This window comes from Candidatus Saccharimonadaceae bacterium ML1 (genome assembly GCA_030253535.1).
In the GTDB taxonomy this organism is placed as follows: Bacteria; Patescibacteriota; Saccharimonadia; order Saccharimonadales; family Saccharimonadaceae; genus Saccharimonas; species Saccharimonas epibionticum.
In genome coordinates, this window is sequence record CP124550.1 from 402,324 (window position 1) to 456,903 (window position 54,580).

67 protein-coding genes, 5 tRNA genes and 3 pseudogenes (2 of these 75 only partly in view) are annotated in these 54,580 nt (G+C 50.9%); 13 read left to right on the forward strand and 62 right to left on the reverse strand.

Annotation, left to right across the window (positions count from 1 at the left end; translation table 11 throughout):
• Positions 1-221, reverse strand: the beginning of a protein-coding gene (gene rplA, locus SEML1_RS02055) for a 50S ribosomal protein L1 (protein ID WP_376754429.1). It extends 469 nt beyond the left edge of the window; 221 of the gene's 690 nt are visible here — the first part of the coding sequence; its start codon is at positions 219-221; the stop codon falls past the left edge of the window.
• Between the two features lie 619 nt (positions 222-840).
• On the opposite strand from rplA, the gene SEML1_RS02060 reads away from it, so the two are divergent.
• A complete protein-coding gene (locus SEML1_RS02060; protein ID WP_376754397.1) occupies positions 841-1,596 on the forward strand; it encodes a LysM peptidoglycan-binding domain-containing protein in 756 nt (251 codons plus the stop codon).
• Positions 1,597-1,664: 68 nt separating this feature from the next.
• On the opposite strand, the gene SEML1_RS02065 is transcribed toward SEML1_RS02060, so the two are convergent.
• The 6 genes from SEML1_RS02065 to SEML1_RS02090 form a co-directional block, all read right to left on the reverse strand.
• Entirely contained in the window at positions 1,665-2,702 is a 1,038-nt protein-coding gene (locus tag SEML1_RS02065) for an alpha/beta fold hydrolase (RefSeq protein WP_376754398.1), read from the reverse strand.
• 133 nt (positions 2,703-2,835) lie between these two features.
• Positions 2,836-2,912 (reverse strand) — tRNA-Pro (locus SEML1_RS02070).
• 161 nt (positions 2,913-3,073) lie between these two features.
• On the reverse strand, positions 3,074-3,499 hold the full coding sequence (gene rplK, locus SEML1_RS02075; protein ID WP_376754399.1) for a 50S ribosomal protein L11: 426 nt from the start codon (positions 3,497-3,499) through the stop codon (positions 3,074-3,076).
• Positions 3,500-3,636: 137 nt separating this feature from the next.
• Positions 3,637-4,182 carry a transcription termination/antitermination protein NusG gene (nusG, locus tag SEML1_RS02080; RefSeq protein ID WP_146424528.1) on the reverse strand — a complete coding sequence of 182 codons (546 nt, stop codon included), beginning with the start codon at positions 4,180-4,182 and terminating at the stop codon, positions 3,637-3,639.
• A gap of 21 nt (positions 4,183-4,203) precedes the next feature.
• Positions 4,204-4,650: a preprotein translocase subunit SecE gene (gene secE / locus SEML1_RS02085; protein ID WP_376754400.1), complete on the reverse strand. Its 447-nt coding sequence runs from the start codon at positions 4,648-4,650 to the stop codon at positions 4,204-4,206.
• An 86-nt stretch (positions 4,651-4,736) separates the two neighbouring features.
• Positions 4,737-6,380 (reverse strand): sensor histidine kinase, encoded by a 1,644-nt coding sequence (locus SEML1_RS02090; protein WP_376754401.1) that lies wholly within the window; start codon positions 6,378-6,380, stop codon positions 4,737-4,739.
• 199 nt (positions 6,381-6,579) lie between these two features.
• On the opposite strand from SEML1_RS02090, the gene SEML1_RS02095 reads away from it, so the two are divergent.
• A complete protein-coding gene (locus SEML1_RS02095; RefSeq protein WP_376754402.1) occupies positions 6,580-7,125 on the forward strand; it encodes an SLOG cluster 4 domain-containing protein in 546 nt (181 codons plus the stop codon).
• 94 nt (positions 7,126-7,219) lie between these two features.
• Here the strand turns inward: SEML1_RS02095 and SEML1_RS02100 are convergent, their stop codons facing one another.
• The 3 genes from SEML1_RS02100 to SEML1_RS02110 form a co-directional block, all read right to left on the reverse strand.
• Positions 7,220-8,140 (reverse strand): phosphoribosyltransferase, encoded by a 921-nt coding sequence (locus SEML1_RS02100; protein ID WP_376754403.1) that lies wholly within the window; start codon positions 8,138-8,140, stop codon positions 7,220-7,222.
• 189 nt (positions 8,141-8,329) lie between these two features.
• Positions 8,330-9,040, reverse strand: coding sequence for a M48 family metallopeptidase (locus tag SEML1_RS02105; protein ID WP_376754404.1), 711 nt, complete (start codon positions 9,038-9,040; stop codon positions 8,330-8,332).
• Between the two features lie 36 nt (positions 9,041-9,076).
• Positions 9,077-9,637 (reverse strand): AAA family ATPase, encoded by a 561-nt coding sequence (locus tag SEML1_RS02110; RefSeq protein ID WP_376754405.1) that lies wholly within the window; start codon positions 9,635-9,637, stop codon positions 9,077-9,079.
• 139 nt (positions 9,638-9,776) lie between these two features.
• On the opposite strand from SEML1_RS02110, the gene SEML1_RS02115 reads away from it, so the two are divergent.
• A complete protein-coding gene (locus SEML1_RS02115; protein WP_376754406.1) occupies positions 9,777-11,357 on the forward strand; it encodes a DUF7507 domain-containing protein in 1,581 nt (526 codons plus the stop codon).
• 198 nt (positions 11,358-11,555) lie between these two features.
• Here the strand turns inward: SEML1_RS02115 and SEML1_RS02120 are convergent.
• Positions 11,556-11,631: transfer RNA gene (locus tag SEML1_RS02120), tRNA-Trp, on the reverse strand.
• Between the two features lie 73 nt (positions 11,632-11,704).
• Complete coding sequence (locus tag SEML1_RS02125) at positions 11,705-12,796, reverse strand: mechanosensitive ion channel family protein (protein WP_376754407.1); 1,092 nt, start codon at positions 12,794-12,796, stop codon at positions 11,705-11,707.
• 194 nt (positions 12,797-12,990) lie between these two features.
• On the opposite strand from SEML1_RS02125, the gene SEML1_RS02130 reads away from it, so the two are divergent.
• Genes SEML1_RS02130 through SEML1_RS02145 form a run of 4 tightly spaced genes read left to right on the forward strand, consistent with a single transcriptional unit; the run spans position 12,991 to position 18,113 of the window.
• On the forward strand, positions 12,991-14,223 hold the full coding sequence (locus SEML1_RS02130; RefSeq protein WP_376754408.1) for a glycosyltransferase family 4 protein: 1,233 nt from the start codon (positions 12,991-12,993) through the stop codon (positions 14,221-14,223).
• Positions 14,216-15,442 carry a glycoside hydrolase family 57 protein gene (locus tag SEML1_RS02135; RefSeq protein ID WP_376754409.1) on the forward strand — a complete coding sequence of 409 codons (1,227 nt, stop codon included), beginning with the start codon at positions 14,216-14,218 and terminating at the stop codon, positions 15,440-15,442. Before SEML1_RS02130 ends, SEML1_RS02135 begins: the two co-directional genes overlap by 8 nt.
• A complete protein-coding gene (locus SEML1_RS02140; RefSeq protein WP_376754410.1) occupies positions 15,442-17,397 on the forward strand; it encodes a glycoside hydrolase family 15 protein in 1,956 nt (651 codons plus the stop codon). Before SEML1_RS02135 ends, SEML1_RS02140 begins: the two co-directional genes overlap by 1 nt.
• Complete coding sequence (locus SEML1_RS02145; RefSeq protein WP_376754411.1) at positions 17,397-18,113, forward strand: hypothetical protein; 717 nt, start codon at positions 17,397-17,399, stop codon at positions 18,111-18,113. The genes SEML1_RS02140 and SEML1_RS02145 overlap by 1 nt, the downstream gene beginning before the upstream one ends.
• 125 nt (positions 18,114-18,238) lie before the next feature.
• On the opposite strand, the pseudogene rpmG reads toward SEML1_RS02145, so the two are convergent.
• Positions 18,239-18,406, reverse strand: a pseudogene (gene rpmG, locus SEML1_RS02150) (50S ribosomal protein L33); the annotation flags it as partial.
• 179 nt (positions 18,407-18,585) lie between these two features.
• On the opposite strand from rpmG, the gene SEML1_RS02155 reads away from it, so the two are divergent.
• The gene (locus SEML1_RS02155; RefSeq protein WP_376754412.1) at positions 18,586-19,020 is read left to right on the forward strand and encodes a hypothetical protein; all 435 of its coding nucleotides are present in this window, start codon (positions 18,586-18,588) and stop codon (positions 19,018-19,020) included.
• A gap of 70 nt (positions 19,021-19,090) precedes the next feature.
• On the opposite strand, the gene SEML1_RS02160 is transcribed toward SEML1_RS02155, so the two are convergent.
• From SEML1_RS02160 to rplF, 22 genes are all read right to left on the reverse strand, one after another.
• A tRNA-Thr gene (locus SEML1_RS02160) sits at positions 19,091-19,166 on the reverse strand.
• A gap of 86 nt (positions 19,167-19,252) precedes the next feature.
• The gene (locus tag SEML1_RS02165) at positions 19,253-19,537 is read right to left on the reverse strand and encodes a hypothetical protein (RefSeq protein WP_376754413.1); all 285 of its coding nucleotides are present in this window, start codon (positions 19,535-19,537) and stop codon (positions 19,253-19,255) included.
• Positions 19,538-19,632: 95 nt separating this feature from the next.
• Positions 19,633-19,717 (reverse strand) — tRNA-Tyr (locus SEML1_RS02170).
• 48 nt (positions 19,718-19,765) lie between these two features.
• Positions 19,766-19,842 (reverse strand) — tRNA-Thr (locus tag SEML1_RS02175).
• A gap of 84 nt (positions 19,843-19,926) precedes the next feature.
• Complete coding sequence (locus SEML1_RS02180; RefSeq protein ID WP_376754414.1) at positions 19,927-20,583, reverse strand: tetratricopeptide repeat protein; 657 nt, start codon at positions 20,581-20,583, stop codon at positions 19,927-19,929.
• An 11-nt stretch (positions 20,584-20,594) separates the two neighbouring features.
• Complete coding sequence (locus tag SEML1_RS02185) at positions 20,595-21,428, reverse strand: AAA family ATPase (RefSeq protein ID WP_376754415.1); 834 nt, start codon at positions 21,426-21,428, stop codon at positions 20,595-20,597.
• A complete protein-coding gene (locus tag SEML1_RS02190; RefSeq protein WP_376754416.1) occupies positions 21,406-22,584 on the reverse strand; it encodes an RluA family pseudouridine synthase in 1,179 nt (392 codons plus the stop codon). Before SEML1_RS02190 ends, SEML1_RS02185 begins: the two co-directional genes overlap by 23 nt.
• Complete coding sequence (gene trpS, locus SEML1_RS02195) at positions 22,584-23,624, reverse strand: tryptophan--tRNA ligase (protein WP_376754417.1); 1,041 nt, start codon at positions 23,622-23,624, stop codon at positions 22,584-22,586. Before trpS ends, SEML1_RS02190 begins: the two co-directional genes overlap by 1 nt.
• A 316-nt stretch (positions 23,625-23,940) precedes the next feature.
• Positions 23,941-24,345: a 30S ribosomal protein S9 gene (gene rpsI, locus SEML1_RS02200; protein WP_376754418.1), complete on the reverse strand. Its 405-nt coding sequence runs from the start codon at positions 24,343-24,345 to the stop codon at positions 23,941-23,943.
• Entirely contained in the window at positions 24,345-24,782 is a 438-nt protein-coding gene (gene rplM, locus SEML1_RS02205; RefSeq protein ID WP_376754419.1) for a 50S ribosomal protein L13, read from the reverse strand. Before rplM ends, rpsI begins: the two co-directional genes overlap by 1 nt.
• A complete protein-coding gene (gene rplQ / locus SEML1_RS02210) occupies positions 24,782-25,177 on the reverse strand; it encodes a 50S ribosomal protein L17 (RefSeq protein ID WP_376754420.1) in 396 nt (131 codons plus the stop codon). The genes rplM and rplQ overlap by 1 nt, the downstream gene beginning before the upstream one ends.
• Positions 25,178-26,101, reverse strand: coding sequence for a DNA-directed RNA polymerase subunit alpha (locus SEML1_RS02215; RefSeq protein WP_376754421.1), 924 nt, complete (start codon positions 26,099-26,101; stop codon positions 25,178-25,180).
• 20 nt (positions 26,102-26,121) lie between these two features.
• On the reverse strand, positions 26,122-26,739 hold the full coding sequence (gene rpsD / locus SEML1_RS02220; protein ID WP_376754422.1) for a 30S ribosomal protein S4: 618 nt from the start codon (positions 26,737-26,739) through the stop codon (positions 26,122-26,124).
• The gene (gene rpsK / locus SEML1_RS02225; RefSeq protein WP_376754423.1) at positions 26,739-27,128 is read right to left on the reverse strand and encodes a 30S ribosomal protein S11; all 390 of its coding nucleotides are present in this window, start codon (positions 27,126-27,128) and stop codon (positions 26,739-26,741) included. Before rpsK ends, rpsD begins: the two co-directional genes overlap by 1 nt.
• A gap of 18 nt (positions 27,129-27,146) precedes the next feature.
• The gene (rpsM, locus tag SEML1_RS02230) at positions 27,147-27,533 is read right to left on the reverse strand and encodes a 30S ribosomal protein S13 (protein WP_376754424.1); all 387 of its coding nucleotides are present in this window, start codon (positions 27,531-27,533) and stop codon (positions 27,147-27,149) included.
• A 2-nt stretch (positions 27,534-27,535) separates the two neighbouring features.
• Positions 27,536-27,652 (reverse strand): 50S ribosomal protein L36, encoded by a 117-nt coding sequence (gene rpmJ, locus SEML1_RS02235; protein ID WP_023794230.1) that lies wholly within the window; start codon positions 27,650-27,652, stop codon positions 27,536-27,538.
• 71 nt (positions 27,653-27,723) lie between these two features.
• On the reverse strand, positions 27,724-27,948 hold the full coding sequence (gene infA, locus SEML1_RS02240; RefSeq protein WP_376754425.1) for a translation initiation factor IF-1: 225 nt from the start codon (positions 27,946-27,948) through the stop codon (positions 27,724-27,726).
• A gap of 117 nt (positions 27,949-28,065) precedes the next feature.
• Positions 28,066-29,877: a preprotein translocase subunit SecY gene (secY, locus tag SEML1_RS02245; protein ID WP_376754426.1), complete on the reverse strand. Its 1,812-nt coding sequence runs from the start codon at positions 29,875-29,877 to the stop codon at positions 28,066-28,068.
• Complete coding sequence (gene rplO, locus SEML1_RS02250; protein WP_376753628.1) at positions 29,789-30,274, reverse strand: 50S ribosomal protein L15; 486 nt, start codon at positions 30,272-30,274, stop codon at positions 29,789-29,791. The genes secY and rplO overlap by 89 nt, the downstream gene beginning before the upstream one ends.
• Before the next feature lies 1 nt (position 30,275).
• Positions 30,276-30,881 (reverse strand): 30S ribosomal protein S5, encoded by a 606-nt coding sequence (gene rpsE, locus SEML1_RS02255; RefSeq protein ID WP_376753629.1) that lies wholly within the window; start codon positions 30,879-30,881, stop codon positions 30,276-30,278.
• The gene (gene rplR / locus SEML1_RS02260; RefSeq protein ID WP_376753630.1) at positions 30,882-31,235 is read right to left on the reverse strand and encodes a 50S ribosomal protein L18; all 354 of its coding nucleotides are present in this window, start codon (positions 31,233-31,235) and stop codon (positions 30,882-30,884) included.
• Entirely contained in the window at positions 31,235-31,771 is a 537-nt protein-coding gene (gene rplF, locus SEML1_RS02265) for a 50S ribosomal protein L6 (protein ID WP_376754430.1), read from the reverse strand. The genes rplR and rplF overlap by 1 nt, the downstream gene beginning before the upstream one ends.
• A gap of 621 nt (positions 31,772-32,392) precedes the next feature.
• Here rplF and SEML1_RS02270 point away from each other — a divergent pair.
• Positions 32,393-33,337, forward strand: coding sequence for a hypothetical protein (locus SEML1_RS02270; protein WP_376753631.1), 945 nt, complete (start codon positions 32,393-32,395; stop codon positions 33,335-33,337).
• On the opposite strand, the gene SEML1_RS02275 is transcribed toward SEML1_RS02270, so the two are convergent.
• The 20 genes and pseudogenes from SEML1_RS02275 to SEML1_RS02370 form a co-directional block, all read right to left on the reverse strand.
• A complete protein-coding gene (locus SEML1_RS02275) occupies positions 33,297-33,485 on the reverse strand; it encodes a hypothetical protein (RefSeq protein ID WP_376753632.1) in 189 nt (62 codons plus the stop codon). The genes SEML1_RS02270 and SEML1_RS02275 overlap by 41 nt on opposite strands.
• Before the next feature lie 111 nt (positions 33,486-33,596).
• Positions 33,597-33,998 carry a 30S ribosomal protein S8 gene (gene rpsH, locus SEML1_RS02280; RefSeq protein ID WP_376753633.1) on the reverse strand — a complete coding sequence of 134 codons (402 nt, stop codon included), beginning with the start codon at positions 33,996-33,998 and terminating at the stop codon, positions 33,597-33,599.
• An 18-nt stretch (positions 33,999-34,016) separates the two neighbouring features.
• Complete coding sequence (gene rpsN / locus SEML1_RS02285) at positions 34,017-34,286, reverse strand: 30S ribosomal protein S14 (protein WP_376753634.1); 270 nt, start codon at positions 34,284-34,286, stop codon at positions 34,017-34,019.
• Positions 34,286-34,867, reverse strand: coding sequence for a 50S ribosomal protein L5 (gene rplE / locus SEML1_RS02290; RefSeq protein WP_376753635.1), 582 nt, complete (start codon positions 34,865-34,867; stop codon positions 34,286-34,288). The genes rpsN and rplE overlap by 1 nt, the downstream gene beginning before the upstream one ends.
• Positions 34,867-35,187, reverse strand: coding sequence for a 50S ribosomal protein L24 (gene rplX / locus SEML1_RS02295; RefSeq protein WP_376753636.1), 321 nt, complete (start codon positions 35,185-35,187; stop codon positions 34,867-34,869). Before rplX ends, rplE begins: the two co-directional genes overlap by 1 nt.
• Positions 35,187-35,555: a 50S ribosomal protein L14 gene (rplN, locus tag SEML1_RS02300; RefSeq protein WP_376753637.1), complete on the reverse strand. Its 369-nt coding sequence runs from the start codon at positions 35,553-35,555 to the stop codon at positions 35,187-35,189. Before rplN ends, rplX begins: the two co-directional genes overlap by 1 nt.
• The gene (rpsQ, locus tag SEML1_RS02305) at positions 35,552-35,878 is read right to left on the reverse strand and encodes a 30S ribosomal protein S17 (RefSeq protein ID WP_146425359.1); all 327 of its coding nucleotides are present in this window, start codon (positions 35,876-35,878) and stop codon (positions 35,552-35,554) included. The genes rplN and rpsQ overlap by 4 nt, the downstream gene beginning before the upstream one ends.
• The gene (rpmC, locus tag SEML1_RS02310; RefSeq protein ID WP_376753638.1) at positions 35,878-36,096 is read right to left on the reverse strand and encodes a 50S ribosomal protein L29; all 219 of its coding nucleotides are present in this window, start codon (positions 36,094-36,096) and stop codon (positions 35,878-35,880) included. The genes rpsQ and rpmC overlap by 1 nt, the downstream gene beginning before the upstream one ends.
• 1 nt (position 36,097) lies before the next feature.
• Positions 36,098-36,511 carry a 50S ribosomal protein L16 gene (gene rplP / locus SEML1_RS02315; protein ID WP_376753639.1) on the reverse strand — a complete coding sequence of 138 codons (414 nt, stop codon included), beginning with the start codon at positions 36,509-36,511 and terminating at the stop codon, positions 36,098-36,100.
• On the reverse strand, positions 36,511-37,152 hold the full coding sequence (gene rpsC / locus SEML1_RS02320) for a 30S ribosomal protein S3 (protein WP_376753640.1): 642 nt from the start codon (positions 37,150-37,152) through the stop codon (positions 36,511-36,513). Before rpsC ends, rplP begins: the two co-directional genes overlap by 1 nt.
• Positions 37,152-37,565 (reverse strand): 50S ribosomal protein L22, encoded by a 414-nt coding sequence (gene rplV / locus SEML1_RS02325; protein ID WP_376753641.1) that lies wholly within the window; start codon positions 37,563-37,565, stop codon positions 37,152-37,154. Before rplV ends, rpsC begins: the two co-directional genes overlap by 1 nt.
• 2 nt (positions 37,566-37,567) lie before the next feature.
• Positions 37,568-37,831 carry a 30S ribosomal protein S19 gene (rpsS, locus tag SEML1_RS02330; protein ID WP_376753642.1) on the reverse strand — a complete coding sequence of 88 codons (264 nt, stop codon included), beginning with the start codon at positions 37,829-37,831 and terminating at the stop codon, positions 37,568-37,570.
• Between the two features lie 3 nt (positions 37,832-37,834).
• Positions 37,835-38,671: a 50S ribosomal protein L2 gene (gene rplB / locus SEML1_RS02335; RefSeq protein WP_376753643.1), complete on the reverse strand. Its 837-nt coding sequence runs from the start codon at positions 38,669-38,671 to the stop codon at positions 37,835-37,837.
• On the reverse strand, positions 38,671-38,988 hold the full coding sequence (locus SEML1_RS02340) for a 50S ribosomal protein L23 (protein WP_376753644.1): 318 nt from the start codon (positions 38,986-38,988) through the stop codon (positions 38,671-38,673). Before SEML1_RS02340 ends, rplB begins: the two co-directional genes overlap by 1 nt.
• A gap of 1 nt (position 38,989) precedes the next feature.
• Entirely contained in the window at positions 38,990-39,613 is a 624-nt protein-coding gene (rplD, locus tag SEML1_RS02345; RefSeq protein WP_376753645.1) for a 50S ribosomal protein L4, read from the reverse strand.
• Positions 39,613-40,230, reverse strand: a complete 618-nt coding sequence (gene rplC / locus SEML1_RS02350; RefSeq protein ID WP_376753646.1) for a 50S ribosomal protein L3 — start codon at positions 40,228-40,230, stop codon at positions 39,613-39,615. The genes rplD and rplC overlap by 1 nt, the downstream gene beginning before the upstream one ends.
• Positions 40,231-40,401: 171 nt before the next feature.
• Positions 40,402-40,722, reverse strand: a complete 321-nt coding sequence (locus SEML1_RS02355; protein ID WP_376753647.1) for a hypothetical protein — start codon at positions 40,720-40,722, stop codon at positions 40,402-40,404.
• Positions 40,723-40,870: 148 nt separating this feature from the next.
• Positions 40,871-41,194, reverse strand: a complete 324-nt coding sequence (rpsJ, locus tag SEML1_RS02360) for a 30S ribosomal protein S10 (RefSeq protein ID WP_146425339.1) — start codon at positions 41,192-41,194, stop codon at positions 40,871-40,873.
• A 613-nt stretch (positions 41,195-41,807) separates the two neighbouring features.
• Positions 41,808-42,992 (reverse strand): elongation factor Tu, encoded by a 1,185-nt coding sequence (tuf, locus tag SEML1_RS02365; protein WP_376753648.1) that lies wholly within the window; start codon positions 42,990-42,992, stop codon positions 41,808-41,810.
• Between the two features lie 154 nt (positions 42,993-43,146).
• A pseudogene (locus SEML1_RS02370) lies at positions 43,147-43,590 on the reverse strand (Fic family protein); the annotation flags it as partial.
• 1,123 nt (positions 43,591-44,713) lie between these two features.
• Here SEML1_RS02370 and SEML1_RS02375 point away from each other — a divergent pair.
• Positions 44,714-45,028, forward strand: a pseudogene (locus tag SEML1_RS02375) (transposase); the annotation flags it as partial.
• 183 nt (positions 45,029-45,211) lie between these two features.
• Here SEML1_RS02375 and SEML1_RS02380 read toward each other — a convergent pair.
• From SEML1_RS02380 to SEML1_RS02390, 3 genes are read right to left on the reverse strand one after another with little or no spacing between them, the layout of a single operon-like run.
• Positions 45,212-45,937: an amino acid ABC transporter ATP-binding protein gene (locus SEML1_RS02380; protein ID WP_376753649.1), complete on the reverse strand. Its 726-nt coding sequence runs from the start codon at positions 45,935-45,937 to the stop codon at positions 45,212-45,214.
• On the reverse strand, positions 45,930-46,631 hold the full coding sequence (locus SEML1_RS02385) for an amino acid ABC transporter permease (RefSeq protein WP_376753650.1): 702 nt from the start codon (positions 46,629-46,631) through the stop codon (positions 45,930-45,932). The genes SEML1_RS02380 and SEML1_RS02385 overlap by 8 nt, the downstream gene beginning before the upstream one ends.
• Entirely contained in the window at positions 46,628-47,449 is an 822-nt protein-coding gene (locus SEML1_RS02390) for a basic amino acid ABC transporter substrate-binding protein (RefSeq protein WP_376753651.1), read from the reverse strand. The genes SEML1_RS02385 and SEML1_RS02390 overlap by 4 nt, the downstream gene beginning before the upstream one ends.
• Before the next feature lie 211 nt (positions 47,450-47,660).
• On the opposite strand from SEML1_RS02390, the gene cyaB reads away from it, so the two are divergent.
• The gene (gene cyaB, locus SEML1_RS02395) at positions 47,661-48,227 is read left to right on the forward strand and encodes a class IV adenylate cyclase (protein ID WP_376753652.1); all 567 of its coding nucleotides are present in this window, start codon (positions 47,661-47,663) and stop codon (positions 48,225-48,227) included.
• 85 nt (positions 48,228-48,312) lie between these two features.
• On the opposite strand, the gene fusA is transcribed toward cyaB, so the two are convergent.
• From fusA to rpsL, 3 genes are all read right to left on the reverse strand, one after another.
• A complete protein-coding gene (fusA, locus tag SEML1_RS02400; RefSeq protein ID WP_376753653.1) occupies positions 48,313-50,400 on the reverse strand; it encodes an elongation factor G in 2,088 nt (695 codons plus the stop codon).
• A gap of 466 nt (positions 50,401-50,866) precedes the next feature.
• Positions 50,867-51,346 carry a 30S ribosomal protein S7 gene (gene rpsG, locus SEML1_RS02405; protein ID WP_376753654.1) on the reverse strand — a complete coding sequence of 160 codons (480 nt, stop codon included), beginning with the start codon at positions 51,344-51,346 and terminating at the stop codon, positions 50,867-50,869.
• 2 nt (positions 51,347-51,348) lie between these two features.
• A complete protein-coding gene (gene rpsL / locus SEML1_RS02410) occupies positions 51,349-51,762 on the reverse strand; it encodes a 30S ribosomal protein S12 (protein ID WP_146424896.1) in 414 nt (137 codons plus the stop codon).
• 44 nt (positions 51,763-51,806) lie between these two features.
• Between rpsL and SEML1_RS02415 the strand changes: the two genes are divergently transcribed.
• The gene (locus tag SEML1_RS02415; protein ID WP_376753655.1) at positions 51,807-52,055 is read left to right on the forward strand and encodes a hypothetical protein; all 249 of its coding nucleotides are present in this window, start codon (positions 51,807-51,809) and stop codon (positions 52,053-52,055) included.
• A 139-nt stretch (positions 52,056-52,194) separates the two neighbouring features.
• Complete coding sequence (locus SEML1_RS02420) at positions 52,195-53,223, forward strand: hypothetical protein (protein WP_376753656.1); 1,029 nt, start codon at positions 52,195-52,197, stop codon at positions 53,221-53,223.
• Between the two features lie 117 nt (positions 53,224-53,340).
• On the opposite strand, the gene rpoC is transcribed toward SEML1_RS02420, so the two are convergent.
• On the reverse strand, positions 53,341-54,580 hold the end of the coding sequence (rpoC, locus tag SEML1_RS02425; RefSeq protein ID WP_376753657.1) for a DNA-directed RNA polymerase subunit beta'. 2,630 nt of this gene lie beyond the right edge of the window; the window shows 1,240 of its 3,870 coding nt (coding positions 2,631-3,870); the start codon falls outside the window, past its right edge; its stop codon occupies positions 53,341-53,343.

A 54,580-nucleotide genomic window follows, 5' to 3' on the forward strand; every position in this document is an offset into this window, starting at 1 on the left:
CGAACGGTCTTGCCCGTGCCGTGCGGCAATACGACGGTAGCGCGAATATTTTGGTCGGCCTGGCGCGGATCGACACCCAAACGCACGTGAACCTCAACGCTAGCGTCGAACTTCGCTGGATTGGTTTCGACTGCAAGCATAAGCGCATCGTGCAAGTTGTAAATCTTATCTGCCTCAACTTTCTCGGCGGCTTTGCGATAGGCTTTACCGCGGCGCTCAATCAACGGACGGACTTTTGGCGCCGGACCTTTTTTAACCGCTGCGTCAGCATCGCCTTGCGGCGTAGTGTCGCCAGCTTGTTTGCGAGCCTCTTTTTCTGCTTTTGCTTCAGCCTCTTCAAGCGCCTTAGCACTGCGTTTGCCGCTTTTTGCCACGACAGCCTCGCGCTCTGCGACAACGCCGGAGTCTTTAGTCGACTCGTTCGCAGCAACTGGCGCGTTCGCCGCATTAATCGCTGCCTCAATCTCTGCAATCGTGTTTTTTGCCGAAACATCAAGTTTCAGTTTAGCTGCCTGCTCAAGCAATTCGGCTTTTCTTGCCATAGTTTAGCGATTCCTTTCTGTGGTACGAACGATGAGCCATTTCCTTGACTAATCTCCCAACCTATTGAATTATTACACATTTGATTGTACCAAAAAGTGCATCAAAAGTCTAGGTATTTTATATCTGTTCTTTTGCCATATTACGCAAAAAATCGTTGACAGCATATTTTTGGCGTGCTAGTATCGGCTTTGCATGTTTGCACTTTGCTATTGACATATAAGCGTAAGCATTGCGTTCCACGGTTTGATAATTTATAAATTTTATTACCTTTTGCCGTGGGGGTATAAGGAGGAAACGATGCGTTTCAACAAAGCATTAGCGGTGTTGGCGGTTGCCATTTCCGCAGCGCTCTGGAGTGCTCCGGCGTTTGCCGAATCCACACCAACCACATCGGGCGACAAAACGTCAACCGATAGTAAACAAGAATCTGACAAAAAAGACAAAGAGCCAAAAAACGATAAAAAAGATGTTATCGTCACGGTGGCGGAGGGCGACTCGCTTAGTTCAATCGCCGAGGCAAACGGTACGACATGGACGCGTCTATTTGATGCAAACGAATCAATCGCCAACCCAGACGCGATTAATCCGGGCGACAAAATTCGCGTGCCAGCTGCCGACGAGCAGCTCGCCGACCGCACGAGCGCCGCGCTTGCCGCCCAGCAAACAGCCCGCGCACAGGCAGCGCCTGCGCCTGCCGCTCGGCGCAGTACATATACGACACGCCAGTACACGAGTAAGCCGGTCAGCTCAAGCAGCTACTACGTTGGCAATGGCATGTGGTGCACCGATTACGTACACAGCCGCCGTCCTGATGTTGCAGTGTACGGCAACGCTGGTTATAACTGGATCGGTGCTGCACAGCGCGCCGGCAAATCTACCGGCACGGCACCGCAAGCCGGCGCGGTCGCCGTCACGAATGGACACGTCGCTTATGTCGAAAGCGTTAACGCCGACGGCTCGTATACTGTGTCCGAAATGGGCTGGAACTACAAAGCCGGTAATTATAATAAACGCACGGTGCGCCCTGGGACGTTTGGGCAGTTTATTTACTAAACAGCGCGAATGTAAAAAACAAAACATGCTCCTTATTCATGAAGGAGTATGTTTTATAGTGAGGCGCATTAGACTATAGAATTGTCAGATACTATTTCTCTAAATTCCGATAGTAGCTTAATGTACTCTTTTGGCTTGAAGGCATGAATAACATGATTAGCAGAAACTTTTTTATATATTATTTGCGGAGCTAAAGAAATAGCATGCTGAGCGTCATCATCATCAAATGCTCCTACAAGTCCGTAATTTTCGTATCGTTTCCAATCGGCTTGAATAAGCAATATGGGGCATTTCGTTTTCTCAAAAGCCTCTGCATGGTCAATACCATCATAAAATCTACCATCTACAAAGGCTCTGGCAAAATCTGGGTCAAACATAGATAATGATTTGATCAGCAAGCATAAGCTGTCCGGAAACGGGAATCCAATTTCAACCGGGCTATCAGGGTATTTATCTTGAAACTTCCTTATCCTTCGCGACAACCAACTGACAAACCAATTTGGAATTTTCTTGATTCTCTTATCAGAGGCCGGCACTTCCATATCTTTAAAATAATTTGCCAAATCTCTATCTTGTATATTTCCGATTTGATCAACAAGGTGTTTTAGCCCGTTATATACAAATTTATCTCGTTCTTTAAATCGTGGCATCTCAGTAGAAAAAATAGGTGCGTCCTCAAGAACAATTCCGGAAACATATTCGGGAATATTAGCAGCACACCAAAGAGCGATAATGCCACCCGATGAATTTCCGCTAATAATTACCTTTTGTTTTATTACATTTTCTATAAATAGTTTTATGTCATCACCAATAATTTTCCATGAATAATGTCCCGGTGTCCAAGAAGATTTTCCATGACCTCTCACATCTATGGCATATATGTGAAAAATTTTCGATAGCGGTAAGAGTACTTTCCTATAACTTTCCCATATACCGATTTGGGCTGGAATCAACAATAAACTTGGTCCATTATTAGGACCAACAACAAAGTTTAGTTTAACATTCCCTGTATCATAGGTTTTCTCTGAAAAACCAGCGGCAATCAGTTTTCTATCATTTAATTTTCCAGACAAATGCTCGTATGGATTTTTATATTTATAGTTCATTCAACATTCCTCCTAATTATAATATTGAAAAGTTTTATTTGATGGCAGTTTCGTAAATCATTAAATCAAGATATTCTTTAATATCTTCTTTAAAATTTAAAATAATCTCTCTTGATTGTTCCGTACCAAAAACTGGTCGGGATGACAAGGCTCGAACTTGCGACCTCACGGCCCCCAGCCGTGTGCGCTACCAAACTGCGCTACATCCCGATGACTCCATTATAACACTTGCGTGTTTTTTCGCGTGGCGCGAAACACGTAATATTTCTTTCCGTAAAGTGTTTGTGGCGATTTATCGTGCCCCCGCAGATAATAAAAAGCGCTCCAGCCAAAGACCAAAGCGCTCTCACTGTTTACATTACCGTCTAGGTCTAGTCGACAACTTCCACGCCCATGCTGCGGGCAGTACCAGCAATAACTTTTACTGCACCGTCTAAATCAATCGCGTTGAGCTGATCTTTCTTTATTTCGGCAATTTCTTCTAGCTGCGCGCGTGTAACTTTGCCGACTTTTTCGGCGTGCGGTTTACCGCTGCCCTTTTTGATGCCAATCTTCTCGCGGATCATATCGTCAACCGGCTGCCCGAGCGATTTCCATGTAAACGTACGGTCTTCGTACACTTGGATATGCACAATAACGTCTTTGCCCATATCCTTTTTGGTTGCCTCGTTAAACGGGTTGATGAAATCCATCATATTCAAACCCCACTGGCCGAGCGTGCTGCCGACCGGCGGGCCAGCAGTCGCGCGACCAGCTGGAATACGGAGTTTCAAATTACCAATAACTTGTTTTGCCATGATGTTAGTCCCTTTTCTTGTGCAATTTGCAGAAAGCAATAATATGTAAGTGCGTAACAGGTTGATTATACGCTATTTCGCGTGATTATGCAACCAGAGCGTACGCTACCTGCACGCTCATACAGTATCATGAGGCGCTATACCTTCTTCACTTGTAGCGCATCCAGCTCTACTGGCGTATCACGCCCGAACATGCTAACCATAACCTTGAGTTTGCCTTTGGCAGTGTCAATTTCACTTACCGCGCCCTCAAAACCTTTGAATGGTCCGTCAATAATATTGACAACTTCGCCCTCCGAAAAGTCAATTTGATGTTTTGGATCTTCCACGCCCATACGCTTTTTAATTTTATTCATTTCCGCATCGGACACAGGCGTCGGCGACGTGCCGCTGCCTACGAATCCCGTCACGCCCGGCGTATTGCGCACAATATACCACGTTTCGTCGGTCAATTTCATTTCAACGAGCACATAGCCCTGGAAAATCTTTGCGTCAACAATCTTTCGCTTACCGTTTTTGATTTGGATTTGTTTTTCTTTCGGCACCATCGCGTCGAAGATTTTGTCTGCCATGTCAATGGTTTGTGCGCGCTGCTTGATGCTATCCGCGACCTTCTCCTCGTAACCCGAGTATGTGTGGATTGCGTACCACTGCCGTGCGCTGTCGTAACGATTTTTTACCATACTAATTGATTCCTTTCTTTACTACTTTGTGCCGATAATTAATTTGAATAGCCACGAAAATCCGTAGTCGATCAATAGAATAACGATGACAAACACAACAGTAAACGCGATAAGCGCGCCCGTCATCGCCCAGGTGCTGCGGCGGTCAGGCCAGCGGACTTGCTTGAGCTCTTGCCACGCGCCAACGAAATAGCTGCGAACAGCGCGCAGCGGATTACGGCGCGAACTTGTAGATTTTTTGCTGCTTGCTGCATTCTTGGACTTTCGGGTGCCGCCTAAGAGTTTTTTGGCTTTAGAGACGGACTTTTCTTTTGCGCTTGGCGTGGATTTTGTTGCCACGCCCGCTGCCGCATTCTGTTTGGCTTTTACTGCAGCTGTGCGCTTCGGCGCGCTGCTGTCGCTCGCCTTAATACGCGTTACAGTTGGCTTATTTTTTTTGCCTTTCGTTGATTTTGTTGATGCTGCCACGATGGTTTCTCCCAATTAAATAAGTCTGGTATGAACCAGACTGTCAAGCTTATTGTACGCCGCACACGCCAAAAATGCAAGCGGCGCTACTTCCTGCGTTTCGTTGACGGCAAACTGAAGCTAAAGGTTGAACCGTGGTTCAAACGGCTTTTTAGCTCAATCGTCGTGTTTAATTTTTTCGCAAGTTTATGCGCGACGTACAGCCCCAACCCCGTACCGCCTGTTTCGCGCGTACGATAGTCCTCGCTGCGCCAGAACTTCTGGAATAAATGCTGCTGGTCGCTGCGGCTGATGCCGATACCGGTGTCTTTCACGGTGAATGTCAGCAACCGCGGCGCTGAACGTTTTACCGACACAGTAACACCACCCGTTTGGGTATATTTAATAGCGTTCGTAACGATATTTTGCAATAATTCTTTCAAATAGAGGCGGCTCTCGTTAACGGCACCAAGCTGCGGATCAAGATCTAGATCGAAGTAGAGTGATTTCTCGGTAGCTTCAGGCGAGTACTCAGCGTATAGTTCGCTAATTAGCTCGGCAACATCAATCAGCTCCGGCGTGTCGGCAACACCGCGCTCGGCACGGCTCAGCGTAGATAAATCATTTGCCATTTTCGCGAGAAATACGACTTGCTGGTGCGCTGCGTTGACGCCGTCGTGCAATGTAGCCTGCGGAATGTCGGGGCGCTCCATCATGAGCTGGACATTACTGAGCGAGCCTTCGGCGATAGCAATCGGCGTACGCAGTTCGTGACTGACGACCGAAATGAATTCATCGCGCTCGTCTTCAAGCGACTTTTGTTTGGTGATGTCGCGCAGGATAATAATATAACCATCCCTGCCGCTCGCGTGCGTACTGTTAGCGCTCCGAATCGGCGAGTAAACGACGCTTAGACGGACGACTTCGCCGGATATTTTAGCACTCAGGTCGTCACGCGTGCGAACGCTGTGAATACGATGCAGGAGCTGCGTAAATTTAACCGTCTCGCCCTCGTTATCTTTCATAGTGAGCACCGTGTCGATTTTCTTTCCGGTCAGCTCGGAGTTGGTGTCAAGCAAATCAAGCGCTGCTGCATTGTACAATTGAATTGTACCGCGGCTATCAACACTCAGAATCGCGTCCGCCAAATTATTCACAATCGTCAGCACGCGGTCGCGCTGCAGTTTTTCCTCGGTTTGCGAACGCAGCAACTCGCGCTGATCAATCGCCTGCGCCGTGACAATCGCATTCATGATGCACGCTACTATCAGCGTGCCGGCAAAGTGCAGCCCAATTTGAAACACGCGCGTCAAATTGTCCGCCGAAATGATAACGCTCGCGCTCGCCGCAACAAACAACGTCGCCAAACTAAGTTTCACGCCACCTGCGCCAGCGTGCACAGCGCTCGCCAAAAATAGCACCGACCACACGTAAATAAACGGCATGTCAAAGCCCGACACAAACAATATATACAGCAACGCGATAATATGGAATAATATAATCCGCGCAATTGCACCGTGCCGCGTTTTCATTGGTGCAAAGAAATGATAGAACGCTAGAATAACCCATGCTGCGTTAATTGCAACGATTAGCGGCGTTAGTGGATAATGCCGCACACCCGGCGCTAATTGTAAGTATACGCTATATGCAACCAATAACAGCGGCAAAAACAATCCGGCGTAACGCAAAATCTTAGCGCGGCGTACATTCACTTCCAGGAGAATATCATTATTCTGAGACGGCTCACCCATAATTATTCTTAGTATAACCGTAAGCGTGACAATTGCAAAGAGCTAATGAATGTAGTTTCTGTACGCCGACTTGCCAATCACACCGTACATAGTTCACCTCCTCGTGCTACTTGTTGAAGAAAATGTTACAGTAGGTGGTATTGAACAAAAATTACAAAATTGACACGAAGAAAAGCTAAATCTAACGAGGAGTTGCAATATGTCGAGAAAGTTTCAAATCGGAGTCATGGGATCGGCTGCGGACCTGAAGTACGCAAAAGAGGTTGAAGCCGCAGCCTACGAAGTAGGCAAATATGTAGCCAAAATGGGCGGAATTCTATTTTTTGGCGCCGAAAAAGACAGTGATTCACTCTCTACAGCTGCTTGTCGTGGAGCAAAAGATGCCGGTGGTTTAACAGTAGGAATTACGTACGGAAAAGGCAAGGGTGTATGGGAAAAGGACGCGGATATTATTATACCGTGCGGGCTTGAACGAGGTGGCGGTCGGGAAACAGTTTTGGTGACAGGCTGCGATGCAGTAATTGCTATTAGCGGAGGCTCAGGCACGCTCACAGAACTCGCTATTGCTTATCAAGCAGATATCCCTATGGTTGCATTGAAGGGCTACGGAGGCTGGGCCGACAAACTTGCTGATGAATATATTGACAGCCGGGAACGCCAGCTAACCATGGGTGCTTCATCCCCAAAAGAAGCTGTCAAAAAAGCATTTAATGCGGCAGCGGACTACAGAAGAAAGTATGCGTAACTTCTACTCATCACGGCAGCGCATGGCAAAGAGCAAGATGACGTCAAGGTTGGGTAGTAATCCGGAAAAGAGTTACTAATACGTTATCTACGGCTCAGTTGTCGTTCTGAATACTACTTTTTGCCGCAAGTAAATACGCAGCAAAATTTTCATCACCAGCATTATACTCCAGCCGGCGCGGAACGAAGCCGTGCGGCACATTCATTTTATTTAAGTTTTCTACTTGCTGCCACAATTCAATTGAACGCTCAATACAGTACAAAGATAATTTACGAGCTGCGGTCGCGTCATCAATAGACGCCCATCGTTCAGGTAATCCAAATGGCGCAAAGTATGGCGCCGAATAATGGCTGCCGTCTTCTCGGTACACAGTACGTCCAGAAAATGGCACACCCGCTAGGAAGTCCCGTTCACAAATCTCATCTTTCACGTCTTCGTATTCGACCACTGACTTGACTTCTATGCCAGCTTCTTCAATCTTCCTGCGGCCTTCGCCAATAGCTATAGCCGCAAGGACTGTACTTACTTGAAGGCCTTTTGCGCGAAACAGCTCCGAGATCTCTACAATTGCATCACCGCTAAAGATTACATCATCAACCAACGTTAGATCTGTGCCGCTATTAGCGACAAGTCGGTCAATTTGCTTGGAGATTGCTGGTGTATATGGTCGAGGCTGCGTACCAATACTTTCTAGATCGGTATTCACTGCGCGAGTCACCTCAAAGTGTCTTGCTATACTATCACCGATATAGGCTCGATCAAGCGCCACAACTCCATCTTGTCGATATCTCGAAACTAATCCTTGCAGCTCTGATGCAAGTTTATCGTGCGGTATAACTATAGGTTCAAAATCATTGCCGCTGAAAGCTGATGCATTTGCAATGTGCTCTACGCAACCAGCCTGAAAGTCAGTAAAAAAACCAGAATCTGGCACCTTAAGATTATTACGCTCACCCCATGCATTCATTAAATACTCTGTATCAGCAGATATGATATAGGGTAATTTATCCGACATTATTATTCTTCTTTCTCCAGTCACCCATTGGCAATATCGCCGTTATTGTACTACATGGCGCAAATAAAGCAAAATTATTGATTGAGCCTGATTCCGCATACTAGACATTGCGCTTCGGCAAATACACCTCGCCAGTTTTAATAACCGCATCCTTCTCTAACTATCGCCCTCGCCAACCGCAACTATGCGCTACAATACAGGCGTGTGGCGCTTGATCTGCTGGCGGTGCGCGCGGTAATGCGGGTCGTAGCGCTCCACTTCGCGCCAAAACGCAGTTGAATGATTCATATGGCGCGTGTGGCATAGCTCGTGAACTAACACGTAGCGAATCAGTTCGTCTGGCAATTTCATCAATGCAATGTTGAGGCTAATTGTGCCCGTGCTGCTACAACTTCCCCACCGGCTGCCGGCATGACTAAAGCGGACGCGAGCGTAGTGAAAATTATACTGCGCCGCAAGTTTCGCAAGGAGCGGCGGCAATAACTGCTTAGCTTCTTTGCGCAACGCGCGCCCGACCGCATCGCGAATCTGCTGTTGCACGGCGCCGTCTTCAAGTGCGTACGCTGGCGGTAGCTTCACGATAATATGTTGTCCGCGGATCGCTGCACTTGGTGCTTCTACCATTTGCGTCGGTACAACGGCGATGCGATGCTGTTTGCCAATTGCCTGCCCATGCTGATACGGCGAGGCAATTGATGTCCGCGCCACCATACGGCGCAATTCGCCGCGCGATTGATCGATAAACTCGCGAATAAATTTGAGCGGCGTCAATCGCCCGCACGATACCGTAAACCGTCCGCCCGTTCCCAAATGAATCCGCACGCTACGCGCCCCCGTCCGGCGCTTCACGATGATGTCGCCGAATTCAGCATCGCAAATCGTTTGCGGGCTACGCGGCATATATAGCCCCCAACACTACTGTACAAATGCGCCGCGTCATTGCACGCGAATCGGGCGCTGCACAACGCGCTCGGCAGGCTGCACCGATGGACGTGCGGCAGAACGGTTTTCACTACCCAGGCGGCTCAAAACAGTACGCGCCTGCGTGGCATACGTATGCTTGCCGCTAATGACGATTGGTTTTTCGTGGACATGCGGTTCGCTGAAGCGCTTGACAGCGCTGTCAAATTGTTCGGCGGTCATAGTCTGTGCTTTCAGCACACGGCGGCGGCACGTAGACTCATCAACTTGCACCCACACAAAAAGCGGCTGGTAATTATGCATACGTGCCCAGCGCGCGAAGTCGGTGCGGTGCGTGCGACTGAGGCTATCGCCTTCGTAAATGAATGTCTGATTAGTGCGTGCTATTTCGCCTAGAAACATCGCGTTCAGCTCGCTTGACGCTTCCTCGTCGCGCCCGCGCTCTTCCACATACGCCGCGTTGATAAACGGCGCATTAAAGGTCTCGGCGAACTGCTGCGCGAAGAACGTTTTGCCGCTGCCGGGCAATCCTACCATCATGATAGCGTGCGGACGAGATAGATGAACTGGCTTCATGCAGGTATTATAGCACACTGATTTACAGGTGAGGCGCGCGAGGTTTTGCGGACGTTGATTTTGCTTAAGATTTGTGGCAAAATGTAAAGAAGAAGTATATAAAACGTGCGAGTGGTGGGGCACGGTAAGGAGGGTATCTATGCAGATCGCAATACTAAGCCGTACGAAACAAATGCTTCGTACGTTAAGCGCGTCGCGCCAAACGGTTGCACGGCGGACGGGAATGTCGTTCGTGGCGATTGCACTTGTACTGCAATCGCTCGTGCTCGTGATGGGCGCGCAAGCGCAGGCGTCGAGCGACGATATGATTTCGGGCGGCGTCGGCAGCAAAGAACAAATTTTAGCGCACTACGACGCGAACACAAATAACTTCCGCGATGTCATGACGTACAACGGCATTACGCGGGCAGAGCTGGCGGACATGTCGGCAATGAAACGTTTCACGGTTGACTCTAGCTCGTATTCATGGGGCTGGACGCCGCGCTTTAGCGAAGCGCAAGGTCAGCGCGCGCATTCGGTAGCAGGGCGCACGGTTTACTCGCGGCCGCATAGCTTGTGGGATTTTAGCTGGTATAACGGCTGGGAGGGCAAATCAGCGACGCGCGGCACATTCCGTATCGTGTCTGCGTGCGGCAATTTGGTGACATACAGCGTGCCAACGCCACCTGCTCCGAAACCAACGCCGAAACCGCAGCCTGCGGTAACGTGCGACAGCCTGACGGTTACGCCGATTCAAGGCTCGCGCACGAAAGTCCGTATCAGCGGCAAAGCGTCCGGTCAGAACGGCGGCGTCGTAAAAGAGCTCCGCTACTATGTGTTTGACGCGAACGGCAATACGATTATTCAGGCCTCGGCGCTCGGCGCAGAGAGTTCGACAACGATTGAATTGCCAGACGCTGCTGGCACGTATAAGGCGCAAGTGTACGCAGTAAGCGACCTTGGCAATATCACAAGCACATCATGCACGGCGCAAATCACCGTGCCGGAAAAACCGGTCACGCCGACTCCGACGCCCGACAAGCCGAGCATTACAATTGCAAAAACGGTCAATAAGCAAAAACACGCCGCGGTCGCTGTCGGTCAAGAATTTACCTATGAGATTACCGTCACAAACACTGGCAAAGTCGCACTGAAAGACGTCGTTGTTACCGACAATGCGCCGGCAGAAGTGTCGCTCGTCAAGGCAGACGCGGGTGCAGTCAAAGACAATACCTGGACATATACGATTCCTGAGCTCAAAGCGGGCGAAGCAAAAAGTTTCGTGCTCACCGCAAAGTACAGTAAGTATGCTGCAGGTACGCACAAAAACAACGTTTGCGTTGATACGCCGACTATCTCCGGCGGACCAGATGCCTGCGATAATGCGACGACGCAAACCGACGAAACCATTGAAGTCTGCGTGAAAGCAGAAAAAACGATTCGCACGATCAAGCGCAGCGAATACGACGCTAGCAAGCATGTCGATAAAAACTCAGACGAGTGCAAGACTAAACCGGTAAATCCGCCGTCAACGCCGCCGTCGGCTCCATCGCAGCCGACGCCGCCTGCGCCGCAAACACCGTCAACTCCGGCGCAGCCCTCAACGCCAGCGCCCTCGGCGCCGACCGTGACAGTCATGCCGCAGACTGGACCGTTGAATGTCGCAAGCGGATTATTCGGCGTCAGCGGTATCGCCGGTATGGCATATGCCTATGTCGCGAGCCGCCGCAGCCTGCGCTAGCGCACGTGCGCAGCCCAAGCTCATGGTAATTAGTTAAAATGCACCCGATGTTTCGGGTGTATTTTAACGTTGCCACCTGTCTATTGCTGCATCCTATCAAAGCAATGAAGGTCAAGATAGAAAAACAAAAATAGCCCCTGCTATAGAGCTATTTCCAGAACATAGACAAAACCTCATCTGGACATATTATCCGTAATTTGGCAGGGGAGACAGGACTTGAACCTGCGACACCCGGTTTTGGAGACCGGTGCTCTACCAACTGAGCTACTCCCCTATACGGACGGTAGTATTATACCATGAGCGGCGGCGTTTTGGCTAGTTTTTGCGGGTTGGCGGGTGCGGTTCGCTCACTGGTTGTTGTGCGTGCGCGTACCGTTCTTGCTAATCGTACGTAACCGCTGGTTGATGTAAGTATGCACAGACGTGCGTTTCGTGCGGCGTGCAGATTCAGACGATTTACCGTTCGATGGCGTCTGCGGACGATCTCGCTTCACGCGGACAGCGCGTTTCAAGCGCTTGTTAGCCGTTTCGTCGGCGTTGTGCGATATGGGCGGCAGCGACAATAAGCGTTCGCTCGGCTCTTTATCTTCATCAAACGCGCTCACGGCATTCACGAAAAACTTTTCGATTAGCCACTCGCGCCCCGGCGCCGTTTGCCCGACGACGGTGATGTGCCAGCGGTTGTCTCCCCACTGGTTGATATCGGTGATATGCAGCGGACGCGCCAGCATGGTCGGACCTTTCGGAATCGCGGCGATGACGCGCTGAATTGCGTTAACGCCGCGGTCTTTATCGCGCACAAAGATATCAACCGCGATAGTACGCACACCGCGCGGCGCCACGCGTACGCCGGTGATATTTTGATTGTGAACCGTGATAAGTTCGCCGTTGAGCGAGCGGACACGCGTCGACCGCAGCGTGAAGCGCTCGACTACGCCAGACAAATCCGAATACGGCTCAAGTTTCACGTAATCGCCGATTTTATACCAGTTTTCAGAAATCATAATTGCGCCGGCTGTCAAATCGCGCAAAATAATGCCGATCGTCTGCCCAGCAATCAGCGCAAACATTGCTCCGGCACCGATAGCCGCTAGCCCGCTCGCGCCGGATGAATTATTCCCCGCTGTCGGGCTCAGCAAAATCCACGCTATATACCCGACGACAATTACCACGAGCGCCCGCACGATGGCGATAAACATACTCAAGTACGTTTCAGTTTGGCGCAGCCGCATAGCGCGCGCTTCGTCCGACTCTTTGTCGCTGCGCGAGGCGATGCGCTGAGCGATAAAAATCAAGCCTCTCGCCAAAAAGCGGCTCAGCCAATACGCCGCCAATAGCGATATAATCAAAATGAAGACCGACCGAAACGAGTGCGGCGATAATACGATCTGTTTGATTTCGTCGATAATCGACGAGGCGGTTGGCGTGCTTGCGTTCATGTTTTTCTCTGTTAACAATTGACAATTTCTATTGTATACAACTAGCGGGCGCGCTGTCAAATTGTATGAATATTTCGCGGACGCGCAGCCACTCTTGCACGCCCGCGCCGCTGGCGGTTGCATTTCGCCGCTAAGGGGTGTATAACTATAGGTGAGATAACATAAGGGGAATCAACGGACCGCAAGGTGTATACATGAAGATTTTGATGCTTGGGTGGGAACTTCCACCGCACAACAGCGGCGGATTAGGCGTAGCGTGCTACCATCTGTCCAAGGCGCTCGCACAACACGGCGCGTCGATTGATTTCATTCTGCCCTACTCAGCTCGGCATTCAAATGTCGACTATATGAACGTTCATGCAGCGACAAAACTAACGCCGCTACATCGGTTCGGCGCGATGGGCGCGTATGACAATAAAGGCGTTGATATACTTGATCTTGACCAAGTCGATATGCGCGACTTGCAGACAATGCGCGGCTTGCAAAAACGCTACATCAAATACGTCGAACGTTTCGTGCGCAAGACGGGCAGCCCTGATGTTATTCATGCGCACGATTGGCTTACAATTGAAGCAGGCTTGCGCGCCAAAGAGCTGACCGACGCGCCGCTGATCGTTCATGTGCATGCTACCGAATTTGACCGTGCTGGTTCGCACAACGGCGGCAACCCGATTATTCATGAGATTGAGTATAACGGTTTGATGATGGCGGATCGGATCATTGCCGTGAGCAATATCACCAAGCAAATCATTGTACAGAAATACGGCATTCCAGCAGACAAAATTGAAGTAATTCACAATGCAATCGACGTCGATTCGTTCGGCGATTACGAATACGACCGACGCACGTATCGTTATCTTGAAGTGCTAAAAAACGAGGGCTACACGGTAGTGTCGACGATCACGCGCTTCACAGCGCAAAAAGGTTTAGTGCAATTGATGCGCGGCGCGGCGCGGGCGTGCGAGCGCTACGATCGATTCGCGTTTTTGTTTGCCGGCGATGGCGACCAGCGCGACGAGCTTATTCAACTTTCTACGGATCTTGGCATTTCCGACAAAGTATTTTTCAGCGGATTCGTGCGCGGCAAGCAGTGGCGCGATGCATATAGCGTATCGGACGTGTTCGTGATGAGCTCGGTGTCGGAGCCGTTCGGGCTAACAGCGCTTGAAGCGGCGCACCACGATACGGCGCTGATCATCACTAAGCAGTCCGGCGTCGGCGAAATATTGCAAAGCGTACTGCGCTATGATTTTTGGGATACCGAAAAGCTCGCCGACCAGCTCGTGGCGCTTGCGACATCGCCGGCGCTGCGCGACAGCTTGAAGCGTAATGTCAAAAATGAATACGCGCGTATCAGCTGGAATGATGTCGCTGAAAAATGTATTCACGTCTATAACAACATGAAAACAGGAGAAGTCAATGAGTAGCAAGCGCGGAATCGTATTATATCTGCACGTTCACCAGCCGTGGCGCGTGCGCGAGTATACAGTATTTGATACGGCGGTCAACCATGATTATTTTGGCGAATGCAAAGAGCCGCACCGCAGCAACCGCGCAATTTTCGAAAAAGTAGCCGATAAATCATACCGCCCGATGGCGCGGCTACTCAAGCAATTGCTTGACACGCACCCGGATTTCAAAGTGTCGCTATCAATTTCCGGCACAATGCTTGAGCAAGCCGAAGCCTGGGCGCCCGATGTGATTGACGTATTTCGCGCGCTCGTTGAGACTGGGCGGACTGAAATCGTCGCTGACACCTATTATCATAGTCTTGCGTTTTTCTTTAGCCGGGCAGAGTTCGAGCGGCAGGTCGCGCTGTACCGCGCGAAAATTCGCGACTTGTTTGGCGTTGAAACGCGCGTTTTTCGCAATACCGAACTCAGTTACGATAATAATCTCGCTAAATGGGCGGATGACAACGGCTTCAAAGGTATTTTAGCAGAAGGCTGGGACCCAATCCTAGGGTGGCGCAGCCCGAATTACGTGTACCGTCCGATCAATACGAAGCACATCAAGCTGCTGATGAAAAATTACCGCCTGAGCGACGACATTGCATTCCGCTTCGGTAACCGCGATTGGGAGGAATTCCCCCTGCGCGCCAGTAAATACGACACCTGGCTGAACAACGCGCTTGGCGGCGACGGGCAAATTGTAAATTTGTTTATGGATTTTGAAACATTCGGCGAGAATATTTGGGAAGACACGGGTATTTTTTCATTCTTCTCAGATTTCGTCGACCGGTGGCTGAAAAATCCTGCCAACACATTTTACACAGCAAGCGGCGCGTGCGACGCATTCGACGCAGCAGACGAAGTCGACTGCCCGTACACGACCACGTGGGCAGACACGGAACGCGACCTCACGGCGTGGCTCGGCAATAGCATGCAGCACGAGGCAATGCGCCATTTATATGCGCTGGAAGACGACGTCATGCGTACCGACGATACCGATTTAATTTCAGACTGGCGGCGCCTGACTACGAGCGACCATCCGTATTATATGTGTACAAAATGGTTTTCCGACGGCGACGTGCACGCATATTTCAGCCCGTACAATTCGCCGTACGACGCATTTTTGTACTTTATGAACGCGCTGCGCGACATTCGTTACCGCGTATATGAGCACCATCGGCACGGAGGATTTTAATGGCGCGTCCAATCATACTAAGCAATGGCGAACTCCACGTCGGACTAAATACGTTCGGCGAAGTACATGATTTTTACTTCCCGTATGTCGGACTTGAAAATCACACCATCGGTAAAGAAACGAGCCATCATATAGGTGTGTGGGTCGACGGCAAGTGCTCATGGCTGCACGACGGCTCGTGGACGTTTGTATTTAGCTATCCGCACGACGCGCTGGTCGGGCATATCGTCGCGAAAAATCAGGCGCTCGGCATTATGCTTGAGTTTGATGATACGGTCGACGGCGAGCTCAACGCGTTTATGCGAAACGTACATATCGTCAATCTTGATACGCATGATAAAGACGTGCGGCTGTTCTTTCGCCAAGCATTCGTCATTGGCGACTCCGCCAGTATGACCGACACGGCGCAGTTTTTGCCGAACGACCAAGCAATCGTTCATTACCGCGGGCGGCGCACTTTCGTTATTTCCGGCACCGACGATCAGAAACGCGCGTTTGATCAATATACGATCGGGCTATTCGGTACCGAAGGGCGCGAGGGTACATTCCGCGACGCCGAAGACGGCGAATTATGGAGCTGTCCTGTCGAACATGGGCGCGTCGACTCAACGATTCGATTTAAGTTAGCTCTTAAAGCGCATAGTTCCGCGCGCGTACACTACTGGATCGCGTGCGGCACGACGCTGCGCGAAGCATTGTTCGTCCATAAACAACTGCGCGATAACGGCCTGAATGACCGCTACATTCTAACAACAAAATGGTGGTACCGTTGGCTGCGTCCCGCCGAAAAGGTTTCACGCAAAATTGATCCAGCGTACCGCGAACTATTCCTGCGGAGCGTCATGCTGCTCAAAGCTCACATCGACAAGCGCGGCGCTATCATCGCTAGCACTGATAGCGGCATGCTGAATTATTGGCGCGACGCATACGCCTACTGTTGGCCGCGCGACGGTGCATATGTGCTATGGCCACTGATTCGCATGGGCTATTACGAAGAAGCGTACCAATTTTTCGATTTTTGCCGGCGCGGGCTAAACTCTGGCGGATTTCTGATGCATAAATATCGGGCAGACGGTGCGGTCGGTAGCAGCTGGCACCCATACATTCACGATGATGGTTCAGTGACACCGCCAATTCAAGAAGATGAAACGGCGCTGGTATTATTCTTGTTCGGCCAATTGTATCGCAGTGCAAATGATCAGCGGCTTATGAAACGTTTTTATGAGCCGATGGTCGTGCCGATGGCAGATTTTCTGGCGAGCTACATTGATTCGTCGACCGGCTTGCCGAAACCATCGTACGATTTGTGGGAGGAGCAATACATGACGACCACTTACACGACGGCTGTCGTCTACGCGGCACTATCGGCAGCAGCAGATTTAGCAGACGATAATCATGATGACGGACATGCGGTCGCCTGGCGCTCAGCGGCGTTGGATATCGCTGAAGCAGCGCAAAAATATTTGGTCAATCACGACCGCGACGCGCTATACAAAGGCTTACGCCGGCATGCTGACGGCTCATACGAGCCGGATCAAACGATCGACTTATCGAGTATTTACGGCGCATTTATGTTCGGGCTTTTTTCTGCTGATAGCGGCATTGTCGAGCGCGCAGTGCAAACGGCGCGGCGCGTATTCAACGTGTCGCCCGATCGCCCGGGCGTTCCTCGTTACGAAAACGACAACTATCGCCGCCGCAATCCAGCAAGTCTCGGCAATTGGTGGTTCGTCACGTCGCTATGGCTCGCGCAGTACGACTTAGAAAAAGGCGACGCCGTATCGGCGCACAAGACGCTCGCGTGGGTGCGTGCTCACGCTCGGAAGACCGGCACATTGTGCGAACAAATCGATCCGGAAACAGAAACAGAAGAATCAGTTTCGCCATTATCGTGGAGCCAAGCAGAATTCGTTTCGACCGTGCTTGACACAATTACGAAAGGAACAAGCAAATAGTGTCTGGACGCGACCGCCTAAAGATTAGGCTTGCGCGGGCGCTACGCCACATGACGCCGGCGCACGTTGTACGGACGCGTCTGACGAAGAAAACGATTCAGAGTTTTGCCGATCAAGTCGGGCTGGTTTACTTTGGCTATGTTGACCAGCGCGATGGCGATCACCGCCCGGTGCGCGGGCACACGGTATCGCACACGCACATCGATAATCACGTTTGTATCGGTACAGTGCGCGGCTATGATGCGACAGTGCTTATTCGCAATGATGTCGTGCAGCTTCATGCGCCGAACGCGGCCGCAAAAACCAAGCGCCAGCGTTGCCATTGGCTCATCGTGGCGATTGACTTGCATACTCCGCGGACAGTTCCGCACGCTTACATTGGGCTCAAACAGCACGATGTCGTATACCGTTCGTCGTATTCGCACGTGCGGCCGCTCGCGATCGGGAATCTCGCGGCGTACGCGCCCCAGTTTTTGAGCAAATATACGGTATACGGTACGCCGACGCATGCGCTCGAAATTGAACAGCTGATATCGCCGCAAATCGCCAGCGTCATCACCTCGCATTTTAGCAAAATGAGCATCGAAATCGACCGCGGCACAGTGTACGTTTATTCCGAAAACGAGCAGCCGAACGAAGTGCAGCTTGAGAGAATTCTATCGAATGCGCTATGGATCGCCGAAGCGATTGATACGGCGTATGGCGCCGAATTGTGAGGGCGCAGTCATTTACGGTCCACTTGTAGATAACAAAAACCGCCCGTGATTTTAGAGCGGTTTTTATTGTATAAAACAGATTGCTAGCCCTTGCGCGGTTTTACCTCGTTGCGGCCGAGCGATTTTTTCGTTTCGGTATACGTTGCATGTTTGCGCGCCTTGGGGTCGTATTTGCGCAAAACCAGTTTATCTGGTGAATTCAGAGTGTTTTTGCGCGTAACGTAAGTGCGGTCTTTTGTTAGATCGCTGACGAGCGCTACAATTTTTCGCTTGGTGTTATTCTTCTTTGCCATAACTTCCCTTTTACCTTTGTACTAAGCTTCGACTATACAATATAACAGATTGGGGGCGATATTTCAAGGCGGAAGCCAGGCTGGCACAAAAGCACGCTCGGTTGTGTCGAATTTATCGGTAAAAAACAGCAGTGATATGATTTATGCGATGGTTTTTATTATCATCTATAATAGTAATTATGAAATGGCGAACTTGCGCTGTTGTTACCAATCTAATGCTACTCGTTTGGTTTGCTCTTGACATGGTTGGTATTAACTTCAGTGGCACATATCTTGTTTCGCAGTCATGGCAGGATGATGGAGTATTTTTTCTTATTGCCATCGTCTGCTTTCTTCTGTTTTTATTCAAAGAGAAAGTAGGAAGATACGTAATTGTTACGTGGCTTACTATCTGGCTTATCACACAATTCCTAAACCACTGGCTCTTCACAATCGTTGGCGGCACTGGCGCGCAAAATCTTAGACGCTTCTTCTCCCGCTCGCTTCACTGGACAGAATCCAAAACGCTGTACATTCCCGACATTTATCATACTGTATTGCACATTTTCATTGTACTTGCGCTTATTGCCGCCATCTTATATGTACGGTCGCGCAAGAATTCAGGGCGCACATAACTAAAAAGAAATATCTCAAGTTTAATAAAAGCCGCCCGTGAGGGCGACCGAATTGCGGATAAATCCAACGTGGAGCCACGATCGGGGCTTGAACCCGAGACCTCATCCTTACCATGGATGCGCTCTACCAACTGAGCTATCGCGGCACATATCACCACGCTTCGCAACATACTTGCGGAGCATAGCACTTCAAGATTATACCAAACTCCACAGCCCCTGCCTAGTACGCCAGTTATTTTCGGCGGGGAGCTCTAGTAGGCTTAACTTCGGGTTTTGGCAATTTCGGCGAAACGATAGAGTCAAGCAGCAGCCACATGGCAGCATTTGCAATGTACACGCCCGCTAGACCTACGGCAACAAGCACCAGTACTCGGCTGACATCTGCATTGACTAGTACAAACATGCCCGCAACAGCAGACAGTAGTACGGCTACTGTTATGTACGCCCGCTGCAATTTCGTGCGTTGATTTCGGTCGCCGCTCCACTCGGCAGCAAATTGCCGCAGAAATTCTCTCATACTTTAATTATAGCATAACTTTACGTAAAAAGCAATCAAACGCATCTATACAAAAGCAAAAAATCTCCTCAGGCGCGGAGATAAAAAACAAAACATGGTACCGGAGGTAGGACTCGAACCTACGAAGCTAAAAAGCGGGAGATTTACAGTCTCCTGTCATTGCCACTAGACGACTCCGGCATGACGATAGGTAACGCAAGCTCATAAATATGAAAACCTTGCATAATATGGAGCCGCTTCAGGGATTCGAACCCGGGACCCCCTCTTTACAAAAGAGGTGCTCTAACCAGCTGAGCTAAAGCGGCACGATGATATCCAAAAAATTAGAAAGGTACTAGCTTACCGCTCAAGATATAGTGTAGCGTATTTGTGCAGCGAGAGCAAGCCCTTTACATCGCAACGCGGCGAGGCTGCTTGATACGCGCGGCGGGCGGATTTTTGCTGTTGATCGCGCGGTTGATTCGCGTGCGCAACGCGCCAGCTTTTTCGTGCTCGCCATTACGCTCGTAAGCGTCTGCTAAAATATTGTAGCTTTGCACGCTTGGTTCTAGCTCAATCGCGCGCTCTAGGTGCTCAAACATTCGCTTTGGATGGTCAAGTTTTTCCTGCACCTTTGCATACGCAATATGGCGCGAAGCGACCGTTTCTTTCATCGCGAGCGCCTGTTCAAACGCCAGCGCTGCTTTTTCGTAATTTTCAGTTTCATAATAAATCAGACCGACATTGTGCAGACTTGACGCGCTCGGCTCTAAGCTCTGTGCAATTTCAAAGCATTCAATCGCATCGCCGTACGCTTGCTGCTTGGCGTATAAAATACCGAGCCGGTTGTAGGCAGTAGCATTACGCTCGTCGATACGCAGAATAGTTAACAAGGCTTTTTCGGCGCGCAAATACCGCTGCGACTTCAATGATTCCTGAGCAATTTCCCATAATTTATCAAGTTTCGCCGACAGCCTCTGCGGTAAATCCCGCGTCGCTTCATTTGGCGACTGCGTATACCACAGAGTAAAAATCCCAACCGCAACGACAAACAATAGTCCAAACATGTTACTGCCTATTATACCATTAACAACGTCAGGGCAACAAGCTGCAAGCGTACATTCCCGTTGGCGGCAATTCGCCCGTATGCATCGGCGATATGCTCGCTTTTATGGATAAGGCTGCGCGACGGATTGCGATGCAATGTATGCGTAATGATCGCGAGGCAGTACGACAACAACTGCTGTGCTGCCTGCCGGTCGGTGTAGCGCATAGCGATTACAGAGCGTTGGTAGTTTGATCCGCGAATAAACTGCTGCGCGTCGCGCACGATGTTGCCAATCTTCTCTAAATTCACCGGTTCGCGCGCGAGCTGCGTAAGTGCAGCTGGTTTTCCGGATGCTAAAAACAAAAGCTGCTGCTCAATACGCGGGTCATCGACGCCAAGCTGCTTAAGCAGTTGGTGCGTTTGGTGCAGCGAAATCGGCCTAATACTAAATCGTTCTACGCGCGACAAAATCGTAGCGAGCAGCAAATGCGGCTTGTGCGATGTTAGAATAAAGTGAATGTGCGGCGTTGGCTCTTCAAGCAATTTCAAAAATGCATTCTGCGCCCGGTGATTCATACGGTCGGCATCATCAATGATAAAAATCGTTCGCGTAGCAGCTCGCCCCCTCGCCTGCCGGCGCAGCTGGCGAATCGCGTCAAGCTTAATTGAGCCCGCAGGAGCAACGGCGCCGTCTTTATCGGTCGGTTGAATTATTGCGGCGATATTTACACCAGCGGCATACTTTGCAGCAGTGAGCAGCCCAGCGCCGTCAGCGCCAGTTAGCAATGTTGATTGCGGCAAGTCAGCGGCGAGCGCGTCAAGCTGCTGTTTCGTCGTGCTTTCAAATAGCAGGGTCGACATCATTCGCCTCCGGGAATAACTCAATGAACTCGCGCGGAACCGGCGCGGTGAATGTGCGGCGGTCGCCTGACGCGATGGCGATTTCGAGGGAATACGCATGCAAAAATAGCCGCGTGGCTGGCACGCCGTACACGCGGTCGCCAGTGATCGGTGCGCCGACATGCCGCAAATGCACACGCAGCTGGTGAGTGCGTCCAGTAAGCGGGCGAAGCAAAACGAGGCTTTTGCCGTCGTGGTGTGCGAGCACCTTATATATCGTTTGCGCCGGCTTGCCATTTACGTCTGGACGCCATATACTCGGAGCAGCAGGATTGCGACCGAGCGGAATATCGATTTTTGCATGCGGCTGCTTCAGTATGCCGTCCACGATCGCTAGGTAATATTTTTTCGTTTTACGCTCGGCAAATTGTTTTTTAAGCCGCACTGCCGCCTCCGGCGTCCGCGCACCGATTAGTACGCCGCTCGTGTCGCGGTCAAGCCGGTGGACGATGCCGGGGCGGTTCGTATTCAGCCCAACAGTCGTATAGCGCCGAAAAAAGTCAGCGGCCGTGAACTCGTCGTTCAATGCGCCCTTACTGTGCGTCAAAATTCCTGCCGGCTTATTAACGACGATAACGTCATCGTTAATATACAAAATCGGAAGCGTTTGGCTATTGTAATCCGCCGCACTCGGTAGATTAATTTCAATCCGATCCGCTTCGGTGACTTCTTGCTTCGGGCTTTTGGCGGGCGAATTATTGACAAAAATATTACCAGATTTGATATATTTCTGCCATACACTACGGCTATATTCAGGATGGCGCTCAGCGAGCACGACGTCAAGGCGACGTTTACGGCTTGTGAGCTGAAACAGATATACGTCTTTACCTTTGAACGGCAAACCGTAGGTTGTCAAGTCGCTCGTCGGATTTTCATAAAGCACCCCTTCGGCGTCGCTCTTTGCGGTAAATATTTGCTGCATGATATACGACTCGCAGTCTTCAGCCGTCTCGTCAAACAAAACAAAAAAGCGCTTGCGGTCAAATCGAAACGAGACGAGCCGGTTAATCGGGCTAGGATTCGTAACGTTAATCTGATCAATATGGCGCGGCACATTATCGCCTGTTGCCGCGTCAAACCGGCGCAAAATCGCTAATAAGTCGTTCGCGGTGACTTTCATTAGCGCCTCAATCCGATGGCTTTTTGCACGCGCAAAAGTGTTTGGTTGGCGGTTTGGTTGGCGGTGATTTCGGATGATTCAAGTTTACGCAAAATAGTATCATCGTCGACCTGCGCCAAACGTGCTTGAAAGCTTGCAAGAAATTCTGACATTTCATCTGCGACAATCTTTTTGAACTCGCCGTAGCGCTCTAATCCAGTGAACTCGCCAATGGTCTGCTGCAATGAGACCGCACGACCGTTTGCCTGGCGCACAAGCGTCAAAATTTCTAACAAATTGCTGATACCAGGCTGCGCCTCTTTATCGTAATGCACCCGCCCAAGCGAATCAGTTGCCGCCGACATGATTTTTTTACGCGCAGCAGCCGGCGTATCGTTTAAGAAAATCACGCCCTTGCCCGTCTCGTCTGATTTGCTCATCTTTTTAGCCGGATTTTGCAAGTCTTTGATACGCAAGCCCTGGTCTTTGCCAAAAAATTGATGTTGTTTCGCGACCGGCTCCGGCACGGTAAACAATTCGCCGAACTTATGGTTCATACGCTCGGCAATGTCGCGTGTAATCTCCAAATGCTGCGTTTGGTCGTCGCCGACCGGCACATAACGGGCATTATAAAGCAAGATGTCGCTCGCCATTAGTACGGGGTAGTCAAACAAACCGACCGACACGCGGTCATTTGACCTAGACCTATCTTTGAACTGCGTCATACGCTCCATCTCGCCGAAACCGACAAAATTATTAAGAATAATCGTCAATTCGCTATGCGCTGGCACGTAGCTTTGGCGATATAATTGAATTGCATCGTCGTCCAGCGGCAGACCGGCTGCAGTGTAGACACGTGCATTGTTCATTATGCTATCAAACAGTTGGCTGTGGTCAATCGGCGTCGTAAAACTATGTAGGTCTGGAATAAATAAATTAACAGTATACTCAGCCGAACGGCGCCGCGCCATATCGATAATCGGCAGTATCGCACCAAAATAATTGCCAACGTGCAAGTCATTGTTAGCGCGAACGCCAGTGAGAATAACGGGTTTAGTCATAAGTAACTCCTATTATAACAGGTATTTTTATTAGAAAAATAATCGGCTCCAGTAGTGCTGCGCGGCAACCTGATTAACCGCTGAACAATAAAACCAAAAAAGCCAAGCCCGCCGATTGTGTGGCGGGCTGATCAGTAATTTTTAGAAATCATCTACAAAGCACAGAGCAAACCGCCACATAATGTGCCGGTGCGCCAAGCGAATGTGTTTTGCGATAATACCATGCACCTATTATACCATAGCCACAAAAAACCACCCCTGCCTGCGGGGGCGGTTTTTTCGTAAGTTTGCCGAATAAAGCAGCGCGGAAAATACTTTAGCGCTTTGAGTACTGCTCTCGCTTGCGGGCGCTGCGTAAACCGTATTTTTTGCGTTCCTTTTCGCGCGGGTCGCGCTTCATGAAACCGGCTTTTTTCAGCGGAGCACGCAAGTCTGGTGCGCTGACGGTAATCGCTTTAGCAATTGCCTGCTTGATTGCATCAACTTGTCCGCTTAGACCACCGCCTTTTACAAGCACGCTGACGTCAAATTCCTTTTGCTTGCCAACGAGCGCAAGCGGATCGGTGATTTCAGCGAGCAGCGTTTTATTATCCGATAAGTAATCGCTGGCAGATTTGCCGTTAATCGTCACCTTGCCTTTGCCGGCAGTTAGGCGGGCACGCGCTGTTGCGCTTTTGCGCCGGCCTAGCCCATAGTCATATGGTGCAGTGTTCATAGCCATTAGTTAACCTCTACTTTCTCTGGTTTTTGCGCAGCGTGCGCGTGCTCGCTTCCAGCAAAAATCTTCAGGCGAGCTAAGCGACCTGCCGCGAGCTTATTTTTCGGCAGCATACCTTTAACCGCAAGTTCAATGATGTTTTCCGGACTCTTTTCACGCAACTCTTTAAGCTGCGCTTCTTTAAGCCCGCCCGGAAATCCGCTGTGGCGATAGTACATTTTGTCGGTTTCTTTATCGCCTGTTACCGGCACTTCGGCGGCATTAATGACAACGACATAGTCGCCGCCATCTACATGCGGCGTGTAGGTCGGCTTGTATTTGCCAATTAGATACTTAGCAATTTCGGTCGACAAGCGTCCAAGCGTTGCGTCTTTAGCGTCGATCAAAACCCAACGCCGGCTGACATCAGCTGGTTTTTGACTGTAGGTGCGATCTACCATTACTTCGCCTCCTTATCTGGCTTCGGCATGTCTTTCAGCTCGTCGACAAACTCAATAACCGCCATTTGAGCACCATCGCCCACGCGTAAACGCGTGCGCTCAACGCGAACATGACCACTGGTGCGGCCAGTTAGCTGCGGCGCGATTTGATCAACCAATTTGACGGCAGCAATCTGCGTGCTGAGTCCGGCGATAACCGCGCGGCGGTTTGCAAGGTCGCCTTTTTTCGCCTTGGTAATTAACTTTTCAATATAGCGCACGAGCTCTTTGGCTTTTGGCAGCGTCGTTTCGATCCGCTCCTCCATCACCAAGCTCGTCGCTAGACCTTTCAGGAGCGCTCTGCGCTGATCGCGTTCGCGGCCAAACTTGCGCCCTTTATATCCGTGTCGATGCATTTAGAGCTCCAATTCTGCTAATTTATCTTTAACTTCGTCAAGCGCTTTACTGCCGAACCCTCTGAGTTCGCGCAGATCTTGCTCGCTGAGCGTGACTAAGTCACGAACTGTGCGGATACCATTGTTAGTAAGCGCGTTTACCGTACGAGCACTCAAGCCTAGGTCTTCAATTGACCGGTCAAGCTCGTCTACGTCGTCTTTAGCCTCAGTGCCAAGCGCCGGTGCGGCTTCAACTTTCGTACTGCCCGCCAGCGCGCTATATTGGTTTACTAAAATTGCGGCAGCTTCCTCAAACGCTTCGCGCGGCGTGAGCGAGCCGTCGGTTTCGATCGTAAGCTCCAGTTTGTCAAGGTTCGTCTCTTGACCAACGCGGGTCGGGTCAACCTTAAACCGCACGCGTGTCACCGGGCTAAACATTGCGTCGACAGCGATCATATCGCTATGCAAACGCTTTTCGCTTGATTCTTCAATCGTTTGGTAGCCGCGTCCAGATTCAACCACGAGATCGAAAACGGTCGTTCGGCTGTCATCGTCAACAGTACAGATGACATGATCTGGATTCATTACCTCAACATCAGCGTTCGCTTGAATATCAGCGGCAGTGATTTCACCCGCGCCATGCTTTTCGAGGCGCAGCTCAACAGGCTCGTCGGTCGCAATGCGGAAATTCACGCCTTTGAGGTTTAGCATGATGTCGACGACATCTTCTTTGATGCCCGGAACGGTCGTAAACTCGTGCGTTGCGCCCTCGATGCGAAATGCCACGACGGCACCGCCGCGGATGCTTGAAAGCAGCACGCGGCGCAAGCTATTACCGAGCGTGTTGCCGTAATTGACGTGCAGAGGCTCAACAATAAACGTACTCGAAAACTCGCTATTATCAATAATCTGAGCAAGTGCTGGATTGTGAATTACTTTAGACATTTTATATCTCCTTACCCTTTTTAGCGTGAGTAATACTCAACAATTAGCTGCTCATTAATATCTGCTTCGGCTTCCTCGCGCTTCGGCGCGCCAGTGATTTCAATCTTCAGCTTTTTAACATCACCCGTCAACCAGCTGAGCGGAACTTGCGACGTATTGCTGTAGATATCGTTTATGTTCGTGAAGTAGCCCGATTTGACGCTTTTTGGACGAACGGTAATGACATCGCCGGCTTTAACGCGAATCGACGGAATATCAACGCGGCGGCCATTGAGTTCGAAATGCCCGTGGCTCACGAGTTGGCGCGCTTGGCGGCGGCTCGTCGCGAAACCAGCGCGATATACAGCATTATCTAAACGTAACTCCAGGAATTTCAGTAGGTTTTCACCAGCGAGTCCCGGCTTGCGAACCGCTTCGTTCATCAACTTTGCGAATTGCTTTTCAAGCAAACCATACATGCGGCGCACTTTCTGCTTTTCACGCAGCTGCGTAGCGTACATGCTCTGCTTGCCTTGGCGTCCATGAGCGTGCTCGCCCGGAATACCACTTTTACGCGCAAGAATCTTATGCGCTTTTGGATGAAGCGCAACGCCTTCGCGGCGGCTCTGCTTCACTATTGGGCTTCTATCTCGCGCCATTACGCCCTCCTTGCCTTTCGCGGACGGACACCACCGTGCGGAACGCCGGTCACGTCTTTTATACTATTAACTGTGATATCAAACGTACTGAGTGCACGAATCGCCGCATCGCGGCCCAAACCAACGCCTTTGACGAAGACATCGACCGTACGCAAGCCGTAGCCGCTCTTGGCTGCTTCAGCCGCTTTTTCGGCAGCGATTTGCGCAGCATAAGCGGTACCTTTTTTACTGCCGCGGAAACCGCACGCGCCAGCACTCGACGCAGTAAGCGCATTACCCTTACTATCTGCAAATGTCACAATTGTATTGTTAAATGTTGCTTGTACATGCAACTGACCGTTCGGAACAGATCGGCGCTGCTTTTTCTTTGAAGATTTTGCTTCTGCCATAAATCTAATCCTTCCTCATCAAGTCTTGCTTGCTGCTTTTGGTTGTGCGCCGCCCACGGCGATTGCCTTACCCTTACGAGTCCGTGCATTCGTACGAGTACGCTGACCGCGAGTCGGAAGACCAGCCTTGTGGCGCAAGCCGCGGTAGGCATTAATGTCTTTCAGACGCTTAATATTATTTGTCACCAGGCGCTGCAGATCGCCTTCGGTCACATAATCATTGTCGATAATGTCGCGAAGTTTCTGCTCTTCAGCCTCGGTGAGATCCTTCACCCGAGTGGTCGGCTCAATCTTTGCCGCCGCAAGGATGTCCCGTGCAAACTTCGGTCCGATCCCGTAAATATACGTGAGCGACACCTGCACTTGCTTATCGTCGGGGATAACAACCCCAGCAATTCGAGCCATGCTTAACCCTGCCTTTGCTTATTCTTAGGTTTTTTCTTGTTGATGACACGGAGACGGCCTTTGCGCCGAACCAGCTGATCATCAGGGCTGATTTTTTTGACACTCGCACGAACTTTCATGAGCGTACAAACTCCTTCAGGAAAAACCCTGCATTAATGAAATCCGATGATATCAGGTCGGATTTCGGTTATTAATCACGTGCGCGGAATACGATTCTACCCTTGGTGAGATCATACGGGGTTAACTCGACTTCCACGGTATCGCCTGGGACTAAGCGGATGTAGTGCTTGCGCATTTTGCCGCTAATGTGAGCGATAATACTTAGGCCGTTCTCCAACTCTACTTTGAATTGCGTATTAGGCAGTGCTTCCACTACCTTACCGCGCAATTTAATAACTTCCTTGGAACTCGCCATAGATATACAGCTCACTATTATAGCGTAGGTTATAACAAAAGTAAATAGGTTGCGAGAGGAATCGCCTGTATCGCGTCGATTCGCGTGCATATACCCGCCCGGTACAGTAAGAGGCTACTACGCTTTGGCGCGGCGAAATTTGCTGAATTTCAATTTCGGCAAGCGGCGCTTTTTTGTATTGCTGCCGCCAAGTTCGTCAATATCAAAGTCGTCATACGTGACCATCAACGCCCGCGAATTGACCTGGCGCAATGTTTCAAGCCCAACCGTCACGACGATAAGCAGTCCTGTACCGCCGATTGATAAATTCGAGATATTCAGCCCAAGCTGCGCAAAAATATAATCCATAATAAATGGCATAATCGCGATAATACCCAGCGCAATTGAGCCGAACAGCACTAAGCGGTTGACGGTCGTACTCAAATATTTCTCAGTCGTCGCACCAGGACGCACACCCGCGATAAAGCCACCTTGCTTCTGCAAGTTTTCAGCGATTTCATTTGCATTAAACACGATACCGGTATAGAAATAAGTGAACGCAATGACGAGCAAAAAGTATAACACCGGATAAATCATCACCGTCCAGTCGCCATTAGCAAAGTTTTTAGCGGTCGGCGACTGAAACCACTTAACCAGGTTGTTCGCGACAGTTGCATTAGCACCCGGCATCACTTTCATAACTTGCCCGACAAACGCCGGCAAACTGAGGAATGCAACGGCGAAAATAACCGGAATCACGCCCGCAGCGATAAGCTTGACAGGTAAAATGCTCTTGACTCCGCCATAGCTCGTGTTACCCGCCACGCGCTTAGCATAATTGATAGTAATGACGCGCTGCGCTTCGTTAATTTTCACGAGCATATACAACAGGAGCAGCCCAATAATGCCAATCGCCAGGACGAGCCAAAATGTCGTCGGGTCTACCGGCACATTAAACCAACCAAACATGCTAAGCTGCCCTTTTGCCGTCGAGAATAACGAGCTAATCAGCGTACCAAATGTTGTCGGCAACTGGCTGATGATGCCGGCAAAAATTACAAGCGAAATACCATTGCCAATACCCTGCTCTGTCATTAATTCGCCGAGCCACATCAAAAGCACCGAGCCGGCGGTCATCGACGTGACAGCGATTACCCATTGCCATGGCGTGGACTGCGCGCTGCCGGTGGTCGATCCAGCTAGTACTGATTGCTGTAGAATGTACACGAACGCAATCGATTGAACAATAGCCAGCGGCACCGTCACGATACGCGTCCATTGCTGGATCTTGCGCCGTCCAGACTCGCCATCTTTGTGCAGCTCCTCAAGCTTCGGAATCGCTTTCGTTAGCAGCTGCGTAATAATACTCGCAGTGATAAACGGACTCATACCAACAAGTACGATCGAAATTTGGCTCAGCGCACCGCCGCTCATTAGATTCAAAAAGCCGCCAAAGTCGCTGCTGCTCACTACGCCTTCAATAATACTTTTTAGTTCCGTCGGATTCGCAAGCGGCACCGGCACGTGCGCCAAAAACCGGAACGCGACAATCAAGCCAAACACAATCCCCAGGCGCTTTTGCATATCTCGGTTTTTGAGCGAGCGGACAATAATTCTCCAATTCATACTACAACCCTCTGTCTCTACAATAAATAACTCCCCATAGTATACACGATAGCGCGCGGGATTGCTAGACGACGTACGCAGCGCGAGCGGCATTGTCGACATATTGATTTCGGCAGGCGACATCCATATCCATATCGCAGCCATTGGCGCGGCGCTGGAAATATAATTATAATTAACAAAAAAGCGCCCCCGAGAAACCAGGAACGCTTCTGTAATGTCGACAAACGGATTATCGCTATTTTGCTTCGTCTTCCGCCTCAGCTTCTTTGGCTGATTTTTGCAACGGCGCGGCGACTTTTTCGAATGAGCCGCCGGCTTTTTCAAGCGCTGCGATTACGCTCTTTGATGCGCCTTGCGTCTTCAGCGTAATTTTTGCGGTTAATTCGCCGCGCGAAATTACTTTCACAGTGTAGAACGGCGTCATAATTAAGTCCGCTTCGTACAACGCGAAGTTATCGACTTCGCCCTTCAGCCCATTCAGGCGGTCTGAGTACACGACTTGCGCCGGCGCGCGCAAACTCTTGAACCCGCGCGCTTTTGGCACGGCGCTCACGATGCCATTCTGCCCGCCCTGGAACATCGCGCGAAGCTTCTTGCCGGTGCGAGCATTTTGGCCTTTCGTGCCGCGGCCAGCAGTTTTACCGCCGCCTGCCGAAATACCGCGTCCGACGCGCTTGCGGCTCTTATGGCTGTTAACTTGGAGTTCGTTGTATTTCGTCATACTATTCCTCCTCTCCGGCTTTCGCTTTCGCGCCCGCTTTGACGCCGAGCCACTGCTCGCGCGGCACCAGGCTGTTGAGCGCTTCAATCGTCGCGTAAGCAATGTTCACTTTATTTGTGCTGCCAAGCGACTTTGAAAGCAAGTTGCGAATACCCGTAACGCCGATAATAGCGCGCACCACGCCGCCGGCAATAATACCCGTACCAGGCGCTGCCGGTTTAATTAGCACGCGGGCGCCACTCAATTTAACTTCCATGTCGTGCGGAATCGTCTCGTTCGCGACTGGAATCGTAATCAAGTGCTTCTTGGCGACATCCGTCGCTTTCGCAATCGCCGCCTGCACGTCTGCACCCTTAGCAACGCCGACGCCGACTTTATTTTTGTGATTACCTACGACAACGAGCGCCTTGAATCGGAAACGACGACCGCCTTTCACGACGCGCGCCACGCGGTCAATATTGATTACCACTTCCTCAAATTCTTTCGGCGCATCATCGCGCCTGTTGCGCCGGTCATCGCGGCGACCACCTCGACTCTGCCGACCGCCGCGCGAAGCGCGTCCGCGGTCAGCGCGAGGCGTGGTTTGTTCTGTAGCTTGTTCTGCCATTTAGAACTCCAATCCTTCCTTGCGTGCAGCCTCAGCAAGCGCCTGCAGACGACCAGCGTACTGGCGCCCGTTGCGGTCAAAGACGACTGCGTTAATCTTAACTTTCTTGGCTTTTTTCGCAATATCCGTTCCGATAGCTGCACATTTTTCAGTCATCGTGCCCGATATTTTCGTACCGACCGTCGTGGCGGCAGCAAGCGTCGCGCCAGTCGCATCGTCAATCAGCTGTGCCGATACATGCATATTGCTAATCGTCACACTCAAACGCGGGCGCTCCGCCGTGCCATTTACTTTTGCGCGCACACGCGCCTTGCGCAAGCTCCGGTTCAACAGTTTCTTTGCAAGATTACTCATTATTTCTTACCAGCCTTTCCTGCTTTGCGCAAAATTTGCTCGCCGAGATGCATGATACCCTTGCCCTTGTATGGCTCCGGTTTCTTAAGCGCGCGGATCTCTGCCGCCGTTTGCCCGACTTTTTGCTTATCAATACCGCTGACGACAATTACCATCTTTTCGTTAGACACGTTCACGCCTTCGGGCGCTTTATATTTGACTTCGTGGCTGAAACCAAGGCTCATCGTCAGCTCGTTGTTGCTAGACGATACGCGAAAACCGACGCCTTTTACTTCTAGGCGCCGCTCGTAACCCTGCGTTACACCCACGACCATATTGTTTATCAACGCCCGCATCAACCCATGTTGAGCGCGCGCTTGCCTCGATTCATCTTTGGGATGAACCGTGACTTGTCCGTCTTCGACTTTCACATCGACAGCTGGCGTAATGAACTGGACGAGTTTACCCTTTGGGCCTTCGACCGTTACATCGCCAGAGTCAACCGTGATTGTCACACCGGCCGGAATAATCACCGGCAGTTTTCCGATTCGACTCAGACTCATGTCTCACCTTTCGTTAGATTTTAAGTAACTTGGTTATTGTAGCATATCCGTACGTGCGCCGCAAGTGCTAAAATGTCATGTGAATCAGAGTTTATCAAAAATAAGAGTGTAATAAGAGTATACCAAATCAAGCTGAACCACTTGGCGCTTGGCGTGAAAAGTGCCCAGGGATTATACGCCCCCTGGGCTTTGGCGTGACCGATTTTAGAGGCTGCTCCTGTCGCCAGTGGCGTTATCGTCTTGTGGGTACAGAATCGCGCAGACGACACCAGCAAGGCAAGCGCCAAATGCTAATACAATTGAACTCGGTATCAGTAAGGCACACCGTGCCAACTATCGCCTCGTTGACAACCATCCTGGCAATGGCAGCAATAGCTTCCTTTGTAACAGGGGGGTACGTCGGAAACAACAACCATTTCGGTTGTTGTAGTAGTTGCACGAGAATAGCGCATGGAGCATCACCTTTTTCTCAAAAAACATCGCTACCGGTCAGCAGCAATAAGCTTAATTATATCACGCAACTGATCTACATGCAAATTCTAAGTCGGAATCGCATATGTATCTAGCCGCTCTATGGATTGATTGCCGTTAAGAGTACCTTTTCTTCCAGACGATATGCCGGCGTGCGATGTAGCGCTACTGGGATACGTTGAAGCACTCGCTCCCGGCGGTCAAGAATGGCGCGGCAATGACGACGTGAAATGGAAAACGGAAACAATCAACGGGCAAGAAGTTGCGTTTATTGGCGTAGCATTTAGTTATTGGGGCAATATTATTTATTCTGTTGTTGAAGCGCTCTCGAGATATTGTTCGACGGTCATTTATGCTGGCAAGCTCGGTTCACTTGCGCAATCGGATACTCCAAATGCGACGATTGCTACCGGCAACTCTTCATACGTTGATGGTTCGCTGATAACATGGAATAATCTTTTCAAAAATTCCCCGCTGGCGGTTGAAGGCGCGCACTACACGCTTCCGTCCGTATTAGATGAAACCGCTGCATGGTACAACGAAGTAAAAGATACATATCGGTTTGTCGATCCTGAAATCGGCTGGGCGGCAAAGGCGGCGAAAGATTTTGGCTTATCGTTTAGCTACCTTCATCTAGTGACCGATAATTTGTCTGGACTGTTTAGCGAGAATCTAACGACTGAGCGCGAGACTGCCGTACTTAAAAAACGCTTGCAATACGTAGGTATTATACGTGCAATTTTATACCATCGAATCGGTGTCGAGCAGACGGTATCGCTCTTTTCTGAGGTACTCAAAGCGCAACAGGCTCGCGTCGATAAAGGCTATATGGAACCGCTTGAACGCAATTGGAAAGCCTGTTTAGCGTTTGCCTATCATACACAAGAGGAAGCGTGGGAAGTTGTCCGGGAATTACCGCGACGCCAATGGAAAGAGCAGAAGGTGAACCCCGAGACGCTATTGTCTGAGATCGTTGATACGCAAATTCAATTGCTCACGACTCTGGCATACGCCGGTTTTGACGAGCAGGACTTGATTAATGGCGTAATTACAAAGTTGAACGCACATCGCCCAGACTGGAAGCCGTAGAATTTTGCTGTTGAATGACATGCTCCGCATACCGCAAACCTGCTAGCTCCCGCGCTCCCGTGCGTACTGATTTTTCGCGAGAAGTCTGTGCCGCAACTAGTCCTACGTCGCCGTCTGTTATCGCCGCTATACTTTGAATAGAAATCATATTATCCTTTGTCCTTCTTATCCTCAGATGTATCACGCTAAATATTGTAAAGCCTCCACTTCAAAGAGCAGAGGCTTTATGGTCTTTATAGCAGCTATCAAAGCAGCTAGTTTAGTAAACTTTTAGCAGTACCTCTCCACCAAGCTTCGCCTTGACAGCTTCGGCGCCAGTCATCACGCCTTTGCTCGTGCTGACAAGCACGATGCCGCGGCCTTGCTTAACCTTTGGGATATCGCTTGCAGCAGTATAAACACGACGACCAGGTTTGGAAACACGTGTAATTTCCGTGATCGGACAGTTCTCACCATCTTTTGCAAGTTTTACGACGAGCGTACCGCGCGGCTTGCCGTCCTCAACTTTTACACCAGCCAAGTAGTGGTTCTTCACCAACTGCTCAGCAACAACTTTTTTCAGTTTACTGGTCGGTACGCGAATCTCCGTTTTGCCGACTAGCGCAGCGTTACGAATGCGGGTCAGGAGATCCGCGATCGGGTCAGTTGATTGTAGTGACATATCTTCGTTCTCCTTTCCTTACCAACTACTCTTTGTGACACCAGGAATGTTGCCTTTGCTTGCTTCTTCGCGGAATCGGATGCGGTTCATACCGAACCGGCGCATGTAGCCGCGCGGACGACCATCAAGCATATCGCGATTTTTGCGGCGCGACGGACTTGAGTTGCGCGGTAATTTCTGCAAAGCGTCGAGATCGCCTTCCGCTTTTAGCGCGGCACGCTTTTCGCTAAATTTTTCGATCAAAGCCAGGCGTTTTTTATCGCGTGCAATCATTGATTTCTTCGCCATTATTTCGCCTCCTTTTCAAATGGTACGCCAAACTTTTCGAGTAGAGCGCGACTTGCTTCTTTGCTACCGTTCTTGATAGCAAAAGTAACTTGCATGCCATGTACAAGCTGCGTTTCCTCAAACGTTAATTCCGGGAAGATACTTTGGTCGGTGATGCCAAGGTTGTAGTTGCCGCCTTTGTCGAATTTGCTGCCGACGCCGTGAAAATCGCGTACGCGCGGCAAGCTTACGTTCACTAAGCGGTCAAGGAACTCGTACATGCGAGCGCCGCGCAATGTGACCATCACGCCGATTGGCGCGCCCATGCCTTTGCGTATTTTGAATGTCGCGATTGATTTTTTCGCGAGCCGCTCAACCGGCGCCTGTCCTGTCACGCGCATCAATGTATTCTTGACGGCGGCAAGCATACGCTTATCGTCTTTACTTTTGCCTGTTCCCACACTCACAACAATTTTCTCGAGCCGCGGAACTTGATTCACGTTGTCGAGCTTCAGTTCGGTCTGCAGTTCCTTCGTGTACGTATCATTATACAAGGCTTTCAGACGAGGAGTGTAAACGGCGGTTTGTTTCGTCTCTGCCATTAGTTAATCTCCTTATTCTTTAATTGGCGCGCCACGCGCGTCTTAGCGCCGTCGTTCACGACGTAGCCGACGCGGCTAGTTTTGCCAGATTTCTCATCAACAACCAGCGCAAGCTTGGATAGATTCACTGGCTTATGGATATCCTTCTTGCCGCCACGCGGATTCAATTGATTCGGTTTGACGTGGCGGTGCCCCAAGCCGACGCCTTCAACGAGCGCCGTACCATCCTTTGGGTTGACAGCGAGCACCTTGCCGGTCGTGCCTTTGTGCGCGCCGGAGATGATTTTGACCGTGTCGTCTTTACGAATACGCTGAGCCATTATAGTACCTCCGGTGCTAAACTGATAATTTTACCGTAGCCCATGTCACGTAGTTCGCGCGGCACAGGACCAAATACGCGCGTCGCTTTTGGCGTTTTGTCGTCGTTAATGATAACCGCAGCATTGTCATCGAAGCAAATCGTGCTGCCATCCTTGCGGCGAATCTGATCGCGCGTGCGTACGACGACCGCTTTCACGACAGATTTTCTCTTGACGTTGCCGGTCGGGCTGGCGTCTTTCACGCTCGCGACGATAATGTCGCCAACGCGCGCGTAACGGCGGCGCGTTCCGCCCAAGACCTTAATGCACAAAATTGATTTCGCCCCGCTGTTATCAGCAACATGCAGACGAGTTTCTTGCTGGATCATTCTTTATCCTCCTCGCTGTCGTGATCGTGGTCAACTTTGTCGCTAACTTCAGCGTTTACTTCTTCTTTCAACTCAACGCTTCCAACTGAGCGCTTCTCAATACGATCAAGTGTGAAGCTCTTACGCTTCGAGATGGGTCGAGTTTCAACAATCCGCACCGTGTCACCCTTACGAGCATCGTTATTCTCGTCGTGCGCCGCATATTTACGAGTCACAGTATACTGCTTCTTGTAAATCGGATGCGTCTCACGCGAAATAACGGCGACGGTGATGGTTTTGTCGGCGACGTCGGATATCACGACCCCAGTCAGTGTCTTCGCCATTACTGTTCCTCCTTTAATTCTGCGGCATGAATCGCGGTATGTAAGCGCGCGATTTCTTTGCGAATTTGTCCAAGTACGCGCGGGTTGACTAATTCGCCAGCTTTATGCGAGCGGCGAGAATCGTTTAAATCCTGCTGCTTAGTTGCGAGCTCAGCACGCAGCTCGTCAATCGTTTTCACGACATCGGCTTTTTTAGCAGTTTTTTTCGTATCTGCCATGCTACACCTCCTCCCGCTTTACGAATCGGACACGGACAGGCAATTTGTGGCCGGCGAGGCGCATCGCTTCGCGGGCTACATCTTCGCTAACGCCCTTCATCTCAAACATAACTGTGCCAGTTTTGACCTTGGCGACGTAATACTCCGGATTGCCTTTGCCGCCGCCCATCTTTAGCCCGAGAGCTTTTTTGGTGACTGGCGTATGCGGGAAAATACGAATCCAGATTTTGCCGCCGCGTTTAACGTGGCGCGTCATTGCTTGGCGGGCGGCCTCAATCTGCCGGCTGGTGATGCGCTCGTTGTCGAGGCTCTGCAAGCCGTAGTCGCCAAATGCGACGTAGTTGCCGCGCGTTGCGTTGCCGCGGTTTTTACCAATTCGGACTTTACGATGAGCAACTTTTTTCGGTAATAACATTACTTCGTGCTCCTTTCACCCTTGTAAATCCAAACTTTGATGCCAATGATCCCTGTACCGTTTGGACCAAGCGCGCGCGCAGCGTAAAAATCAACATCGGCGCGCAGCGTGTGCAACGGCACTGAACCTTCAATAAATTTCTCGCGGCGGCTCATCTCGGCGCCGTTCAAGCGACCGGCCACCTCAACGCGGATACCCTTCGCACCAGCATTACGGCTGCCTTGAATTGCCATCTTAACTGCGCGGCGGAAATTCGCACGGCGTTCTAACTGATGCGCGATATTTTCAGCAACGAGCTTGGCGTTCAATTCCGGACGGCGAACTTCTTCAACATTGATACGAACCGGCAGGCTCACGACCTTTTCAATTACCTTTTTCAGCTCGTTAATGCCCGCACCGCCGCGGCCTATTACCACACCGGCTTTCGCTGTATGAATTGTGACCGTGACGAGATTAGCGCTGCGTTCAATCTCGACGTTCGCAATTGTCGGGCGCGATGCAAACCGCTTTTCGATCAGATCGCGGATTTTACCGTCCTCTGCCAGCCAAACCGCGAAATCTTTCTTGCTGGCGAACCAGCGCGAATTCCAGTTTTTGCTGGTTTGAAGGCGGAAGCTGATCGGGTTAACTTTCTGACCCATTATTTCTTCTCCTCTTTTGCTGCTTTTGATTCAGCTTTCTTTGCTGGTTTTTTAATAACTTTCTCAACGCCTGAGACCTCAACGAGAATGTGGCTTGATTTTTTAGCGAACGGCAATGCGCGGCCGCGGCTTGCCGGCTTGTAGCGGCGCAAACGCGGACCAGCAGTAACACTGAGCGTGCTAATCGTTAAACTCTTGGCGTCTAAATTATGATTGTTCGTCGCGTTAGCGGCAGCCGATTGGATCGCTTTCTTCACCGCAAGCGCAGCACGTTTCGGCGTGTGATCCAAAATCACCACTGCGTCGGCAACGGTACGACCGCGTACGAGCGCAGCCACGAGACTGACTTTGCGCGGCGTTTGGTCAACATCGCGAATTTCAGCGCGAACAGTATAAACTTCTGCTTCAGCCATGGCTACTTCTCCTTGCCCCCGTGCTTACGGAACTTGCGTGTCGGCGAGAATTCGCCAAGCTTGTGACCGACCATGTTTTCGCTAATCAGCACTGGCACATGCACGCGCCCATTGTGTACTGCAAAAGTAAAACCAACCATTTCAGGCGTAATTGTACTGCTGCGCGCCCATGTTTTGATAACGGTGCGATCGCCAATTTTCAGCGCCTTCACTTTTTTGGCAAGCTTCCAGTCGACGAATGGACCTTTTTTGAGTGATCGACTCATAGATTACCTCTTCCTCTTAGCTTCGTGACGACTGCGGACAATCATCTTGTTAGTTGATTTACGGCGGCGAGTCTTGAATCCAATCGCCGGTTTACCCCATGGCGTTTTCGGAATGCGGCCTGGACCAGTCTTGCCTTCACCGCCACCCATTGGGTGATCGGCTGGGTTCATCGCCTTACCATGCACGCTCGGACGCCAGCCCATACGGCGGCGGCGGCCAGCGCTGCCCAGCTTGACGTTCTGGTGCTGTACATTGCCGACGACGCCAAGCGACGCCTCGCATTCCAAACGGAAGCGCCGAACTTCACCAGACGGCATGCGTACCATCGCATAGTTGCCTTCTTTCGCCATGAGCTGTGCTTTTGTACCAGCTGAGCGAACCATTTGTGCGCCTTTGCCTGGGTTAATTTCGATCGCATAGATCTGCGAACCGACCGGAATATTTGCAAGCGGCAAGCGGTTGCTTGCTTCAACTGGTGCTTCGGCGCCAGTTTTAACTACTGCACCTTTTGTCATCTGCGTGTCGGCAAGAATGTAATGGTACAAACCATGCTGGTCTTTCACGCGGGCAATGCGCGCACTGCGACCTGGATCGTATTCAATTTCTTCCACCGTTAGCGTCATGCCAGCCGGCATGCGGTGATTTACTAAACGGTAGTGCCGCTTCACGCCGCCACCGCGGTGGCGCACCGTAATCTTACCAGTATTGTTACGTCCCGCACGCTGCTTGCCGGCTTTCACCAGGCTTTTCAGCGGCCTGCGGGTTGTGATGTCGCTCAGATCCTGCGAAGTCATGCCGCGACGAGCCGGAGTGGTTGGGTTGTATGCTTTAATCGCCATTACTTCTCCTCCTTGACTTCTTCTTGTTCAAATACTTTGATTTTGCCTTCGCTGAGTGTAACGTAGGCTTTTTTGCTGCCCTGGCGCGAGGTTGTACCCGGATAGCGGTTTTTGCCGCGGCTGTAGCGTATCGACTTGCCGTTTTGGACAAGCGTCGTTACTTTTGCGACTTTCGTGCCGTCGAATTGCGATTCAACGGCTGCTTTGATTTCGTTTTTGTTCGCGCTCATCGGCACATCAAATACGTAGGTATTCTGGCTAGTGACCAAGCGATACGCCTTTTCGCTCACGCGCGGAGTGACGAGTATCAACTTCATATTACTTGTCCTCCTTCGGATTGAGCCACGCATCAACCACCTTCACAGCGGCTGGCGTCATGATAATTTGATCGGCGTTTAGCACGTAATACACGCTGAGATACTGCGCGCGAACCAAGAGGGCACTCTGTAGATTATTCGTCGCGCGTATCAATTCCGGCGTTTTCTCGTCAACAACGAGCAGAACGCGGCGGTCGCGTTTGAATTTTTTGTCAGCAATGAACTTTGCGATTTCGGCGGTCTTGCCGGTTGTTTTAATGTCGCTGACGGTGATTTTTTTCGCTTCATTCGCCAGCGTCAACGCTTGGCGTATTGCCACGCGCTTGCTGGTTTTTGATAGCTTTAGCTTGTAGTTTTCGTTACCGCGTGGTCCGAAAACGATGCCGCCGTGGCGCCAAATCGGGTTACGCGTGCTACCAAATCGGGCGCGCCCGGTACCTTTTTGCTTCCACGGTTTTTTACCACCACCACGTACTTCACCGCGCGTTTTAGTGGTCGCACTTGCCTGGCGGCTGTTCGCAAGGAACGCGTCATACGCGAGCTTCAATAGCTCGTGGTTCGGCACATCAACCCCGAACACTTCCTTCGGCAAGGCTGCTTTTGCTGGCTTGGTTGATTCAGCCATTACTTAGCACCTCCTAGTTTAATTTTAATTAAGCCTTTTTTCGGACCTGGTACTGCACCTTTAACGCCAATCAAATTGTCGTCTACCGAGATATAGGCGACTTTCAGGTTTTTCACCGTTACCTGCTCTGCGCCCATGTGGCCCGGCATGCGCTTGCCCTTAAAAATTTTCTGCGGATACATGCTGCCGATCGAACCGACTTTGCGCGTATTACCCTTGCCGCCGTGCGTTTTGCGGTGGCGTTTGAAATTGTGGCGCTTGATCGTTCCAGCAAAACCTTTGCCTTTGCTGATACCGGTCGCGTCCACTATGTCGCCGAGCTCAAACTCCGCAACATTCCACGTATCGCCGACTTTTACCCCGCCCAGGTCGTCGACACGAAATTCCCGAATCTCTTTCGGGGTTACACTAGCTGGTTTCACATGACCAGCCACGGCCTTGCTCAGGTTCTTACCCTCACCATAGGCAACCTGGACTGCGTTATAGCCGTCGCGCTCGACAGACTTGACCTGAGTCACAGTCACAGGTCCGGCTTGAATCAGTGTCACTGGAGTCGTAACACCGTCTTCGCCGATGATTTGGGTCATACCAATCTTGGTACCGAGAAGTGCTTTCATTGCCCTCTTGCTCCCATTTAAAAGCCTCGGCGGCTGGCAGTATCCGGAAAGGACTTACCAATTCGCGCGAGTCAAGTTATTATTACGTAATAAATTACATCTACTAGCGTAGCATGTTATAGGGGGCTAAGTCAAGAGGTTTTCTCTACAAGCAGCGCGCTAAAAAGCAAGCTAAATGACGATTCCCGCCGGCAAAAAATAACTCACAATTGCGATAATCAGCAGCGTTGCGTACCAAATCTTGCGGTTCATCGGCGATGTTTCCAGCCAATGCACGAGCAGCACGCCTGCCGCCAACCCGACCGGCAATGCATTGACCACTACCGTGCCCGCGCTGGCTGGTGTACGGAACTTCAGCCACAACGTACCCAGTATCGCTACGATTACCAACTTTAACAGATACGAACTGTCCGGTTCTTGCAGTTTTTCGTTGCCGCGGCGGCTAAATATGCGGTTGCGCGCGTAGGTGCGTTGTTTGTGTTTGCGTGACATATCATCAGTATAGCATATGCGGCATAGCTAACGACTAATTTGCCACCGGCTCGGGTAAAAATTATCGTAAATATATCATGGAGTGCATATTCTACCTACAAAAATAGCCCCGCGTTTGACGAGGCTATTTTGAGATAGAACGCCCGAATTACATCCGAATCTCTGCATCGACGCCAGCCGGCAGCGACAAGTTCTGCAAGTTGTCAATAGTCTTTGGGCTAGCGTTTGAGATGTCAATTAGGCGCTTATGCACGCGCATCTCAAATGCTTCGCCGCCCGTCTTATATACGTGCGGGCTCTTTACCACCGTGTAGGTGCTGCGGCGCGTCGGCAACGGCACAGGACCAGCAACAGTCGCGCCGGTACGGATCGCTGTATCAACGATTTGCTTCGCCGACTGGTCGATAAGTTTGTGGTCGTATGCCTTGAGGCGGATGCGGATCTTCAGACCCTGGTTGTTGGCGTCTGCCATAATTACTCCTTTGCTCCCGCGTAACCTCGGCTCGAATCGGTTTTGTTAGCGTCTGGCCGAGTTATCGCAGAGCGATTTATGATTTACTGTGTAATTGTAGCATGATTTCTCGCACAAGGCAAACCTACAGCTAGTTTACGTATGCAAATTTATGATACAATAACATATACAGGTATATCGCACTCGGCGATAGCCGCGAGTGGTTCTGGGAGGAATCATGTTTAAGAGAATGCTTGCAGCCTTCTTTGTTATTGTCCTTACTTGCGGAACGGTGGCGTGTGATAACGATCCGTTTCAGAGGGGGGGGTGCTAGTGACAACCCTAAAGAGGGGGTAGTCAGAGTATTTCCTGACAACAACGTCTTTAGCTTTTATAAGCGATGCGACGGTACGACCCTCATCTACTGGTTTGAGGGTGACCGCCGGGGTGGCCTTACAGCCGTCCCTGACAGTCCTGAGTGCAAGTAAGATCTACCCCGTCTCCTAGCAGTCGAGCCTCGCTCCTGCTAGGAGACGGGGTTTTGACTATCTACGGTATAATCTTCATATTTTTATAATACAACCAAAATACCCCGCCTACACAAGCGGGGTATTGTTGCAAAAGTAGCGATCGGCTACTTGATGATGTTGGTGACGACACCAGCACCGACGGTGCGGCCGCCTTCGCGGATCGCGAAGTCTTGACCTTTGTCCATCGCAATCGGTGCGAGCAGTTTGACCTTAAATGTCACCTGGTCGCCAGGCATGACCATTTCTTTGTCGGTCGGCAGCTCAACTTCGCCCGTCACGTCCGTTGTGCGGAAGTAGAACTGCGGTTTGTAGCCCTTGCTAAACGGTGTGTGGCGTCCGCCCTCTTCTTTCTTCAAGATATACACCTCAGCTTCGAATTCGGTGTGTGGCGTCAGCGTGCCTGGTTTCACGATCACCTGGCCGCGCTCAATTTGCTCGCGCTCAATACCGCGCAGCAGCAGTCCAGCATTGTCGCCAGCCTGGCCTTGGTCAAGCGTCTTTTTGAACGCCTCGATACCAGTGACGACCGAGCTTTGCGTCGGTTTCAAACCAACGATCTCTACTGGGTCGTTAATCTTTACGACACCCTGCTCAATACGCCCTGTCGCGACTGTACCGCGGCCCTTGATTGAGAAGACGTCTTCAATCGGCATCAAGAACGGCTTATCCAAATCGCGCTTCGGCAATTCAAAGTAATCGTCCATCGCTTTGACCAATTCCATGATTGCGTCTTCAGCCTCTTTGTCGCCCTCAAGCGCTTTGGTCGCCGAGCCTTTGATGATCGGCGCGTTGTCGCCGTCGTAGCCGTTCTTGGTGAGTAGTTCGCGAACGTCCATTTCGACCAATTCGACCAATTCCGGGTCTGCCAAGTCCATCTTGTTCAGGAAGACGACAATCTTCGGCACGCCCACTTGGTGAGCCAGCAGCACGTGCTCGCGCGTTTGCGGCAGCGGGCCGTCGTTGGCAGCGACCACGAGGATCGCGCCGTCGATCTGTGCGGCGCCGGTGATCATGTTCTTAACGTAGTCGGCGTGGCCCGGCATGTCGACGTGCGCGTAGTGGCGCTTCTCGCTCTCGTACTCTTGGTGCGAAGTCGCGATAGTGATGCCGCGCGCTTTTTCTTCAGGCGCGTTGTCGATGTCGGCGTAATCGCGCGCTTTGTTCACGTCGCTGGGAAGACGCTTCGCGAGCACATGAGTGATCGCAGCGGTCAAAGTCGTTTTACCGTGGTCGACGTGACCCATGGTACCGACATTGATGTGAGGCTTTGAACGGTCAAAGTCTGCCATAGAGGTATTTCTCCTAACTTAATATTGATGATATTCACGACGCGAGCTGCCGCCGAGATACTAAAGCACCTCAGACAAAACACGTCGCGCGTTGCCTATAATTATAGTGGAAGACGGCAATTATGTAAACACTGCTGGTCTGTCTTACTGCAGCCTATCTCTTAATATATTTTGTTGAACGACCACTACCTACTTGCCTTATCTTTTCATTGTCCTGTAGTTCTTTTAAAGCTCGTTCTATTGTCCTTTGTGATATATCCGGACAAATAATCATAATATCTTTTTTGGAAAGTGGCTCTAATGATTTTTAAATAACAGAAAATACTCTTTCCGGTGAAGTTAATTTTTCTTTTCCAATAAGATTAAATCTGTCATCACATTCTTTATATGCCTTTAGTAAAATTACAAGCATATACTTTACAAACGGAAGTTCATTATTCTCTCCAGTATGCCACTTTTCACTGGAGTTCTGTAATTCTTCATAATAAGAATTTTTACTTTCTTCAATGAGCATCTCTATACTGATATACCTTCCAACGAAGTAACCGAACTTATAAAGTAAAAGAAGCGTCAGTATCCTACTCATTCTTCCATTACCATATACTGCTCATTTTTGAGTAAACGAGTCCAGTGTTCTTATGCATCCCGGGGATTCATTTACAAGAGACCCACAGCATTCCGTCTATACACTGTATACCATCCAAAAACTTTGGGAGTACGGTGTAGCCGGAATGTTCTGAGCGGCATATGAGCAGCGTGAACCAAAAATGAGCTGTTTAGAAATAATTAAAGATCAATCTAATCTTTTCTGTCGCTGGGGCTCACGTATCTCGGCATTTCTGGAGCTGCGGTACCTCGTTGGATAAAACCATAGGCAAAACGCTCTTTACGGCGAGGTTCGGTACGCCTGAATTCGGCAAATAGTTCTCGAAAGGCGCGAATCTCTTCCGCGCTTCTGGGGCGTTCGAGCGGATCGATACGCCTTTCAGTGGTCGATAGAGGTGCGCTTGTGCTTGCTGCTACGGTCATGATGTCTATACTATCTTTGGCAGGTCTTCGGTGTGTATGTTTCTCTTGCAAACCATCTTGTCTTATGGCAAGTTCTGTCTGACAACACGGACATATGAAACTGCAGGCTCTTGCTCCGAGTTCACGTGCTGCATCATCAGGATCTCGATCCTGTTCGGCAGCGATATCGTGATGATGGCGTATAGACTCGGACATAAAGCGTACTCTATGTTCCTATTGTAAGGAAGATTGTACTATAAAACAATACCCTGAGATATCGGGTCCATTAACCTAAACCAGAACATCCCGTAAACTTAGGAGTGAATAGCAACTAAGTGAAAGGAGATGTTCCTAATGCCTACCATACCAAAGTTTGCCAGTAATAAGAAATACTGGCAGATCCTTAACAAACTAGTCTTCGGCGATGAGGTATTGTGTCCTCGCTGCCATAAGGGTCTTCATGAAAACTATTGCAACAAATATCTGTGGTGTAAACTGTGCCACAAGAAATACCGGCCTACCAGCTACCAGGCTAGTTGGTTATACGGCATGAAGCTAAGTCCCCGGCAGCTCTGTTCATCCTGCTCTACTGTTGGCAAACAAAACGCTCAACGGAAACGTCATACCTATTAGCCGGCGTAAGCTATACTACTGTTCGGCGCTGATTTGTCCGATTCCGCAAGCAACTGCCTGACAGCAGCAAGCTCACCGCCATGCTGGAGGGTGTGGTGCAAGTAGATGAAAGCTACTTTGGCAAGAGGCGATCCAAACAGCCTCAGCACATCGTAGTTGGTGCTAAAGATACTACGACTGGACGCATTGCCCTACGCATTACCGACAGCCGGGATAGACAACCGCTTGAACAATTTGTTCAGGACTACATCGTAGCAGGCAGCCTAGTGGCGAGTGACAAATGGTGGGCGTATGACGAGCTAGAACTACTTGGCTACGCTCATGAGAGTTGGAATCATAGCAAAGGGCGCTTTGCCGGTACCAACCAAGGAGAGAATATCTGGAGCGTGACGAAGCGGCATGCTCGGAAGCTGCTCGGCGGAAGAATCCTGACGAGACAGCTAGACTCTCTTTGCCAAGAATGGATGGCAAGAGCTAACCAGCCAGAACTGTTCGCCAGCCCAATAGCATTCCTGCGGTTTACTATGACTTTACGGGTTAGTTGGGTGAACCTAAGGATTTTCTTTACTATTTTTACGCTAATTCGTCAGCGCCTCGAAAAACGAGCGGACTTTGGCGTGGCGCGAGTGCTTGATGACTTTTTCGGGCGTGCCGTCTTCGATGATCTTGCCGCCGTCCAGAAAGATAATGCGCGAAGCGACATCGCGCGCAAACGACATTTCGTGCGTGACGATCACCATAGTAATACCGGTACTGGCGAGCTTGCGAATAACCGCTAGCACTTCATCGACCATTTCCGGGTCGAGGGCGCTAGTTGGCTCATCAAAGAGTAAGACCTTTGGCTGCATCGCCATGGCGCGCGCGATCGCAACGCGCTGCTTCTGTCCGCCCGATAAATGGCTGGGGAATTCGTTAGCTTTTTCGCGCAAGCCGACTTTTTCGAGCGCTTCAAGCGCGGTTTGGCGCGCTTTGCGCCGCGACAGCTTACGCACTTTCGTAAGCGCTAGCATGATGTTATCAATGACATTCATATTCGGGAACAAGTTGAACTGCTGAAACACCATACCGATGTCGGCGCGCACTTGGTTGAGATTTGTATGCGGGTCGGTCATATCGATGCCGTTCACCCACACGCGCCCGCTGGTCGGCGTTTCGGTCATGTTGATACAGCGCAGCAAGGTGCTTTTGCCGCCGCCGCTTGAGCCGAGGATTACGACGACTTCGCCTTGGTCGATTTGCAAATCAATCCCTTTCAGCACGTGGTTTTTGCCGTATTTTTTGTGCAGGTTTTCAATGTTAATCACTTTCTTTCAGCCTCCTTTCGACGCGCCGCATCAGGCGCGTGAATATGGTCGTAAGCCCCAGATACAACAGCGCAGCGGCAAAGAGCGACTCAAACGCCGTGGCAGTCTGGAAGCGGATGTTATCGGCGCCGCGCATGAGGTCGTTCATGCCGATCCAGCCGACGATTGAGGTTTCTTTTAGCAAGGTGATAAATTCGCTAATGAGCGCCGGCAATGAAGTTTTCAGCGCTTGCGGCAGGACGACGTAGCGCATCGTTTGCCAGCGGCTGAGCCCCAGCGACCGCGCCGCTTCGACTTGCCCGCTGTCGACGCCCTCAATGCCGCCGCGGATAATCTCTGCGATATACGCGCCGCTGTTGATACCAAAGGCTAGGCTCGCGATCCATAGCTTCGACACGCTGCGGTACGAGCCGAACACGACGTAGTACATGATCAGCAGCTGTACGAGCGACGGCGTGCCGCGGATAATGACGGTGTAGATATTTGCCAGCCACGCCACTGGGCGCCAGCGCTGCAAGCGCGATGGTTTATGGCGTTTGAACGGCTGCCACTGCGATTGCTGCATGAGCGCGATCACCAGCCCGATAGCGATACCGATGACCGTCGAAAACACCGTGAGCAGCAGCGTGACCTCTAGTCCGCGCGTCAGATATAAATAGCGCTCGCCGCCAAAGAGAATCTCAAATGTATTCATGGCGCGGCCGCTCCGAAATGTTTTTTGACGAGCGCGTCGTAGCGCCCGTCTTTCTTCATGGCTTTGATACTGTCGTTCACTTGCTTGAGCAGCTCGGTATTACCCTTTTTGATGGCGATAGCGTAATCTTCTTTCGTTAAGTCGCGCGCCAGCATGGTGAGGTTCGGATTCGTCGCTAAATATTGCGTCGCTGGACCATTGTCCATGATCGCCGCGTCGATACGCCGCGCATTCAGCTCTTGCATAACATTTGATGTCGCGGGCAATTGCACGACCGACGCGCCGGTGATTTTATGCGCCAGCGTGTCGCCCGTCGTACCGAGCTGCACGCCGATACGCTTGCCTTTTAGATCATCGACCGACTCGACCGTCGATCCGGTTTTCGGTACGACAACTCTTTGCGCCGCCGAATAGTAGGTGGTGGAAAAGGCGGCGTTTTTGGCGCGCTCCGGCGTGACGGTCATGCCGGCAGCAATTAAATCAATCCGCCCTGCCTGTAGCGCCGGCAGCAGGCCGTCAAACGATATTTCCTCAATCTGTAGCGAGCGGTTTGTATCTTTAGCGATTTCACGCACCAAATCGACATCAAATCCAACGACATTTTGCCCGTTTTTGTACTCAAACGGCTTGAACCCGGGGTCGGTGCCCATGATTAGCGTTTTCTCAAGCCCGCTGCCCGACGAGCTGGTATGCTGCGCGCTGCCCGGGTTGATCTCGGTATCCCAATACATATAGCCGATCGCCGCGGCCACGAGCGCGCCAAGCGTTAGCCATTTTATCCGTGCAACTACTTTTTTCTGCTTTGCTGCCCACCGCATATAAATTTAGTATAAGCGGATCGACGGATTAGCGCAAGTATTAGATCTCTAGCCAATGTTAATAGTATCTAAATGTTGAGAGCTGGGCATAATTTAGCAAGCCGCGGCGCACTAGTCGAATCATTCTGAATAAACTACTTGAATAATACTTAGAAAAGAGGGATAATGAATAGAACTCTTGACACTACACCTCTTTAAGAAAGGCTCCGCAATGACTAAACCTCTCATTGAAGTCGAACGCAAACGCACATTTACCGGTAATGTGGATACGTTTATTGCAACGCTACGAGCACATGGTTTTACACAGGCTAACCAGTTGCACGAAAATGATACCTATTATTCTCGCTCCGACGTTGATTTCATGCAGACTGTTGAGTGTTTGCGCGTGCGTGAACGCGATGGGTTTGCCGAGGTGACATATAAACCGGCAACATCGCACGCAACAAGTACAAACGATGGCGTAATCATGAAACCGGAGACAAATCTATCAATCGCGCCAAACGATACAGCAACTGCCAAACAATTGCTCGTAAATCTTGGCATGATAGAGCTAGTGACAGTTACTAAATTCCGGCGCACATTTACTTCGGCGACATATCCCAGTGCTGTAATCGCGATTGATGAAATCATGGATGTCGGGACATTCATTGAAACAGAGGTAACGCTTGCGGATAAAGCGGCAGCGCTTCGAACTATCAATAAGCTGGAACGATCGCTCGGCGTAGACGTGTTTCCGCTTGCAACGAAACCGTATCGCGATATGTGTATGGAGGCGTAGCACGCGTTTAGAATGGATGCAGCTAAAAAACCGAGGGCATATGATAAATCTCTCGGTTTTACAGATTACTGCAGAAAATGAGCGGTTACTTTGAGCGCTTCTCAATAATTTCCTGCGCTACGTTCGGCGGAACTTCTTCGTAGTGCGCCAGCTCCATCGTGCTAGCAGCACGACCTTGGCTCATGCTGCGAATGTCGCTGGTGTAGCCAAACATATTAGCGAGCGGCACAATCGCCTTGATAAGTTTCGCGCCGCCCATCAAGTCTTCCATCGCCTCAATACGACCGCGACGCGAGTTCAGGTCGCCGATGATATCGCCCATAAACTCTTCTGGCGTCGTCACCTCAACATGCATAACCGGCTCGAGCAGTACCGGATTGGCCTGCTTGATGCCAGCGCGTGCTGCTAGACTACCTGCCAAGCTAAACGCCAGCTCGCTGGAGTCAACATCGTGGTAGCTACCGTCGTAGAGCGTGGCTTTGACGTCGACTACCGGATAACCCGCAATGACGCCGCCGTTTAGCGTCTCGACGATACCTTTTTGCACCGCCGGGCGATATTCTTGCGGCACTACGCCGCCCTTGATTTCGTCGATAAACTCAAAGCCCTTTCCAGTTTCGTTCGGTTCAAAGCGCACCCATACATCACCATACTGGCCACGGCCGCCGGACTGCTTAGCATGCTTACCCTGCACCTCCGCCGTGCCCTTAATGGTTTCGCGGTAGGCAACTTGCGGCTCGCCGACATTTGCTTCAACGTTAAACTCGCGCTTCATACGGTCGATGAGGATTTCGAGATGGAGCTCGCCCATACCGGACATGATCGTCTGGCCGGTGTCTTCGTCGGTATGAATGCGGAATGTCGGGTCTTCCTCCGCGAGGCGCTGCAGAGCAATGCCCATTTTTTCTTGATCGGCTTTCGTTTTCGGCTCAACGGCGATTGATACCGGCGGGTCGGGAAACTCAATCGACTCAAGCGCGATCGGGTGCGCCGCATCCGCTAATGTATTACCGGTGTACGTATTCTTCAAACCGACGACCGCCGCGATGTCGCCCGCACCGACCGAATCAATGTCCTCGCGCTTATCGGCATGCATGCGCACGATACGCCCGATACGTTCTTTCTCGCCCGTTGTCGTGTTGAGCACGTAGCTGCCGGCTTTCAGAACGCCCGAATATACGCGGACAAAGATCAGCTTGCCAACAAATGGATCAGCGGCAATCTTAAACGCCAGCGCCGCCATCGGCTCTTTGTTATCCGGCTTGCGGCCGACTTCGTCGCCTGTCTTCGGGTTTTTGCCCCAAATTTCGTCGACATCAAGCGGGCTTGGCAAATAATCCGTCATGATATCAAGCAGTTTTTCGACGATCACACCGCGGCCATCGCCGCCCGTCACCAGGAAGAAGTCTCCCGCCAGCACGCGCTTGCGCAGCGCCATCTTTAGTTCGTCTTTCGTAATTGATTCCTCGCCTTCGTCAAGGAACTTCATCATCAAGTCGTCGTCGGCTTCAACGGCATTTTCAACAAGCAGGCTGCGCGCGTTCTGTGCTTTTTCCAGCATGTCCGCTGGAATTTCGCCTTCAATCAGCTCGTGGTCGGTGTAATCCTTGTAGGTGTAAGCTTTCATCTCGACCAAATCAACCACGCCGCAAACGTCCTTCTCAAACCCAATCGGCAAATGAATCGGAAATGCCTGCTTGCTGAGGCGCGTGTGGATACTCTCCAGCGATTTGTAAAAATCGCCGCCCGTTTGGTTAATTTTGTTGATGAAACAGAGGCGCGGCACGCCGTATTTATTCGCCTGGCGCCAGACTGTCTCAGACTGAGCCTCAACGCCCATTTTGCCGTCAAATACCGTCACCGCACCGTCAAGCACGCGAAGCGAGCGCTCCACCTCGGCGGTAAAGTCAATGTGCCCCGGCGTGTCGATGATGTTGATTTTATGGCCCTTCCAAAAGCACGTCACGGCCGCCGACGTAATCGTGATGCCGCGCTCTTTTTCCTGCGCCATCCAGTCGGTCGTCGCGCCGTCGCCGTCGCCTTTCACCTCGCCGATTTTATGATTGATGCCGGTGCGGTACAAAATGCCTTCGGTCGTCGTGGTTTTGCCTGCGTCGATATGCGCAATAATACCAACATTTCTAAAGTTTTTTAGTGGAACATTCGTTGCCATGAGGTTTCCTTTAACTTAAATAATATTATCCGAGTTTTTGGCTATTTTTTGCCACCAAAAAACTACTATTACTGGCTATTATATCAGATTTATTCTTGTAAATATAGTGCCTGACTTACGCCAGCATAAGACGGCTAATACTGCGGCGGCCAATTTTGCGGCGGAAATGGCGGTTGCGGCGGGAGCTGGCTCGGAGCTAAGGCTGACTTTCGGCGCACCGCAAAGTAGATAATCAAGCAAATCCCTGCAATAAACGCTATTCCCGTGATAGACCCGATAACGATCACCGCGATGACAACGAGCTTGTTGGGCTTTTTGCCGAGCGCGTTTGCCGCTTCTTTTTTAATGTAGGCGCGGTAGGCTTCAACTTATTACGCATGCGCTTATTGTAGCATATGCGCGGCAAAACAAAACGCTCTCCGCAGGGAGAGCGTTTTACGCCCCTTCTATTTTTTACGGCGTTCGCCTAGCAGCGCGCGAAATGCGCGAAAGCGCGGTTGGCTTCCGCCATTTTGTGCGTGTCTTCTTTTTTCTTGAACGCAATGCCGGTTTCGTTGGCGGCGTCGACAATTTCAGTCGCGAGGCGCTTACTGTACGGCATGCCGCTTTTGCTGCGCGCCGCCTGCACTAGCCACATAAACGCGAAATGCTGCTGGCGATGGCCCTGAATCGGAAATGGAATCTGATAGTTCGCACCGCCGACGCGGCGAGATTTCACCTCAAATGCCGGACTAATATTTTTAATGCAAGCCTCAAAAACCTCCAACGGCTCTTCGCTCTTGAGCGTTTTCGCCGCCTGCTCAAGCGCGCTGTAAACGGCGCGCTCAGCAACTTGTTTTTTGCCATTAAGCATTGATTTATTGATCAAGCGCTGCACGAGCACGCTCTGGTACTTGCGATCCGGCTTGATAGTGCGCTGCAATTTCTTCGTGACTTTACGAGGCATGATTACTTATCCTCCTTTTTCGTACCATATTTTGAACGGCCTTGTTTGCGTTTGGAGACGCCTTGCAAGTCAAGCGCGCCGCGCACGATATGGTAGCGCACACCCGGCAAGTCCGGCACGCGGCCGCCGCGTACGAGCACGACTGCGTGCTCCTGCAAATTGTGCCCTTCGCCGCCAATATACGCCCAAACTTCGTATCCGTTCGTCAGACGCACGCGCGCAACTTTACGGAGCGCGGAGTTAGGTTTTTTCGGCGTTTTGGTCGTCACTTTCACGCACACGCCGCGCTTGAGCGGTGCATTTTGGTTATAGTACCGAACTTTCAGCGCATTATGAATACGCCCAAGCGCTGGAGACTTCGACTTTTTTGCCGCTGTCTTGCGCGACTTGCGCACCAGCTGATTGATGGTTGGCATAAATCACCCATTCCTTTTCATTACACTTATACTCTTGGCGGAGCTTGCTAAAGGCTCTGCGGATGCATGAGCACGGCAGCAACCCGCCTCATGCGTCTGATTTTACGCGCCGAGATTATCCTAGCGGCGAATCAGAGAAACTCTCTGTCATTATAGCACGGTTGGTGACATTTTGTCTAGATAGGATAATGTATAAAGCTGATTTTAGAGCGACGGTTTTTGGCTTGTTTAGACTTATCGCACCAGAATTTTACCGCAACCTGCTGCACGAATTGCGCCGTATTGATATGTAAAATTTTTGCTTCGTACTCTATGCTCATCATGCACCTCCTATTTTTGCCTATTATGGCAGGTTGTATGTACGTAGTAAAGCGCTCGCCGCCCGCGCCCGGCTTTCGCGCTAAATCATAAGAGTTATAGTATAATATAAGCATGAATCCACAACGAAATTTGAATGATAGCGATATTGAAAATGCCGGACACCCGGGGTACGTTTCGCCGTCAGCGAACGCGGCGCCGAAGCCACTTTCAGACGGCAAATATGCGCAGCCCGTACCGCACCAAAAGGGCGTCCGCTCGTTTCATGCGCTCAAAGTAATACTAATCAGCGGATTGCTGCTTGCGGCGGCGATCGGCGTGATTGCAGTCGTATTGCTGTTTGCGCAATCATCAACCAAGCGTACTACAAACGAGCAGAAAAAGACCAGTGAAACCAAATTAGACCCGCTCACTGCGCAGCAAACTATTGAACGCACGGCCGTGTATTTCAAGGGGCAAGAAAAAGCTAAAACGCCGCTGACAATTCCGATCAAGGTGAAAGGCAAGAATTTCTACACTGTCATACCGGACGTTGATATTTTGCAGAGTCTTGCCGGCTACGTGTCGAAAGAAATGAGCAAGCAGCAGCGCGAGTCAATCGAAAAGAGCTTGGACTATGATAAGTTCGTCAAGAAAGTTTTTTCCGAAGGCGATGAAAAAACGGCGTATTTGGCTGATTTCACGCGCGATGACGTCGTGTGCCAGCTGAGCGTCGATCCGGCAGAGCACGACACCAAAGGCGACTGGACGGAGCTGCGCTGCTTGGATATATCTGCCTACACGCCATACGCCGACGCTCAGCAGCCGCTCGCCAAAGCGTACAGCGCTGTTACGTCGACCGCGACGCATTATGGATTCATCGGCAAGCCAGTGCCGAAAGACGGCGCGCTCAGCGGGTACAAACTGGTTGAAATTCCAGTCGGCGCGGTTACTAATCAGCGCATGACGACACCCGATAATTTGGGCATGTTCTACCAGATGCCGGACGGCTTGTGGTATTATTTCCGCGACCGCAACCGCGATGTGTATGTCGAGTGCGAAAACTTCACCGGTGAGAATCAGCGGCGCGCCTACGCCGACCAGCCGTGCCGCCGCCGCTCAACTGGCACAATTGAGACCGTGAAATACGGCGGGAAGCGCTGATTCCGGCCGCCTCTGCAAATCAAACTGGCGTGGATAATCGCGTACTAAAAACACCTTTCCCGTAAATGAGAAAGGTGTTTTTTTGAGCGCCGCCTCAATCTAGCGTAGCCTAACGGGCTATGACTCCGAATCAACGTCCGGCGTGATGTTGCTTGCTTCAGCTTCAACATCTTCCGCGTATTCATCCGCCGGCGAATCGTCTTCGTCCTCATTGAGCGCAATCGCACCCGTACCGACAGGAATCTTGCGGCCGATGATAACGTTTTCTTTCAAACCGTGCAAGCGATCGGCGCGACCAGAAGTAGCAGCACTGATAAGCACGCGCGTCGTGTCTTGGAACGATGCCGCCGATAGCCACGAATCGCTCCAAATGCTCACCTTGGTGATGCCGAGTAGTAACTGCGTGTATTGCGCCGGCTCTTTACCTGCGGCAACCAAGTCCTTGTTCGCGCGCACGACACGAGCTTTGCTGACGATATCGCCCATTACAAACTCGCTGTCACCCGGATCCTCAATTTGAACGCGACTGAACATCTGGCGCACAATAATCTCCAGATGTTTATCGGCAACGTCTTGACCCTGCGCGGCGTAAATGCGCAGCACTTCGTTGATGATGTAACGCTGCGTCGCTTCCGTGCCTTTCAGGCGCATCAAATCATGCAGATTGAGTGAACCGATCGTTAGCCGATCGCCCGGCTCAACACGATCACCCGCTGAAACGACTAGCTGCGCGGTGCCCGGAATCTCATATTTCACCGGCGACACTGCCGTCGACGCAATCACGATCGTGCCCTCTGCCGTCTCGACAACGCCATCAAACGGCGCGATCAACGGCTTTGCGCCCTCGGTCGCTTCAGCAAGCACATCGCCTACTTTTACTTCCGAGCCGTCTTGCAATAGCGGCGTGCGATCCTCAAGCGACAATCGTTCAACGCGGCCCGCTTCCGGTGTCACTTGCACAATATACTTATGACCGTCCTCCCAAACGTCAACCGTACCAGCAATCTCGGTGATGTACGCTTGTCCTTTTGGATTGCGCGCTTCAAACAATTCTTCAACACGCGGCAAACCTTGCGTAATGTCGCTTCCTGCCACGCCAGAGTTATGGAAGGTACGGAGCGTCAGCTGCGTGCCCGGCTCGCCGACCGACTGCGCGGCAATCACGCCGACCGGCTCGGCAGGATCGACCAGGCGGTTTGTCGACATATCAATGCCGTAGCTGCGGCGCGGCACGCCCTCTAGGTTATTCGTTGACAGAATCGACTGGATCTTCACCTCAGTAATCGCTTCGTCGGCGTCAATTGCATTTGCAACTTCGCGCGTGATTAGCTCGTTCTCGCCGATATGCCCCGGCACT

Coding starts and splice junctions, on each gene's coding strand:
- SEML1_RS02060 (WP_376754397.1), top strand. CDS start 841: ATGCGTTTCAACAAAGCATTAGCGGTGTTGGCGGTTGCCATTTCCGCA.
- SEML1_RS02065 (WP_376754398.1), bottom strand. CDS start 2,702: ATGAACTATAAATATAAAAATCCATACGAGCATTTGTCTGGAAAATTA.
- rplK (WP_376754399.1), bottom strand. CDS start 3,499: ATGGCAAAACAAGTTATTGGTAATTTGAAACTCCGTATTCCAGCTGGT.
- nusG (WP_146424528.1), bottom strand. CDS start 4,182: ATGGTAAAAAATCGTTACGACAGCGCACGGCAGTGGTACGCAATCCAC.
- SEML1_RS02090 (WP_376754401.1), bottom strand. CDS start 6,380: ATGGGTGAGCCGTCTCAGAATAATGATATTCTCCTGGAAGTGAATGTA.
- SEML1_RS02095 (WP_376754402.1), top strand. CDS start 6,580: ATGTCGAGAAAGTTTCAAATCGGAGTCATGGGATCGGCTGCGGACCTG.
- SEML1_RS02100 (WP_376754403.1), bottom strand. CDS start 8,140: ATGTCGGATAAATTACCCTATATCATATCTGCTGATACAGAGTATTTA.
- SEML1_RS02105 (WP_376754404.1), bottom strand. CDS start 9,040: ATGCCGCGTAGCCCGCAAACGATTTGCGATGCTGAATTCGGCGACATC.
- SEML1_RS02110 (WP_376754405.1), bottom strand. CDS start 9,637: ATGAAGCCAGTTCATCTATCTCGTCCGCACGCTATCATGATGGTAGGA.
- SEML1_RS02115 (WP_376754406.1), top strand. CDS start 9,777: ATGCAGATCGCAATACTAAGCCGTACGAAACAAATGCTTCGTACGTTA.
- SEML1_RS02125 (WP_376754407.1), bottom strand. CDS start 12,796: ATGAACGCAAGCACGCCAACCGCCTCGTCGATTATCGACGAAATCAAA.
- SEML1_RS02130 (WP_376754408.1), top strand. CDS start 12,991: ATGAAGATTTTGATGCTTGGGTGGGAACTTCCACCGCACAACAGCGGC.
- SEML1_RS02135 (WP_376754409.1), top strand. CDS start 14,216: ATGAGTAGCAAGCGCGGAATCGTATTATATCTGCACGTTCACCAGCCG.
- SEML1_RS02140 (WP_376754410.1), top strand. CDS start 15,442: ATGGCGCGTCCAATCATACTAAGCAATGGCGAACTCCACGTCGGACTA.
- SEML1_RS02155 (WP_376754412.1), top strand. CDS start 18,586: ATGAAATGGCGAACTTGCGCTGTTGTTACCAATCTAATGCTACTCGTT.
- SEML1_RS02165 (WP_376754413.1), bottom strand. CDS start 19,537: ATGAGAGAATTTCTGCGGCAATTTGCTGCCGAGTGGAGCGGCGACCGA.
- SEML1_RS02180 (WP_376754414.1), bottom strand. CDS start 20,583: ATGTTTGGACTATTGTTTGTCGTTGCGGTTGGGATTTTTACTCTGTGG.
- SEML1_RS02185 (WP_376754415.1), bottom strand. CDS start 21,428: ATGATGTCGACCCTGCTATTTGAAAGCACGACGAAACAGCAGCTTGAC.
- SEML1_RS02190 (WP_376754416.1), bottom strand. CDS start 22,584: ATGAAAGTCACCGCGAACGACTTATTAGCGATTTTGCGCCGGTTTGAC.
- trpS (WP_376754417.1), bottom strand. CDS start 23,624: ATGACTAAACCCGTTATTCTCACTGGCGTTCGCGCTAACAATGACTTG.
- rpsI (WP_376754418.1), bottom strand. CDS start 24,345: ATGGCTATGAACACTGCACCATATGACTATGGGCTAGGCCGGCGCAAA.
- rplM (WP_376754419.1), bottom strand. CDS start 24,782: ATGGTAGATCGCACCTACAGTCAAAAACCAGCTGATGTCAGCCGGCGT.
- rplQ (WP_376754420.1), bottom strand. CDS start 25,177: ATGCATCGACACGGATATAAAGGGCGCAAGTTTGGCCGCGAACGCGAT.
- SEML1_RS02215 (WP_376754421.1), bottom strand. CDS start 26,101: ATGTCTAAAGTAATTCACAATCCAGCACTTGCTCAGATTATTGATAAT.
- rpsD (WP_376754422.1), bottom strand. CDS start 26,739: ATGGCGCGAGATAGAAGCCCAATAGTGAAGCAGAGCCGCCGCGAAGGC.
- rpsK (WP_376754423.1), bottom strand. CDS start 27,128: ATGGCAGAAGCAAAATCTTCAAAGAAAAAGCAGCGCCGATCTGTTCCG.
- rpsM (WP_376754424.1), bottom strand. CDS start 27,533: ATGGCTCGAATTGCTGGGGTTGTTATCCCCGACGATAAGCAAGTGCAG.
- rpmJ (WP_023794230.1), bottom strand. CDS start 27,652: ATGAAAGTTCGTGCGAGTGTCAAAAAAATCAGCCCTGATGATCAGCTG.
- infA (WP_376754425.1), bottom strand. CDS start 27,948: ATGGCGAGTTCCAAGGAAGTTATTAAATTGCGCGGTAAGGTAGTGGAA.
- rplO (WP_376753628.1), bottom strand. CDS start 30,274: ATGACGAAATACAACGAACTCCAAGTTAACAGCCATAAGAGCCGCAAG.
- rpsE (WP_376753629.1), bottom strand. CDS start 30,881: ATGGCAGAACAAGCTACAGAACAAACCACGCCTCGCGCTGACCGCGGA.
- rplR (WP_376753630.1), bottom strand. CDS start 31,235: ATGAGTAATCTTGCAAAGAAACTGTTGAACCGGAGCTTGCGCAAGGCG.
- SEML1_RS02270 (WP_376753631.1), top strand. CDS start 32,393: ATGCCGGCGTGCGATGTAGCGCTACTGGGATACGTTGAAGCACTCGCT.
- SEML1_RS02275 (WP_376753632.1), bottom strand. CDS start 33,485: ATGATTTCTATTCAAAGTATAGCGGCGATAACAGACGGCGACGTAGGA.
- rpsH (WP_376753633.1), bottom strand. CDS start 33,998: ATGTCACTACAATCAACTGACCCGATCGCGGATCTCCTGACCCGCATT.
- rpsN (WP_376753634.1), bottom strand. CDS start 34,286: ATGGCGAAGAAATCAATGATTGCACGCGATAAAAAACGCCTGGCTTTG.
- rplE (WP_376753635.1), bottom strand. CDS start 34,867: ATGGCAGAGACGAAACAAACCGCCGTTTACACTCCTCGTCTGAAAGCC.
- rplX (WP_376753636.1), bottom strand. CDS start 35,187: ATGGCTCAGCGTATTCGTAAAGACGACACGGTCAAAATCATCTCCGGC.
- rplN (WP_376753637.1), bottom strand. CDS start 35,555: ATGATCCAGCAAGAAACTCGTCTGCATGTTGCTGATAACAGCGGGGCG.
- rpsQ (WP_146425359.1), bottom strand. CDS start 35,878: ATGGCGAAGACACTGACTGGGGTCGTGATATCCGACGTCGCCGACAAA.
- rpmC (WP_376753638.1), bottom strand. CDS start 36,096: ATGGCAGATACGAAAAAAACTGCTAAAAAAGCCGATGTCGTGAAAACG.
- rplP (WP_376753639.1), bottom strand. CDS start 36,511: ATGTTATTACCGAAAAAAGTTGCTCATCGTAAAGTCCGAATTGGTAAA.
- rpsC (WP_376753640.1), bottom strand. CDS start 37,152: ATGGGTCAGAAAGTTAACCCGATCAGCTTCCGCCTTCAAACCAGCAAA.
- rplV (WP_376753641.1), bottom strand. CDS start 37,565: ATGGCTGAAGCAGAAGTTTATACTGTTCGCGCTGAAATTCGCGATGTT.
- rpsS (WP_376753642.1), bottom strand. CDS start 37,831: ATGAGTCGATCACTCAAAAAAGGTCCATTCGTCGACTGGAAGCTTGCC.
- rplB (WP_376753643.1), bottom strand. CDS start 38,671: ATGGCGATTAAAGCATACAACCCAACCACTCCGGCTCGTCGCGGCATG.
- SEML1_RS02340 (WP_376753644.1), bottom strand. CDS start 38,988: ATGAAGTTGATACTCGTCACTCCGCGCGTGAGCGAAAAGGCGTATCGC.
- rplD (WP_376753645.1), bottom strand. CDS start 39,613: ATGGCTGAATCAACCAAGCCAGCAAAAGCAGCCTTGCCGAAGGAAGTG.
- rplC (WP_376753646.1), bottom strand. CDS start 40,230: ATGAAAGCACTTCTCGGTACCAAGATTGGTATGACCCAAATCATCGGC.
- SEML1_RS02355 (WP_376753647.1), bottom strand. CDS start 40,722: ATGTCACGCAAACACAAACAACGCACCTACGCGCGCAACCGCATATTT.
- rpsJ (WP_146425339.1), bottom strand. CDS start 41,194: ATGGCAGACGCCAACAACCAGGGTCTGAAGATCCGCATCCGCCTCAAG.
- tuf (WP_376753648.1), bottom strand. CDS start 42,992: ATGGCAGACTTTGACCGTTCAAAGCCTCACATCAATGTCGGTACCATG.
- SEML1_RS02385 (WP_376753650.1), bottom strand. CDS start 46,631: ATGAATACATTTGAGATTCTCTTTGGCGGCGAGCGCTATTTATATCTG.
- SEML1_RS02390 (WP_376753651.1), bottom strand. CDS start 47,449: ATGCGGTGGGCAGCAAAGCAGAAAAAAGTAGTTGCACGGATAAAATGG.
- cyaB (WP_376753652.1), top strand. CDS start 47,661: ATGACTAAACCTCTCATTGAAGTCGAACGCAAACGCACATTTACCGGT.
- fusA (WP_376753653.1), bottom strand. CDS start 50,400: ATGGCAACGAATGTTCCACTAAAAAACTTTAGAAATGTTGGTATTATT.
- rpsG (WP_376753654.1), bottom strand. CDS start 51,346: ATGCCTCGTAAAGTCACGAAGAAATTGCAGCGCACTATCAAGCCGGAT.
- rpsL (WP_146424896.1), bottom strand. CDS start 51,762: ATGCCAACCATCAATCAGCTGGTGCGCAAGTCGCGCAAGACAGCGGCA.
- SEML1_RS02420 (WP_376753656.1), top strand. CDS start 52,195: ATGAATCCACAACGAAATTTGAATGATAGCGATATTGAAAATGCCGGA.